The 57,671-nt window shown below is 44.0% G+C and carries 40 protein-coding genes and 2 pseudogenes; 37 read left to right on the top strand and 5 right to left on the bottom strand.

Annotated elements, in window-relative coordinates:
* Positions 1 to 97 precede the first annotated feature (97 nt).
* The 3 genes from DWW91_RS18310 (at position 98) to DWW91_RS18300 (ending at position 2,191) form a co-directional block, all read left to right on the top strand.
* Entirely contained in the window at positions 98 to 592 is a 495-nt protein-coding gene (locus DWW91_RS18310) for a hypothetical protein (RefSeq protein ID WP_122328541.1), read from the top strand.
* A 212-nt stretch (positions 593 to 804) separates the two neighbouring features.
* Positions 805 to 1,254, top strand: coding sequence for an HU family DNA-binding protein (locus tag DWW91_RS18305; protein WP_044214359.1), 450 nt, complete (start codon positions 805 to 807; stop codon positions 1,252 to 1,254).
* Between the two features lie 37 nt (positions 1,255 to 1,291).
* On the top strand, positions 1,292 to 2,191 hold the full coding sequence (locus DWW91_RS18300; protein WP_007658108.1) for a D-Ala-D-Ala carboxypeptidase family metallohydrolase: 900 nt from the start codon (positions 1,292 to 1,294) through the stop codon (positions 2,189 to 2,191).
* A 154-nt stretch (positions 2,192 to 2,345) separates the two neighbouring features.
* Here DWW91_RS18300 and pbpC read toward each other — a convergent pair whose 3' ends face one another.
* On the bottom strand, positions 2,346 to 4,646 hold the full coding sequence (gene pbpC / locus DWW91_RS18295) for a penicillin-binding protein 1C (RefSeq protein ID WP_199722607.1): 2,301 nt from the start codon (positions 4,644 to 4,646) through the stop codon (positions 2,346 to 2,348).
* Positions 4,647 to 4,957: 311 nt separating this feature from the next.
* Between pbpC and DWW91_RS18290 the strand changes: the two genes are divergently transcribed.
* The 25 genes and pseudogenes from DWW91_RS18290 (at position 4,958) to DWW91_RS18170 (ending at position 45,224) form a co-directional block, all read left to right on the top strand.
* A complete protein-coding gene (locus DWW91_RS18290) occupies positions 4,958 to 10,492 on the top strand; it encodes an alpha-2-macroglobulin (RefSeq protein WP_122328540.1) in 5,535 nt (1,844 codons plus the stop codon).
* A 324-nt stretch (positions 10,493 to 10,816) separates the two neighbouring features.
* Positions 10,817 to 12,115 (top strand): GH36-type glycosyl hydrolase domain-containing protein, encoded by a 1,299-nt coding sequence (locus DWW91_RS18285; RefSeq protein WP_122328539.1) that lies wholly within the window; start codon positions 10,817 to 10,819, stop codon positions 12,113 to 12,115.
* A 15-nt stretch (positions 12,116 to 12,130) separates the two neighbouring features.
* Positions 12,131 to 13,882, top strand: coding sequence for a class I mannose-6-phosphate isomerase (locus DWW91_RS18280; protein ID WP_122328538.1), 1,752 nt, complete (start codon positions 12,131 to 12,133; stop codon positions 13,880 to 13,882).
* Between the two features lie 30 nt (positions 13,883 to 13,912).
* Positions 13,913 to 15,001 carry an ROK family protein gene (locus DWW91_RS18275; RefSeq protein ID WP_122328537.1) on the top strand — a complete coding sequence of 363 codons (1,089 nt, stop codon included), beginning with the start codon at positions 13,913 to 13,915 and terminating at the stop codon, positions 14,999 to 15,001.
* A gap of 21 nt (positions 15,002 to 15,022) precedes the next feature.
* Positions 15,023 to 17,395, top strand: a complete 2,373-nt coding sequence (locus DWW91_RS18270) for a GH92 family glycosyl hydrolase (protein WP_122328536.1) — start codon at positions 15,023 to 15,025, stop codon at positions 17,393 to 17,395.
* Positions 17,396 to 17,411: 16 nt separating this feature from the next.
* Positions 17,412 to 18,557, top strand: a complete 1,146-nt coding sequence (locus DWW91_RS18265) for a sugar MFS transporter (RefSeq protein ID WP_010802781.1) — start codon at positions 17,412 to 17,414, stop codon at positions 18,555 to 18,557.
* A 6-nt stretch (positions 18,558 to 18,563) separates the two neighbouring features.
* Positions 18,564 to 21,461 carry a glycoside hydrolase family 38 C-terminal domain-containing protein gene (locus DWW91_RS18260; RefSeq protein ID WP_122328618.1) on the top strand — a complete coding sequence of 966 codons (2,898 nt, stop codon included), beginning with the start codon at positions 18,564 to 18,566 and terminating at the stop codon, positions 21,459 to 21,461.
* Between the two features lie 473 nt (positions 21,462 to 21,934).
* Positions 21,935 to 24,250: a GH92 family glycosyl hydrolase gene (locus DWW91_RS18255; protein ID WP_122328535.1), complete on the top strand. Its 2,316-nt coding sequence runs from the start codon at positions 21,935 to 21,937 to the stop codon at positions 24,248 to 24,250.
* 20 nt (positions 24,251 to 24,270) lie between these two features.
* Positions 24,271 to 26,553 carry a GH92 family glycosyl hydrolase gene (locus DWW91_RS18250; RefSeq protein ID WP_122328534.1) on the top strand — a complete coding sequence of 761 codons (2,283 nt, stop codon included), beginning with the start codon at positions 24,271 to 24,273 and terminating at the stop codon, positions 26,551 to 26,553.
* 189 nt (positions 26,554 to 26,742) lie between these two features.
* Complete coding sequence (locus DWW91_RS18245) at positions 26,743 to 28,326, top strand: ATP-binding protein (RefSeq protein WP_122328617.1); 1,584 nt, start codon at positions 26,743 to 26,745, stop codon at positions 28,324 to 28,326.
* Between the two features lie 362 nt (positions 28,327 to 28,688).
* Entirely contained in the window at positions 28,689 to 30,623 is a 1,935-nt protein-coding gene (locus tag DWW91_RS18240) for a UDP-N-acetylglucosamine 4,6-dehydratase family protein (protein ID WP_199722604.1), read from the top strand.
* Positions 30,624 to 30,893: 270 nt separating this feature from the next.
* Positions 30,894 to 32,705, top strand: a pseudogene (locus tag DWW91_RS18235) (aminotransferase class I/II-fold pyridoxal phosphate-dependent enzyme).
* A 154-nt stretch (positions 32,706 to 32,859) separates the two neighbouring features.
* Positions 32,860 to 34,077, top strand: a complete 1,218-nt coding sequence (locus DWW91_RS18230) for a DUF6337 family protein (RefSeq protein ID WP_122328533.1) — start codon at positions 32,860 to 32,862, stop codon at positions 34,075 to 34,077.
* Positions 34,064 to 35,299 (top strand): oligosaccharide flippase family protein, encoded by a 1,236-nt coding sequence (locus DWW91_RS18225; RefSeq protein ID WP_122328532.1) that lies wholly within the window; start codon positions 34,064 to 34,066, stop codon positions 35,297 to 35,299. Before DWW91_RS18230 ends, DWW91_RS18225 begins: the two co-directional genes overlap by 14 nt.
* Positions 35,300 to 35,304: 5 nt before the next feature.
* Positions 35,305 to 36,282, top strand: a complete 978-nt coding sequence (locus DWW91_RS18220; RefSeq protein ID WP_122328531.1) for a glycosyltransferase family 2 protein — start codon at positions 35,305 to 35,307, stop codon at positions 36,280 to 36,282.
* A 19-nt stretch (positions 36,283 to 36,301) separates the two neighbouring features.
* Positions 36,302 to 37,378 carry a glycosyltransferase gene (locus DWW91_RS18215; RefSeq protein WP_122328530.1) on the top strand — a complete coding sequence of 359 codons (1,077 nt, stop codon included), beginning with the start codon at positions 36,302 to 36,304 and terminating at the stop codon, positions 37,376 to 37,378.
* 1 nt (position 37,379) lies between these two features.
* Complete coding sequence (locus DWW91_RS18210) at positions 37,380 to 38,117, top strand: phosphorylcholine transferase LicD (protein WP_122328529.1); 738 nt, start codon at positions 37,380 to 37,382, stop codon at positions 38,115 to 38,117.
* Between the two features lie 42 nt (positions 38,118 to 38,159).
* The gene (locus DWW91_RS18205; RefSeq protein WP_122328528.1) at positions 38,160 to 39,440 is read left to right on the top strand and encodes a nucleotide sugar dehydrogenase; all 1,281 of its coding nucleotides are present in this window, start codon (positions 38,160 to 38,162) and stop codon (positions 39,438 to 39,440) included.
* Positions 39,441 to 39,446: 6 nt separating this feature from the next.
* Positions 39,447 to 40,661 (top strand): glycosyltransferase family 4 protein, encoded by a 1,215-nt coding sequence (locus DWW91_RS18200; protein WP_122328527.1) that lies wholly within the window; start codon positions 39,447 to 39,449, stop codon positions 40,659 to 40,661.
* Between the two features lies 1 nt (position 40,662).
* A complete protein-coding gene (locus DWW91_RS18195; RefSeq protein WP_122328526.1) occupies positions 40,663 to 41,271 on the top strand; it encodes a sugar transferase in 609 nt (202 codons plus the stop codon).
* Positions 41,258 to 42,499: a hypothetical protein gene (locus tag DWW91_RS18190; RefSeq protein WP_122328525.1), complete on the top strand. Its 1,242-nt coding sequence runs from the start codon at positions 41,258 to 41,260 to the stop codon at positions 42,497 to 42,499. Before DWW91_RS18195 ends, DWW91_RS18190 begins: the two co-directional genes overlap by 14 nt.
* A 2-nt stretch (positions 42,500 to 42,501) precedes the next feature.
* Complete coding sequence (locus DWW91_RS18185; protein ID WP_122328524.1) at positions 42,502 to 43,524, top strand: ATP-grasp domain-containing protein; 1,023 nt, start codon at positions 42,502 to 42,504, stop codon at positions 43,522 to 43,524.
* Positions 43,525 to 43,534: 10 nt separating this feature from the next.
* Positions 43,535 to 43,666, top strand: a pseudogene (locus DWW91_RS18180) (sugar transferase); the annotation flags it as partial.
* Positions 43,667 to 43,717: 51 nt separating this feature from the next.
* Positions 43,718 to 44,860, top strand: a complete 1,143-nt coding sequence (locus DWW91_RS18175; RefSeq protein WP_122328523.1) for a DegT/DnrJ/EryC1/StrS aminotransferase family protein — start codon at positions 43,718 to 43,720, stop codon at positions 44,858 to 44,860.
* 106 nt (positions 44,861 to 44,966) lie between these two features.
* On the top strand, positions 44,967 to 45,224 hold the full coding sequence (locus tag DWW91_RS18170) for a hypothetical protein (protein ID WP_048317725.1): 258 nt from the start codon (positions 44,967 to 44,969) through the stop codon (positions 45,222 to 45,224).
* 203 nt (positions 45,225 to 45,427) lie between these two features.
* Here the strand turns inward: DWW91_RS18170 and DWW91_RS18165 are convergent, their stop codons facing one another.
* From DWW91_RS18165 to DWW91_RS18150, 4 genes are read right to left on the bottom strand one after another with little or no spacing between them, the layout of a single operon-like run.
* A complete protein-coding gene (locus DWW91_RS18165; protein ID WP_122328522.1) occupies positions 45,428 to 45,700 on the bottom strand; it encodes a hypothetical protein in 273 nt (90 codons plus the stop codon).
* The gene (locus DWW91_RS18160; RefSeq protein WP_122328521.1) at positions 45,697 to 46,011 is read right to left on the bottom strand and encodes a hypothetical protein; all 315 of its coding nucleotides are present in this window, start codon (positions 46,009 to 46,011) and stop codon (positions 45,697 to 45,699) included. Before DWW91_RS18160 ends, DWW91_RS18165 begins: the two co-directional genes overlap by 4 nt.
* Before the next feature lie 50 nt (positions 46,012 to 46,061).
* Positions 46,062 to 46,523, bottom strand: coding sequence for a glucosaminidase domain-containing protein (locus tag DWW91_RS18155; RefSeq protein ID WP_122328520.1), 462 nt, complete (start codon positions 46,521 to 46,523; stop codon positions 46,062 to 46,064).
* 17 nt (positions 46,524 to 46,540) lie between these two features.
* A complete protein-coding gene (locus DWW91_RS18150; protein WP_122328519.1) occupies positions 46,541 to 46,990 on the bottom strand; it encodes an HU family DNA-binding protein in 450 nt (149 codons plus the stop codon).
* Between the two features lie 448 nt (positions 46,991 to 47,438).
* Between DWW91_RS18150 and DWW91_RS18145 the strand changes: the two genes are divergently transcribed.
* The 9 genes from DWW91_RS18145 to DWW91_RS18100 all read left to right on the top strand — a co-directional run bounded on the left by DWW91_RS18145 (position 47,439) and on the right by DWW91_RS18100 (position 57,503).
* Positions 47,439 to 47,819 (top strand): hypothetical protein, encoded by a 381-nt coding sequence (locus tag DWW91_RS18145; protein WP_147426555.1) that lies wholly within the window; start codon positions 47,439 to 47,441, stop codon positions 47,817 to 47,819.
* Between the two features lie 311 nt (positions 47,820 to 48,130).
* The gene (locus tag DWW91_RS18140; RefSeq protein WP_122328517.1) at positions 48,131 to 48,631 is read left to right on the top strand and encodes a hypothetical protein; all 501 of its coding nucleotides are present in this window, start codon (positions 48,131 to 48,133) and stop codon (positions 48,629 to 48,631) included.
* Entirely contained in the window at positions 48,628 to 49,983 is a 1,356-nt protein-coding gene (locus DWW91_RS18135) for a DnaB-like helicase C-terminal domain-containing protein (protein ID WP_122328516.1), read from the top strand. Before DWW91_RS18140 ends, DWW91_RS18135 begins: the two co-directional genes overlap by 4 nt.
* A 13-nt stretch (positions 49,984 to 49,996) precedes the next feature.
* Entirely contained in the window at positions 49,997 to 51,175 is a 1,179-nt protein-coding gene (locus DWW91_RS18130) for a DNA primase (protein ID WP_122328515.1), read from the top strand.
* Positions 51,172 to 51,435 carry a DUF4248 domain-containing protein gene (locus DWW91_RS18125; protein WP_010802861.1) on the top strand — a complete coding sequence of 88 codons (264 nt, stop codon included), beginning with the start codon at positions 51,172 to 51,174 and terminating at the stop codon, positions 51,433 to 51,435. Before DWW91_RS18130 ends, DWW91_RS18125 begins: the two co-directional genes overlap by 4 nt.
* A 331-nt stretch (positions 51,436 to 51,766) precedes the next feature.
* Positions 51,767 to 53,230, top strand: a complete 1,464-nt coding sequence (locus DWW91_RS18120) for a capsule assembly Wzi family protein (RefSeq protein ID WP_122328514.1) — start codon at positions 51,767 to 51,769, stop codon at positions 53,228 to 53,230.
* Positions 53,227 to 53,616 carry a lipocalin-like domain-containing protein gene (locus tag DWW91_RS18115; RefSeq protein ID WP_122328615.1) on the top strand — a complete coding sequence of 130 codons (390 nt, stop codon included), beginning with the start codon at positions 53,227 to 53,229 and terminating at the stop codon, positions 53,614 to 53,616. The genes DWW91_RS18120 and DWW91_RS18115 overlap by 4 nt, the downstream gene beginning before the upstream one ends.
* Positions 53,617 to 53,942: 326 nt before the next feature.
* Entirely contained in the window at positions 53,943 to 56,354 is a 2,412-nt protein-coding gene (locus DWW91_RS18105) for an SLBB domain-containing protein (RefSeq protein WP_122328512.1), read from the top strand.
* A gap of 42 nt (positions 56,355 to 56,396) precedes the next feature.
* A complete protein-coding gene (locus tag DWW91_RS18100) occupies positions 56,397 to 57,503 on the top strand; it encodes a Wzz/FepE/Etk N-terminal domain-containing protein (RefSeq protein WP_122328511.1) in 1,107 nt (368 codons plus the stop codon).
* Positions 57,504 to 57,671: the final 168 nt, after the last annotated feature.

The following is a 57,671-nucleotide window of genomic DNA, read 5'->3' as shown; positions in this document are numbered from 1 at the left end:
GGTTGAGCCTTGAACTTTTGGTTACTTTTCTTTCAAGAGAAAAGTAACATTCAAAACTGATAAGGTATGAGCCAGCTTTTTGCGAATATATATAATAATGTGGAATAATCTGAAAGATATCTTCGGAAGCGAGAAGCCTTCCGTAAATAAGTTCATCTATAAATTCAACCAATTGCCTTCAGAAAAGCAGGTCAGAGTTTTAAAGGCGGTACGCGAAGCCGCCTTTTGTGACTGGAATGAATTGCCACCGTATTACCGTGATTTTCTTCTCTCCCTGTTCAGCCGCTACCGGACAGAAACCCTGGATTCCTTACATCAGGATACGATTCTGGGTGAAATGACTTTTCAACTGAAGAATCCTCATTTGATCTTGCGTGTAATAGCCTTGCTGGAAGGGCGGAAGAATGGGGGATCTCCGTGTTATCTGGATGTTGCCTTCTGTTTTCTGCTGGTCTTCCCTTTCCCTTGTTCGGTGGAATACATCGGAGATTGCCTGCGCACCAAATTTGTGACCGTCGATGATATCGACTTGTTAATAACTGTTGGTGATTTGCAGGATGGAGCGGGACATATACCGTTTAATTCTAAATAAGTATAAATAACGGCCATAATTGTCTGCCGGAATATGCGGGAGAAAATAAGTTTTAGTCAATATACAGGTTTTTGCCCGGGGGAATTCCTCTTTTCGGGTGAGTGATTTTCGTATTCCGGCAGAATACCCGTTTGGTTGCTGTCCTATCTTTGTTATGTGCTCCGATAGCGGACATACAATTCATACATTATTCATTTAATACATTAATTATTATGGCAATGAAGTTTAAGCTGGTTACGAGAAAGAACATGGGGCCGGATCAGGAAGAAGTTCCGGAGAAAATTTATGCACAGATGGTTTGTGGCGATTATGTTCCTTTTGATGAATTTGTGGAAGAGGTTGCCGACAGTTCGGGAGTGGGCAGTGCCGGGGTAAAGGCGGTGATCGACCGTACGGTCGTTGTGCTGGTTCGCCATATGCAACACGGACGAAGAGTACAGGTGGGAGACCTGGGACATTTCCGCTATAACTTCGGGTCGGAAGGGGTGCCGGATGAAAAGAGTTTTGCAACGAACATGATCCGCGAGCCGAAGGTTCGTTTCTTCCCGGGAAAGGCGTTGCGCGTAGCTAAAAGTCGGACGAGTTTCGAGAAGATTGTGCTTGATGATAAGGCGGAAGATAATGGTGGCGGAAGTGGCGGTGACAGACCGGAGATTGAGTAATTGAGTATTGAAGATCGGCGGTTCAATATGTAAGGTTATGAAACGGTTGACGGTTCAGTTGATTATTGCAATCCTGCTCACAATGAGCGGGATTGTCCTTCTCTTCAGCGGATTCTGGATCGATCCCGCATTGGAAGAGTTTACCTACAGCCGTATCGCGGTAGAAAATGCACTCGACAACACGCCTCCTGCCGCAGCAAAGACGGCTTTGAATCATCTGGTTACTTATTTGCTGGAACCTTTACGGAAGTTTTACAAATCCCCTGTTGCGATCCTTAGCGGATACCGTAGCGATGCCGTGAACCGTCTTGCCGGCGGTGTTGTTGCCAGCCAGCATCGGAAAGGGGAGGCTGCTGATTGTTATGTGGCAGAGGGACCGGAGCAACTACTGGCAGCTCTGCAAAACTCCGGCCTCCCTTTCGACCAGGCTATCTTATACAAACGCCGCCGTTTCCTGCATCTTTCCTTAAAGCAGTTCGGAAGGAACCGGATGCAGGTACTTGTTTATATGATTTGTGTTATTTGTTTGTTTCCGGGCTGCGGATTAAGAAGGAACATACGCCAATCTGAACAGTACGGTTACAGCGATTCCGTCGTTTTCATCCGTAGCGACAGCCTGTTACTTCAACAACATTCAGCCCTTCACGACTCTTTATCTTGGGAATTAAAGCAAATCATCTATCTTCCGCCAGACACGTCCGGCAGGCAACCCCTGCAAAGCATCACCTTCGCCCGTCTTCTCCATACCACCCACCAAACCGACAGCCTTACAACCAAAACTACTACACAACAATCCAGGTCCGCATATACGGAAGAAAGATCACTTACACAGAAAGAACATCGCGCAACGGACTATCGGGTTTTGATATTGGTGGTAGTCGGGGGAGGCTTATTTATTAGTACTTGGAGATATCTGGCAAGAAAATATCAGTCGTAAAGCAATATTTAAGTTGAAACCTGTAACCGGTATTGATTATTGTGGATTACGTTTTGCGAAGGTTAATCCTAAAGAGTGGTCGGAAAAGTACGGGGTAAAGGACTTTGTTTATTATATCATTTATTTTGAACCTTTCGACATAGGAAAAGAATAACTATTTCACCTCGAAAAGTATCTTACGCTGATTACCCCAGTTGTCGATCAGAGTGAGCATGTGTTTACCGGACTCCACTGTGCAGGCGATCTGGTGGTTGTCTGTTGTTTCTCCAAGGTACGTGTCGTCGAGATGCCAGTAGATGGTGGCGTCGGGACGGGCATGAGCGGCTTTGAAGATAAACTTCTCCTGTTTGCCGGAGAATCCTTTCGGTAAGTATAAGATGGCGTTGTGTTCCGGGTAGATCAGTTCGATCTGCCGGCTTTGTGCTTGTTCGCATCCCGGTTTGATGGGAGGGAGGGGAATGTAGTCGATATGGTAGTTACGGTAATAATATTCCTGTGAAGGCGGGAGCACGAACCAGGGACGGGTGATCATCCGGTCGACAGACTCGCAGGAACTGTTTACACGAAAACGTCCGTCTGCCGATAGATGGACGAGTTTGTGGTAAGGACATACCGGGGTGTTGATGCCGGAACGGGGGATATATAATGTGTCCGTCTGGTCACAGATCCGGGAGGCTTTGTGTCCGCTGTTACGACAGATCGCCGCCTGTTCCAGTTCGTCGTAAGGCATATCGAACCAACTGCTGCCGGGTAACAGTGAGAAGAGGTCGAAGAGGACAGGGGCTGCATTTCCTACTCCTGTCAGGCCCGGGCGACCTTCGCCAGACGCATTTCCCACCCATACGCCGACGACATAGCGGGGAGTAGTCCCGATAGCCCAGGCATCGCGTCCTCCGTAACTGGTCCCGGTCTTCCAGGCGATCTGCTTCATCGATTCGAATTGTTGCCAGTCGGCTTCTTCTTCCGGGCGGTTGAGGGCGGACATGGCTTCGTAAGTAAACCAGATGGAGGCGGCTGATAATAATGGCTTATCGGTAAGTCGCTTGTCTGTGATTGATTGTATGGGTTCTTTTTCTTTGTTGGGGAATGGTGTCAACGGATGAATATCCTGCGGATTATATCGTCCGTTGTAAGGACGGTAATGGGTGAGAACCCGGGACAGGGAGGCATACATTCCGGATATATCCCATAAAGTACCTTCTGCGCCTCCCAGAATCAGGGACGCTCCGTAATGTTCTTCCGAGAAACGGAGGGAGGTCATACCTAATGTCTTCAGTAAGGTCATGAAACGGCCGGTATTATATTGCGACAACATGCGGACCAGAGGTACGTTCAGCGAACGTTCGATTGCCCGGTGGGCAGGGACGGCACCGTTAAATGTCTTGTTATAGTTCTGCGGCATAAAACCGTTGATGTTCAGAGGTACATCTGATACGAGGGTGGAAGGGAGTATCTGTCCGTCGTGCAGCATGCCGGCATAAAGGAAAGGTTTCAGGATGCTCCCCGTGCTACGGGGGGAAGTGATGATATCGACCTGGTTTCCCCGTTTTTCGTCGGCCTGGAAGGTGGCATTTCCAGCATAGGCCAGGATTTCTCCGGTTTCCACGTCGGCGATAAGGGCAGCCAGGTTATGGATATGGTTGGAACTGCTGTATTCCCGGGCATAACGGTTGACGAGTTCCTGGGTTTGTTTCTGCAAGGAATACTGTACCGATGAGGTGATACGTATTCCCGGTGTGCCGGCGGCCAGCCGTTCCAGCAGATGAGGAGCTTCGTTGGGCAAGGGCACCGGGGCTTCCGGCAGAGGTTCCATGCAGGATAGTTCGTATTCGGTATTGTCGATGATATTTCTTTCCTTCAGCGTGTGCAGGAGTTTGTCGCGTTTTGTTTTCAGTTGTTTCCGGTTCCTGCCCGGATGGATAAGGGCGGGAGAGTTGGGTAGTACGGCCAGTGTGGCACTTTCCGCCCATGAGAGATCGGAAGCGCTGCGTCCAAAGTAACGCCAGGCCGCTGTCTCGATGCCGACAACGTTCCCTCCGAAGGGGGCATGGGAAGCATACAGGTTGAGTATTTCCTTTTTACTATGGGTCGTTTCCAGGAAGAGCGCCCAGCACATCTCGATACTTTTTTCGTACACGGTACGATCCCGGTTTCCCCGGGCGAGGCGTGCCAGCTGCATGGTCAGTGTACTTCCTCCGCTGACGACGCGGTGGTACCGGACATTCAGATAGGCGGCACGCAGAATGGCCGCCGCGTCTATCCCCGGATGATAAAAGAAATAACGGTCTTCATAAGTAGTCAGGCAGGTAATGAATTTATCCGGCAGAGAATCGGTCGCCGGAAACCGCCATTGCCCGTCCGGTGCAATCCTCGCCTCCAGCAGGTTACCCTCCGAAGAGTAAAGTAATGTCGAGTAAGATACGGGGAACAGGGTACGGGGAACCAGCAGGTACATCCCTCCCCAAAGAAACAGGATAAACAGCAAAATAGATATTATCCAGGTTTTATTTATCGTCATAATGCCCTAAAGCTGATACTATATAAACAGTCACGATATTTTCATCTACTATGATCTCTGCTCTATGTAATGTTTTAGTTGCCATACTTTCCATTGTTATAGTTATTACAAAGATAAGGATAAAAAATGAAAGATCAGGTGGAATACGTTCTATCGTAGAATATAATTCTTTATATTTGTGAAATAAGTAGATGTGCTGATGTTTGCTTTTGATCTTGAATAAGTAGTAACCGTTAATTGGAAGAAATATGGCAAGGTATCTTTATTTGATGTGTTTATGCTATTTGTTGTGCCTGTTGGGCAGTTGTACTTCAAAGAGTAGCGAAGGCGAGACGGGAGAGTTGCCTTTTAACCCGCATGTGGAAGCGTTTACCTCGGGTAAAATATCCAGGTATACACCGGTGTATCTGATATTCAATCAGGATATACCACAGGATAAATTACAGAGCGACCGGTTGTCGAAGCTGGTCCGCATCAAACCGGATATAGCCGGAGAGTTCTCTTTTGAGAATAACCGGACTATCGTTTTCAAACCTGCAAAAGAGTTTGACCGGAATACCTCCTACAAGCTGACGGCCGACCTTTCCGAATGGTTTGACGTGACAGGCAAGGACAAGCAGTTTACCTTCGGCTTTTCTACTTTCCCTATGGCGTTGCGTGCCAATCTGGAATCGATGGAGATCAACAAGAAGAACGAGAATGGTTATGATGTGCTGTGTACTTTGCTGACGCCCGATAAGGAAGCGCCGGAAACAGTTGAATCGTTGGTCCGCATCTCAGAAAAGACAGATGCCATATGGCAACACAGCCCCGATGGTAAAAAACATCAGGTTACCTTGCAGAATGTACAGGCCGGAACCGACGGAAGCCGTACGCTTACCCTTTCCGTTGCCCCGAATAAACTGGGCGTTGCCGAAGATAAGCTGCTATCCGTAAGTATCCCGGATATGAACGATTTTGAGGTTTATGACGTGACTTATGTGACGGAACCGGAACGGTATGTGGAAGTGACGTTCTCTAAAGAGCTGGATTCTTCGCAGGATATGCAGGGATTGGTCTTTATCGCCGGGAATACCTCCGAGACGGTGAATGTGGAGGGGAACCGTCTGCGTTTATATCCCGATGCTCAACGTACGGGAGTTATGAATGTACATCTGAACCATCAGATACGCAGTAAGAACGGCCTTACTCTGAAAGAAGATATTACCCGCCAGGTCGAGATCAGCAGCCTTCTGCCGGATGTCAGGTTTGTCGGGCAGGGAGTTATTATACCGCAATCCACTCAATTGCTCGTACCTTTCCAGGCCGTTTATCTTCGTGGCGTTGTGGTACGTGTGATAAAGATATTGGAGCAGAATATCGGCCAGTTCCTCCAAGTGAATAATCTGGACGGGACTTCGGACCTGATGCGTGTGGGCCGTCTGGTCGCACGTAAGACGATCTTCCTGGATGAAGACGGCAGCGATCTTACCCAATGGAATACCTATGCTATCGATATGAAACAAATGATGGAGCCTGAACCTGGTGCCATTTATCGTGTTGAACTTTCTTTCAATAAAGATCTGTCGGCCTATCCCTGCGATGATTCCGTGAAAGTCTCCCGCGAACAATTGCTTGCTGAAGATGAAATCAAATTCAAAGAGGAAAGTTCGCGTTTCGATAATGGCGGATACTATTATTATAATGGTGATTTCGATTGGAGTGATTATAATTACAACGAACGGAATGACCCCTGTTCGAACAGTTACTATTATAATAAGGTAGAAGGCAAGAACGTGCTGGCAACCAACCTCGGCCTGATAGCAATGGCAGGTGAGGATAATGAAATGACAGTCCTGGTGCATAACCTGATGACGACTCATCCGGAGAATGGTGTCAATGTTGCAGCTTACAACTACCAGAACCAGCAACTGGCATCGGGTATTACAGACAGCCAGGGACAGACCCGTCTGAAGATAACTTCAGGCAAGCCTTTCTATCTGATCGCCTCTTTGGGAAATGAACGCTCTTACCTGCGTGTGGATGGCGGATCGGCTTTGTCGTTAAGCTCTTTCGATGTCTCCGGCGAGGTCGTACAGAAAGGCATTAAAGGATTTATCTATGGTGACCGGGGCGTCTGGCGTCCGGGCGATACCTTGTTCCTGAGTTTTATGCTGAACGACCGTGCCAAAAAACTTCCCGCCAACCATCCGGTGGTAATGGAACTGTATAACCCGTTGGGACAATTATATCTGCGTAAGACACAGACCCGGGGAGAACTGGGTGTGTATTCGTTTGCCATGCCGACGGAACCGGATGCACCGACAGGCGCCTGGAATGTAACTGTAAACGTGGGAGGCGTCAGCTTCACCAAACGCCTGCGTGTGGAATCCATCAAACCGAACCGTCTGAAGATCGATCTGTCCATGCCCGAAAAGACATTATTGCGCGGCGAACCACTGAACGCACGTCTGCATACGGAGTGGTTGCAGGGAGCAACGGCAAGGAATCTTAAATACGATATTCAGGGAACCTTTATCTCTACACCGACCACTTTCAGCGGATTTAAAGGTTTCTATTTCGATGATCCTTCGAAAGTGTTTAACAGCGAAGAGAGCAAACTGATTTCCGGAACGACCGACGAGAAGGGAGACGCCCTTGTGCAGGCGAAGTTTGAGATTGGTTCGACGGCTCCGGGTATGCTGATGGCAAACTTCGTTACCCGTGTGTACGAAGAGTCGGGCGATTTCAGTATCGATGCCAACCGGATGTTGTATTCGCCTTATAAGCGTTATGCCGGTATCAAGTCGCCGCAGCAGACACGCGAACAACTCAATACGGGAAGCAATTACACCTACGAAGTCGCTTCGGCCGATTACCTGGGCAACCCGCAGGCCAATACGGAACTGGAGGTACAGGTCTATAAAGTGTATTGGTACTGGTGGTGGAGTTCCGACAACAGTAGCCTGGCAAACTATGTCTCCGACTCCTATAACAAACCCGTCAAAAATATGACAGTTCGCACCGGGGAGAACGGGCGTGGAACTTTTAGCTTATCGTTCAGCAACGAAGAGTGGGGCACTTACTTTATTTCCGTGAAGGATAAGGATAGCAAGCATTCGACCGGTGTCATGAGTTATTTTGACTGGCCTTATAATGAGGGACGGAGGAATGCCGACGGCAGTGAATCGGCCAGCATGCTGACCTTCAAGACGGATAAGGATAATTACCAGCCGGGCGAGAAACTGGTTATCACCATCCCTTCAGCCAAAGGAAGCCGTGCCGTTGTCAGCATAGAAAACGGCACGAAGGTACTGTCCGTCACCGAACATACCTGTGACGACCAACAGACCGTAATCAAACTGGACGTGACCAAAGAGATGCAGCCGAACGCCTACGTCTATGTAACGTTGTTGCAGCCTCACGGAATCACGAAAAACGATTTGCCGATCCGTATGTACGGCGTTGTCCCGTTCACGGTGACCTCTCCGGAAAGTCATTTATATCCCCAGATCAGCATACCGAACGAGATCAAGCCGGAAGCCAATTATGAGGTAACCGTTTCCGAAAAGGACGGCCGCGAAATGGCCTATACCTTAGCCATTGTGGACGAAGGCCTGCTCGACCTGACCCGTTTCCGCACCCCTGAACCCTGGAAGGCGTTCAATGCCCGCGAAGCCCTGGGCGTAAGCACCTGGGATATGTATAACTTCGTAGTCGGCGCTTACGGCGGACGTATCGAACAATTGTTCAGCATCGGTGGCGACGATGCCCTTAACAAGGGACCGAAAGCCATTGTGAACCGTTTCAAGCCGGTTGTCATGTTCGACGGCCCGTTCCTGCTGAAGAAAGGGGAGAAGCAGCGTCATTCCTACCGGATGCCGAACTATAACGGTCGGGTGAAGGTCATGGTCGTAGCCGGCAACGGTGAAGCCTACGGAAATGCCGACAAGAGCGTTTTCGTGCGCAAGCCTGTGATGTTGCTCGGAACGTTGCCCCGTGTGATCGGTGTCGGTGAAGAGATGGTTGTCCCCGCCACCGTATTTGCCACCGAGAACGGTGTCGGAAATGTCAATGTCTCGATCAGTTGTTCCGATAATATGGAAGTTGTGGGATCAGCCACCCAGCAATTGAACTTTACGGAGAAGAGCGACAAGCAAGCCTCGTTCCGTATCAAGGTGAAAGACCAGCCGGGAGCCGGACGCGTAACGATCACTGCATCGGGCAAAGGCGATAAGTCGGTTTACACGACGGATATCGAGATACGTTCAGTCTCCCGTCCGCAGGTGAAGGTATTGCCTGTCACCCTGGAAGCCGGCAAGTCCTGGAAAGAAACGGTTCAGATGCCGGGAATGAAAGGCACCAATTCGTTGACACTCGAAGTATCCGACGTGCCGCCTTTGAACCTGTCTTCCCGCCTGTCATACCTGATCGGTTATCCGCACGGATGCGTCGAACAGATCACCTCCAAAGGTTTCCCGCAATTGTATGTCGGTGAATTTGCCGCTTTGTCGAAGGCACAGCAGACAACGACCGGAAACGCCGTTAAGGAAGTCATCCGCCGCTTGCGTTCTTACCAGACGGTAGACGGTGCATTCTCTTACTGGCCCGGCGGAACCAGCAGCAATGCCTGGGGAACGGTCTATGCCACCCACTTCCTGCTTTCTGCCGAGACGAAAGGATATCTGGTGCCCGACGGCATGAAACGGAATGTCCTGAATAACCTTCGTCGTGTGGCACGCGACTGGAAGCCCGTCAACTCCTATTATTCCCGTTCGGAAGAGATGACGCAAGCCTATCGCCTCTATGTCCTCGCTTTGGGACAGACGCCGGAAGTAGGCGCCATGAACCGCCTGAAAGAAAATAAATCGTTGCAACCGATGAGCCGCTGGCTGCTTGCCTCCGCCTATGCCTTGATCGGCCGTAGCGACGTGGCAAAGAACCTGATCGAAAAGACTACGGAGCTGAAAACAGATTATTCGGACTACGACCTTACATTCGGCAGCGACCTGCGCGACCAGGCCATCCGCCTGATGACGCTCACCCTGCTCGGAGACGGTAAGGAAGCCGCCCTGCTCACCCGTGACATCTCGAAAGAGCTTTCGTCGGACGATTGGCTGAGTACGCAATCCACGGCCTTTGCCCTGGTATCCCTCTCCGAATACATGGCAAAATACAAGGTGGGTGGATCGATGGATTTCACCTATTCCTGCGCCGGAAAGAATGACAAAGTCAGCTCCGCCAAGAACGTATGGACGGAAACCTTGCTGGAAAAGGCAGGGGCATCCGCTTCCGTAGAACTAAAGAACACCGGAACATCGACCTTGTTCGCCCGCATCATTACCGAAGGTATCCCGGAACAGGGCAAGGAAGAAGCCTATGCGAACGGCCTGTCGCTGGCCGTCAGCTACACCGACCAGAACGGCCGGGCTGTGAATATAGCCGACATGCAGCAGGGAACGAATTTCATAGCCGTGGTGACGGTCAAGAATCCTACCGCCCGTGGCATAAACAACCTGGTATTGACGGAAATATTCCCTGCCGGCTGGGAAATCCTGAACACCCGCTTCCTGAACGACGGGGCGACGGACAAGACGGCCACAGGCATAAATTATCAGGATATTCGCGACGACAAGGTGTATAGTTACATCGACTATCTGCCTTCCGGCCGCCAGGTGACGGTAAAGATCAACCTCTGTGCCGTTTATCCGGGACGTTTCTATCTGCCCCCGGTTTATTGCGAAGCCATGTACGATAATTTGGTACGGGCGAATACCGAAGGGAAAGAAGTGGTTGTAGAGTGAAAAAAAAGTCTTTTAGGCCTAAGAAATCCCGGTTAACTGTTTAAAGTGGACTTCTTAGGCCTAAAAAGTGGCTTTTAAATGGTGAAAGTTTATCTTTTAGGCCTAAAAGACGTGTTTCAAACGTTTAAAGTAGACTTCTTAGGTCTAAGAAATGACTTTTCACCGTTTAAAGTTCATTCCCTAGGTCTAGGAAGGCAACTTTCACCGTTTAACCGGCATTCCCGAACTTCCAAATCGTAAGATAGTCCAACTACATCGAAACAAATGCTTGTTTTATTCAGAAGTAACCTTTTTATCTTTGCCGTGGATAAATACAACTGATTCATGAAGAAAAAACACTTACTCTTTGCTTTGTTTTGTAGCGGACTTCTATCCTGTACAGCGCCTACAGCAACTCAACAGTTAGCCGGGGATATCCTGGCCGACCAAAGTTTTCATACCGTCGACAGTATGGCCCGTGCCGTAATCCGTAGCGGTTTTAATGCCGGAAGCGGTTACTCCCAGATATGGGCGCGCGATATGAATACCTTTATTGAAGTGGCCTGCGAAGAAAGCAACCCGTCCGATCTGCGCAATGCTATCCTGCTGTTTTTTGCCCTGCAACAGCCAAACGACGAGATGATAGACGGATATGTCCTGAAAACAGACTTCAACTGGGGTGACGATCATCCTTATTATTCCGATGCCGCGCCCGACCATGTCGCTTTCAAGAATACAGTCGAAACCGACCAGGAATCTTCCCTGATCCATATCGTAGGAAAGTATATCCGCAAGACCGGCGACACCTCTATCCTGAATGAAGTGGTAGCCGGCCGCACCGTCTACGACCGTATGGTCGGAATGATCGACTATCTGATGAAGGAACGTTATAGCGAACAATATGGCCTTCTCTACGGAGCCATGACGGCAGACTGGGGCGACGTGCAACCCAACGACGATTTCGGCTGCGATATGAATGAATTGTCGGACCCCGCGATCGATGTCTACGACAATGCCATGTTTATCATCGCCCTCGACTTTATGCAGGAGATGACTGCGGATAATGTGGATAAGACCCGCTGGAAAGAACTTCGCCAGCATATCACAGCGAATACCCGCAAACATCTCTGGGATGAACAGCGTCAGAAGTTTATTCCCCATATCTACCTGGAGAAATCTCCGATACCGGAAGGCTTTAACGAACTGGATGTGCATTATCACGGAGGAACCGCCATCGCGATAGAAGCCGGCCTGTTGTCTCCCGAAGAAATAGCCGTTGTCAATGCGCAGATGTTGGAGAATGTCCGCCTGTCCGGTATGCCGAGTATCGGTCTTACGTTGTATCCTACTTATCCGGAAGGGTTCTTCCGTGGTGGAATGTCCAAACCCTATATTTATCAGAATGGGGGAGACTGGACCTGGTTCGGCGGCCGTATGATCCAGCAGCTTATTGCCAACGGCATGGTGAAGGAAGCCTACGAAGAAGTGCGTCCGATGATTGACCGCGTCATAAAGAACCAGGGATTTTATGAATGGTACGGCAAAGGTGGCGTACCCAGCGGTTCCGGTCATTTCAAAGGCTCGGCCGGGGTACTGGCGAAAGCTATCGAGATGTTCAATCAATGGTCGGAAGAGAATAAATAATAAAATATCATACAAATGAGAAAAAGTAATTACGATAAAAGCCCCTCGACAACCGTCGACGGGGCTCTTTGGAAAGGTTGGGAGTCTGTTCTGGATAAGTTGAAGGACGTATGCAACGTCCCGGAAGAGTTGGCACGAAAGGTCGTTGTCATTGAATGTTATCATGGTGTATACCCGGAAGAACTGGCTGAACACCTGGCAACATTGCATCCTTCTTTGATGATTCATTCGGATCAATGTTTTAAAGGCGTAGAAGATATTGAGAAGATGACGCGTCCTTATCTGACAGACGATCGCCTTTTTGGACGCCGTGCCCCGTTTTACTATGCAGACTTCCTGGATGCGGACAAAGTAAAAGAATGCCGGGAAAAGATAAAAGCTGCGACCGGACTGGTAATCGTTTACGGGCATGCTGCGGCAGAGGTTGTCCCCGAAGCCGATGTACTGATCTATGTCGATATGGCACGTTGGGAGATACAACAACGTTTCCGCCAGGGAAAGATCGACGGCTTGGGAGTAAGAAATCGGGAGGAAGCACCTTCGCTCCATTACAAACGCGGATATTTCATTGACTGGAATGTCTGTGACGCCCTGAAAAAACAACTGTTACCGAAAGCCGATTACTGGCTGGACACTCATATCCCCGGTATGCCTAAAATGATAACCGGCGAAACCCTGCGTGCCGGACTGGAAAAGACAGCCCGTAAACCGTTCCGTGTGGTTCCTTTCTTCGACCCGGCCCCCTGGGGAGGCCAGTGGATGAAGGAAGTCTGCGACCTCGATAAGGAGCAGGCAAACTTCGGCTGGTGCTTCGACTGCGTGCCCGAAGAGAACAGCCTGTACCTGAAAGTAGAAGGCGAACTGTTTGAGATGGCCTCTAATAATCTTGTATTTTATCAAACCCGTAACCTGTTGGGAGGCCCGGTCGAATCGCGCTTCGGACAGGATTTCCCGATCCGTTTCGACTTCCTGGATACGATGGGAGGGGGCAACCTCAGTTTGCAGGTACACCCGACTACCCAGTATATCCGTGATACGTTTGGCATCTATTATACACAGGACGAAAGTTATTATCTGTTGGATGCCGGAGAGGATGCAACCGTTTACCTCGGTCTGAAAACGGGCGTGAACCCGGATGAGATGATCGACGCATTGAATGAAGCTCAGGTATCGGGTAAGCCGTTCGATACGGAGAAGTACGTAAACAAATGGCCGGCCAAGAAACATGATCATTATCTGATCCCGAACGGCACTATCCATTGCTCCGGTTCTAATGCGATGGTACTGGAGATCAGTGCTACCCCGAGCCTTTTCACATTCAAGTTATGGGACTGGGGACGCCTGGGGTTGGACGGCAAACCGCGTCCTATCAACATCACCCACGGTTCGCATGTGATACAATGGGAACGGCAGACGGAGTTTGTACGCGACCAGTTGGTCAACCATTTCGAACCGCGTGCCGAAGGCGAAGGTTGGGTAGAAGAACGTACCGGTCTGCATGAAAATGAGTTTATCGAAACCCGCCGCCACTGGTTTACCGGCACAGTGCCGCACAATACAGGTGGGGGAGTCAACGTTTTTAATGTGATAGAAGGAGATGAACTGATCGTGGAAAGTCCGGTAAATGCGTTCGAACCGTTTATCGTTCATTATGCCGAGACATTTATCGTACCGGCCGTAGTCGGTGATTACACGATCCGCCCGTATGGCATTTCAGAAGGAAAAACCTGCGGAACGATCAAGGCTTATGTACGGACGAAAGGATAATAATCGAATATCAATTAAACACACATATATATAATGTATAACGATAACCGCATAGTAATGACCCTTGATGCCGGAGGGACCAACCTGGTCTTTTCGGCTATCCGTGGGGGAAATGAGATAGTGACTCCTATAACGTTGCCCTCTTGTGCCTGTAATCTGGAACAGTGCCTGGGGCAATTGGCCACAGGTTTTTCCCGGATTCGCGAACAACTGACGGAAGCCCCGGTTGCCATCAGTTTTGCTTTTCCCGGACCAGCTGATTATCCGGCCGGTATTATCGGTAATCTGCCGAACTTTCCTTCTTTCCGCGGAGGCGTAGCGTTGGGCCCGTACCTGGAAGAAAAGTTCGGCATCCCTGTCTTCATCAATAATGACGGCGACCTTTTTGCTTATGGCGAAGCGCTTACCGGCGCATTGCCGGAGGTAAATCTTCGTCTGGAAAAGGCGGGAAGCATTAAGCGTTATAAAAATCTGCTCGGCGTAACACTCGGTACCGGTTTTGGTGCCGGAGTTGTGATAAACGGTGACCTGCTGATGGGAGACAATGCGGCCGGAGGCGATATCTGGTGCTTTCGCAACAAGAAACACCAGCAATATATCGTAGAGGAAAGTGTCAGTATCCGAGCCGTGCAGCATGTCTATCGCGAGCTTTCCGGCGACACTTCCGCTTTGACTCCGAAAGATATTTTCGATATCGCCGAAGGTACCCGTCCCGGAAATCAGGATGCCGCCCGCCGTGCCTTTGCCGAATTGGGGGAAATGGCCGGGGATGCCATAGCGCAGGCCATCACTTTGATCGACGGTCTGGTCGTGATTGGCGGAGGACTGACCGGTGCTGCCAAATATTTCATGCCTGCCTTGCTTGATGAGATGAACAGCGAGACCGGTATGATGGACGGAAGCCGTTTCAGCCGTCTGCAAAGCAAAGCATTCAATTTGGATGACGAAGCGGACTTCAACCGGTTTGCCCGAGGGGAAGCGGTGAAGATACCTGTTCCCGGTTCAGACCGCCAGGTGGATTACGACCCTTGTAAACGCATCGGTGTCATGATAAGTAAGCAGGGTGCCAGCCGTTCGGTCGCTTTGGGTGCTTATGTATATGCCTTGAATCATTTATAAGAATGTAAAAATAAATACGCCATGAATACAAACTGTTTAATAACTCCGGTTCTCACCCTTCTGACAGGCTTGTTGGTTGTTTCCTGCTCGCCGGTGAAAGAAGAGAAGGCGGTTGCGGAGAACCTGTCCCAATATGTGGAACCGCGTATCGGGACGGCACATTGCCGCTGGTTCCATTTCACCCCCGGTGCGATGCCTTTCGGTATGGCGAAACCTGCTCCATCGACAAACGCCCATTTGGGGAATAACTCCGGCTGGGAAGCAACCGGCTATGACTATCGCGATACTTCCATTGAAGGTTTTCCCTGTCTCCACGAGTTTCAGGTGGGTGGTATCGTCCTGATGCCGACGGTGGGTGAGTTGAAGACAGTCCCCGGTGCCGTGAATGATTCGACCGGAAGCGGTTACCGTTCCCGTTTCGATCATTCGGAAGAGATTGCCACTGCCGGTTATTATTCTGTGAATCTGCAAGACTACCATATCCGGGCAGAACTGACAGCCACTCCTCGTGTGGCTTTTCAGCGTTATACGTTCCCTGCTTCCGAAGAAAGCCGTATCCTGTTCGATATAGGTAACCGGCAGGGTGAAAGTGGTGCTGTGAAGGATGCCTCCGTCACGTTGAACGATGACGGGACGGTTGAAGGCTGGGTGATTACCTTGCCGGAATATGTAAAGAAATACCAGCCGGGCGCAACAGTGCCGTTGTATTTTTCTGCCCAGTTGGATAAACAGCCTTCCGGATACGGCACCTTCATCGGTGAAAAGGTACAGCCGGATGCAAAACAGGTTTCCGGAGTCGGTTCGGGTTTATATCTCACCTATAAGACTGCGGAAGGAGAAAGCATTACTGCCAAGGTCGGCCTGTCATATACCTCTGTGGAAAATGCTCGTCTGAACCGTGATACGGAAGCCCGCACGCTTACCTTTGACGAGGCGAAAGAGGCGGCTCACCGGCAGTGGGAAGACTACCTCGGACGCATCCGGGTAGAGACACCGGTCAAAGAAGATAAGGTGAAATTCTATACCGGCCTTTACCATGCCCTGCTGGGACGCGGCCTTGCCAGCGATGTAAACGGAGCTTATCCCCGCAACGACGGTAGTGTAGGGCTGATACCTCTGGAAAATGGCAAGCCTGCCCATAACCTTTATAATACCGATGCTGCCTGGGGAGCGCAATGGAATCTTTCGCAAGTTTGGATTTTGGCTTATCCTGAATATGCATCCGATTATATCAGCAGTCATTTGCTGGTCTACAAAGATGCCGGATGGTTGGCGGATGGCTTGGCCAATAGCCGTTATGTATCGGGGGTAGGGACCAACCTGCTGACTACGATTCTGGCCGGGGCTTATCAGTGCGGTATCCGTGATTTCGATGTCGACCTGGCTTATGAGGCTTCTATTAAAAATGAACTCGACGGTACGAACCGTCCGTTGGGGGCCGGAAAGGTCGATACGGATAAGTTCCTTGAATACGGATATGTCCCCCATCTGGAAAATGGTAATGGTCCCGACGAGGCCTTTATGTTCTCCGCTTCCCATACATTAGAATATTCTTACAGTGCCTGGGCAGTCGCTCAATGGGCAAAGAAATTGGGTAAGACTGACGACTATGATAAACTGATGTGGTTGTCGAAAGGCTGGGAACGTATCTATGATCCGTCCACTAATTTTGTTCATCCGAAGAAGGCTGATGGAAGTTTCATTGATAACTTCAACCCGATGCAGGTGTGGCGCGGTTTCCAGGAAGGAAATGCCTGGCAGTACACGTTCTATGTGCCGCATGATGCGGCAGGCCTGGTCGGCAAAGTCGGAGCCGATGTTTTCAATCAGCGTCTCGACAGTATCTTTACTGTTTCCCGCGAGCTGATCTTCAGCGGTGGTACGGAGGTCGGAGCCTTTGCCGGTCTGCAAACTTTGTATAATCATGGCAACCAACCTTGCCTCCATATCTCCTGGCTGTTCAACGAGGCGGGACGTCCTTCGCTGACCCAGAAATGGGTACGTGCCATTCTGGACGAGTTCTATGGAACGGATGGTATTCATGGTTACGGTTACGGGCAGGATGAAGACCAGGGACAGTTGGGTGCCTGGTATGCGATCGCTTCCCTGGGACTGTTCGATGTCAAAGGACTGACAGACCCGCAACCTTCTTTTGCTTTGGGCAGCCCTGTATTCGATAAAATAACGATTCAGCTGAATAATACATATTATAAAGGAAAAGAATTTGTTATCGAAGCAAAGAACAACAGCAAAGAAAACTATTACGTTCAGCAGTACCGTCTGAATGGTAAAGTCTATCCAACTACCCGCATTCCTTTTGAAACAATTGCAGCGGGAGGACGTCTGGAACTGGATATGGGGAATCAGCCGGTAGATACATATAATGATTATTGAAAAAACAATACATACCATGAATAAACAAAATTCGAAAGCCATTTATCCCATCCTCTTCGGTTTCTTTGTGATGGGTTTCGCTGATGTTGTCGGCATAGCAACCAACTATGTAAAGGTAGACTTCTCCCTGTCCGATACATTGGCAAACCTGATTCCGATGATGGTTTTCCTTTGGTTCGCCCTGTTTTCTATTCCGACAGGAGTTATGATGGGAAAGCTCGGACGACGTAACACGGTGGTCATCGCGTTGGCTGTTACAGCTCTGGCGATGTTGCTGCCTCTGTTCTTTTATGACTTTGCCTGCATCCTGCTGGCCTTTGCCTTATTGGGGATCGGTAATACTATTTTACAGGTTTCCCTGAATCCGATGGTGGCTAATGTAGTTAGTCCGGACCGTATTACGAGTGTCCTGACTCTGGGGCAATTTATCAAGTCGATTTCCTCTTTCCTCGGCCCGATCATTGCCGGGGCGGCTGCCTCTTTCTGGGGTGACTGGAAATTGATATTCCTTGTTTACGCAGTAACGACACTGATCTCTACGATCTGGCTGATCTCCACGATCCCGGGAAAGGAAAAGCTGGAAGAGGCCGGGGCTACCTTTGCTACCACCTTATCCCTGTTCAAGGATAAATATATCGTATCCCTGTTCCTGGGGATCCTTTTTATTGTCGGTATAGATGTCGGCTTGAACACTACTATCCCCAAGTTGCTGATGGAACGGACAGGTATGCCCGTTTCCGAAGCCGGACTGGGTACCAGCCTTTATTTTGCCGCCCGTACGATTGGTTCGTTTGCCGGAGCTTTCCTGCTGGCGAAACTCTCCGGTGCCCGCTTCCTGAAATATAGTATGTTTGTTGCGATAGCAGCATTTGTCTTGTTGTTGCTGGTTCCGGATATGTGGAGCATGTTTGTTATGATCGTTATTGTAGGGTTGGCGTGTGCGAATGTCTTTTCGATCATCTTCTCATACGCCCTTCAGCACAAGCCGGAACGGGCAAATGAAATATCCGCTCTGATGATTATGGGAGTATCCGGTGGTGCCCTGATAACGCCGTTGATGGGAATTGTAGCCGATGGTTTCGGACAGGTTGCCGGATTGTCCATCCTCCTGCTTTGCATCCTTTATATTTGTATAATCTCTTTTAGAATCGATAAAAAATAGATGCTTATGAAAACGCTTAAAACCTTATTCCTGACAGGGCTGGCATTGTTTGTCCTGTCATCCTTTGCCTGGAGCGCTTCGACCGCTCCGCCGGGGATCGAGACGCATCTCTTTCCCGCTTTGTATAAAACAGCGAAAGGACCGGTACAGAAAGTACGGGTTACGGTAAAACACGAAGGAGCCTCCGCCAATGCAACGATTACCCTGGGCGATCAGTCCCGGAAAGTGAAATTGAATGACGGGCCGAATCCCTTCTTTTTTGAGATACCGCAGGTACAGTCTACCGTGCAGTTGCCTCTGACAGTAACTGTCGGTAAGGAACAAGAATCTACCCGGGTGGAAGTAAAACCTGTCCGTCACTGGCAGATGAATATGGTGCAGCATACGCATACCGATATCGGTTACACCCGTTCGCAAACCGAAATCCTGGCAGAACATCTCCGCTACATCGACTATGCGCTCGACTATTGCGATGCTACCGATAATTACCCCGACTTTGCCAAGTTCCGCTGGACCTGCGAAATCGCCTGGGCTGTCAGCGAATACCTGAAATGCCGCCCTGCCGAACAGATCGCCCGCCTGAAAAAGCGGGTAGCCGAAGGACGCATCGAACTGGCTGCCATGTATCTGAACTTCGACGAATTGCCCGACGAACAGACATTGGCCGCCTCCCTTTACCCGTTGAAGGCTTTCCGTGAAGCTGGAATGAAAGCGGAAGTCGCTATGCAGAACGATGTGAACGGTATCGGCTGGTGCTTCACTGAATTTTTTGCCGATGCAGGTGTGAAATATGTCAATATGGGAACACACGGTCATCGTGCCCTGATATGTTTCGACATACCGACCGTATTCTGGTGGCAGTCTCCTTCCGGAAAAAAGGTGTTGACTTATCGTGCCGAACATTACAACCAGGGAAACTTCTTCGGTATCCACACCGATAACTTCGAGCAGTTCGAAGAACGCGTCCTGAATTATCTGGGTGAAATGGAAGCCAAGAACTATCCGTACGATATCGTTGCCGCCCAGCACTCCGGTTATTTTACCGATAATTCGCCCCCTTCGACAAAGAGTTGCGAGATGCTGATGAAGTGGAATGAGAAATACGAATGGCCCAAACTCCGCACGGCAGTTGCCAGCGAGTTTATCAAAGATGTAGAGACGAACTATGCCGATAAGATACAGACTATCCGTGGCGCATGGCCTGACTGGTGGACAGACGGTTTTGCTTCCGGTGCCCGTGAAGCGGCTATTTCCCGTATCACTCATTCGGACATTATCGCTAACCAGGCAGGTCTGTCTTTTGCCGGTATGCTGGGAGCCAAACTTCCTGCCCAGATCGGTAACCAGATAGACGACATCAACAAGGCCCTGCTGTTTTATGATGAACATACATTCGGTTACAGCGAAAGCGTCCGTAATGCCTATTGCAAGGAAACCTGGGAGCAGCGTTCCCTGAAACAATCGTATGCCTGGGAGGCTTACCGTCATTCCGGTTTGCTGGGAGAAGTGACGATGGGATTGTTGCAGTCTTTCGTGCCGAAAGCCGAATATCCCTCGGTGGCTGTCTTCAATACGTTGAACTGGACATATAGCGGTATAGCTAAAGTGTATATCGATCACCAGATATTACCTCGCGAAAAAGCCTTCGAAATAGTGGATGCCTCCGGGAATATCATTCCTGCGCAACCGGCGGAAAGCCGTTCGGACGGTACTTACTGGTCGCTTTACGTGAAAGACGTACCTGCCTTTGGGTATGCCCAATATTATATAAAGGTAAAAGACGAGCCTCGTCCTGCCGTGCAATTGGCAGATAAATTGGAGAATGCTCATGTCGAGAATCCCTGGTACGCCATCGACTTCAATACTCGCAAGGGAACCATCAGTAAATTGTTCGACAAGGAACTGAACAAGGAACTGACCACCCCGAATGCCGAGTGGGAACTGGGCGAATTTATCTACGAGATCATCGACAGCCGTCATCCGATGGAACAGTACCGCGCACCGCAATTCCTTCGCCGTCGTCCCGAACGGATCCGTTTCGAGCGTTACGAAAAGGGAGCGATCTGGGATACGTATCGTTTCCGTGGCGAGACCGTTGCCGGTCGTGAACCGAACAACCTGATGGTCGAGTTCCGTGTATTCAATGTGACAAAGAAGATCGATATTGTTTACCGTCTGCGTAAAAAAGCCATTACCGATCCCGAAGCTGTCTATATCTCGTTCCCGTTTGAGGTGAATCAGGGAAAGATATTCCTGGATGTTCCCGGCGGAACGATCGAAGCGGGTGTAGACCAGATTCCCGGTTCATCGAACGACTGGTACACCGTCCAGAACTTTGCTACGGCGCGTAACAGCGAATCGCAGGTCGTGATGGGCAGTCCTGAAATACCGTTGATGCAGTTCGGGGCAATCAACACCGGACGCTATAAAGCCGGTGCCGTTCCCCAATCCACCAATATGTATTCCTGGCCGATGAACAACTATTGGGTAACCAATTTCAATGCCGACCAGATGGGTGAACTGCAATGGAGTTACTTTATCAATTCAAGCAAAGACAACTCGATTGGTTATGCCACCCGTTTTGCCTGGGAGAACCGCATCCCGTTCCTGACCCGCGTATTGCCGGCGGGAGCGAAGGGAAGCAAAGTCGTATCTCCTGCTTCCGTGTTCAATATCTCATCCGACAATTTGTTGCTGGTGAATATGAAACCTGTTGAAGGAGAAAACGCCGTGATGCTTCAGTTGCGCGAGATTGCAGGAAAACCGGCTAAATTTGCCGTTACTTCCGATAAGGTCAACTTTACGAAAGTCACTGTTTGTGATGTAGTGGGAGACCCGATTGCCGGAAATGCAACAACAGACTTTGTACCCTGGGAGAATAAGTTTATAAAACTTTCCTGGTAATCTATCTGTAAGATAAAGCGATGCCACTTATGAAACTATCCTTCTGTAATAAAGGATTTTCATAAGTGGCATCGCTTTATTATTATGACCCGGTAAATAAATGGTTGAAATGCCGGAAACAATGTTTCCGGGGACCTGACCCACCGTCGAAATGGAATTTACAATGTTTCTGGGGACTTGACCCGCCGACGAAATGGAATTTACAATGTTTCTGAGGACCTGACCCACCGACGAAGTGGAATTTACAATGTTTCCGGGAGGTCGACAGTGGGTTATCTCCCCGGAAACATTGTTTCTCGTAAAGGCACTCACTTCCCGGATTATTATGTAAAGAGCCCCTTTATGTGATTTTGTATGTGAATTAAAGATATTTGTATTCTTTCTCTTCCGGATTGTCTTTATCTTTGTGTGATTAATGAATTTGATGATTTGGCTTCATTTAAACATATAAATTCAACCCAAAATAAGAAAACATGAATAAGAAAAATGTATTGGCTATTGCTTTGGTCGTGATGACGGCCTGGATTGGAAAGCCAGCTATGGCAGCTCCCGGTAACGACGCCTTTGACCCGGTAGAGTATGCAATGCCGTTGATGGGAACTCAATCGAGCTTTGAACTATCGACAGGAAACACTTATCCCGCCATTGCCCGTCCCTGGGGGATGAACTTCTGGACTCCCCAGACAGGAAAGATGGGAGACGGATGGCAGTATGTATATACCGCAAATAAGATAAGAGGATTCAAACAAACCCACCAGCCAAGTCCGTGGATCAACGATTACGGACAGTTTGCCATTATGCCCGTAGTGGGCGCTCCTGAATTTGACCAGGATAAACGTGCCAGCTGGTTCTCCCATAAGAGTGAAGTGGTGAAACCTTATTATTATAAAGCCTATCTGGCCGATCACGATGTGATAACGGAGCTGACTCCGACCGACCGTGCCGCTCTGTTCCGTTTCACCTTCCCGGAAAACGACCATTCTTACATAGTGGTAGACGCGTTGGATAACGGTTCTTATATCAAAGTCATTCCGGAAGAAAACAAAATTATCGGTTACTCTACCAAGAATAGCGGCGGTGTTCCCGAGAACTTCAAGAACTACTTTATTATCGAATTCGATAAACCTTTTACCTACGAAGCGACGTTTGCCGACAACACGCTGAAAGAAGGTTCGAAAGAACAAACTTCCAGTCATGTAGGTGCCGTGATCGGTTTCAAGACGAAGAAAGGCGAAATCGTTCAGGCCAAGGTGGCTTCTTCCTTCATCAGCTTCGACCAGGCTGCCATCAATATGAAAGAATTGGGTAATGATAATTTCGATACCCTGGTTTCTAAAGGCAAACAAGCCTGGAACGATGTCTTGGGTAAGATCGAGGTAGAAGGAGGAACATTGGACCAGTACCGTACATTCTATTCCTGCATGTACCGTTCACTGCTTTTCCCGCGTAAGTTCTACGAAATAGATGCAGCCGGAAACGTAGTTCATTACAGTCCGTACAACGGCGAAGTGCTGCCGGGATATATGTTTACCGATACCGGTTTCTGGGATACGTTCCGTGCCCTGTTCCCGTTCCTGAACCTGATGTATCCGTCGATGAACAAGGAGATGCAGGAAGGTCTGATCAATACCTATAAGGAAAGCGGCTTCTTCCCCGAATGGGCAAGTCCGGGACACCGTGGTTGCATGGTGGGTAACAACTCGGCTTCCATCCTGGTAGATGCTTATATGAAGGGTGTAAAGGTCGATGACCTGGAAACGATGTACAAAGGCCTGATCCACGGAACGGAAAACGTACACCCGACTGTGTCTTCCACCGGCCGTCTGGGACATGAGTATTACAACAAACTGGGATATGTGCCTTACGATGTCAAGATCAATGAAAACGCAGCCCGTACGCTGGAATATGCTTATAACGACTGGTGTATTTATCAGATCGCCAAAGAACTGGGCCGTCCGAAGAAAGAACTCGACCTGTATGCTAAACGTGCCATGAATTATAAGAATCTGTACGACAAGGAAAGTAAACTGATGCGCGGAAAGAATGCCGACGGTACTTTCCAGTCACCGTTCTCTCCGTTGAAGTGGGGGGATGCTTTCACCGAAGGCAACAGTTGGCATTATACCTGGTCTGTCTTCCACGATCCGCAGGGACTGATCGACCTGATGGGTGGCAAAGACTCTTTTGTGATGATGCTTGATTCTGTATTTGCCGTTCCGCCATTGTTCGACGACAGTTACTACGGACAGGTAATCCATGAGATCCGCGAAATGCAGATCATGAACATGGGTAACTATGCACATGGCAACCAGCCGATCCAGCATATGATCTACCTGTATAACTACGCCGGACAACCCTGGAAAGCGCAGTACTGGGTACGTGACGTAATGAATAAGATGTACACTCCGACACCTGACGGTTATTGCGGTGACGAAGACAACGGCCAGACTTCCGCCTGGTATGTATTCTCAGCCCTTGGATTCTATCCGGTGGCTCCGGGTACTACGCAATATGTGTTGGGCGCTCCGTTGTTCAAGAAGGCAACACTGCATTTCGAGAATGGAAAGAACCTGGTGATCAACGCTCCCGAAAACAGCGACAAGAATATCTATATCGAGTCGATGTCATTCAACGGCGTGAACTATACCAAGAACTATCTCGACCACAACGAACTGCTGAAAGGCGGTGTCCTCGATATTAAGATGGGCGACAAACCCAACCTGAACAGAGGTGTTAACCCGGAAGACTTCCCTTATTCATTCTCAGTGGATGAAAAGAAGAAAAAATAAATACTGAATTGAATACTAAGATGAAATTAAACAAAAAAATCAAGACATCTGTTGCCTTGCTGGCTTCAGCTTTTTTACTGGCCTCCTGCGCTGCCGGAGGAGGTCTCCCGTCGGAGCAGAAAAGCCCGGTAGACTATGTCAATCCCTATATGGGAAACATCAGTCACTTGCTGGTGCCTACCTATCCGACCGTACATTTACCTAACAGTATGCTCCGTGTCTATCCGGAGCGTGCCGACTTTACAGGTGATATGTTGAGCGGACTGCCGGTTATCGTAACCAGCCACCGCGGAAGTTCTGCTTTTAATCTGAGCCCGTATCAGGGAGAAGAATCCGGATTGAAGCCGGTTATCAATTACAGTTATGACCATGAGAAGATCTATCCGTATCGTTACCAGGTATATCTGGACGATAATAATATAGATGTAGACTTCGCCCCTTCGCATCAGAGTGCCGTCTATGGCATCACTTTTGAAGGAGAAGGGCCAGCCTATCTGATCTTCAACAGCCGTAACGGACAGTTGAAGAGCGATGGAAAGAGCGTCAGCGGTTACCAGTTCGTAGACCGGAAGACGAAAGTCTATCTCTATGCCGAAACAGACAAAGCTCCGCAACAATGTGGCGTATTGGCAGATAACACCGTGAAATACGGCGAAACATCGGTCGAAGGTAAAGACGCTGCCCTTGTCCTTTCTTACGGAAATGACGTGAAGAAACTCGGTGTGCGCTACGGTATCTCCTTCATCAGCGAAGAGCAGGCAAAGAAGAACCTCGAACGTGAGATTGCTGCCTATGATGTGGACGTTGTAGCCAAGATCGCCCGCAACGACTGGAACGATGCCCTCGGCAAAATCCAGACACAAGGCGGAACCAACGACGACAAGACCGTATTCTATACCTCTTTATACCGTTGCTACGAACGTCCGGTCAACCTGAGCGAAGACGGCCGTTACTACAGTGCCTTCGACGGTCAGATCCATGAAGACGGCGGTCGTCCGTTCTATACCGACGACTGGATCTGGGATACCTACCGTGCAACCCATCCGTTGCGTATCCTGATCGACAATGAACGTGAAAGCGATATCATCAACTCTTTCCTGCTGATGGCGGAACAGATGGGTACGAACTGGATGCCGACCTTCCCGGAAGTGACCGGCGACTCCCGTCGTATGAACTCCAACCATGCCGTAGCTACTGTGATCGACGCCTGGAAGAAAGGCCTGCGCGGCTTCGACCTGGAAAAGGCTTATATCGCTTCAAAGAAAGGTATCGAAGAGAAAACCCTGATCCCCTGGTCGGCTGCCCCTGCCGGATGGTTGGACGATTTCTATAAGGAACACGGTTATATCCCCGCATTGAAACCCGGTGAAAAGGAAACGGTAGCCAACGTCTCTATCTGGGAAAAACGCCAGCCGGTAGCCGTTACGCTGGGAACAGCCTACGACCAATGGTGTCTCTCACAAATCGCAGCCGAACTGGGTAAGACTGACGAAGCCAAACATTACCTGCGCGAATCCTACAACTACCGCAATCTGTTCAACCCCGATACCCGTTTCTTCCATCCGAAGGATAAGGATGGCAAATTCATCGAACCGATGGATTACCGTTATGACGGTGGCCTGGGTGCCCGCGATTATTACGATGAGAACAATGCCTATGTGTATCGTTGGGACGTACAGCATAACATCGGCGACCTGATCTCTATGATCGGTGGTGACAAAGCATTTGTTTTGGATCTCGATTCCATGTTCAACGAACCGCTCGGTATGTCCAAATGGAGTTTTTATTCCTTCCTTCCCGACCATACCGGCAACGTAGGTATGTTCTCGATGGCTAACGAACCGAGTCTGCATATCCCGTATCTGTATAACTATGCCGGCCAGCCCTGGAAGACTCAGAAACGTATCCGTACGCTGTTGAACCAGTGGTTCCGTAACGACGTGATGGGCGTTCCCGGTGATGAAGACGGCGGTGGTATGTCTGCTTTCGTTGTGTTCAGCCAGATGGGATTCTATCCGGTTACTCCCGGCTCGCCTACCTATAATATAGGTAGCCCGGTATTTACCGATGTAAAGATCGACCTGGGTAACGGCAATACGTTTGAGATCAAAGCAAACAACGCTTCCGAAGAAAATAAATATGTGCAGTCGGCTCGCTTGAACGGGGAAGTCCTGAACCAGCCCTGGTTCCAGCACAGCGACATCGCCCAAGGCGGCCTGCTTGAACTTGAAGTGGGTCCGAGAGCCAATAAAGAGTGGGGGACAAAGACACCTCCGCCTTCGGCTGCTCCGATGCCTCAATAATAATTTTCTTTCCGGATTTGATCTGGAATTCTTGAAATAAAATCAGCCAGGTAGCTAACCTATATGCTACTTGGCTGATTTTTTTTGATATTCTGTTGTAGTTGATATTAATTGGTTGGTTGTTTCCGCTTTATACGGATAAATGTTTATCTTTGTTCAACAACCAGGTAAAAGTTAAAATAGCGTATGATGATGAGTCGTAAATTACCGATAGGAATACAAAGTTTCGAAAAGATTCGGAATGGAAACTATTTGTATATTGATAAGACCGAACAAGTTTATCATTTGGTAGCGAGTGAAGTCCCTTATTTTCTCAGTCGTCCCCGTCGTTTCGGAAAGAGTTTACTGATCTCTACATTGGAAGCCTATTTTCAAGGAAAAAAAGAACTATTTGAAGGTTTGGCCATTGAAAAATTAGAACAGGAGTGGAATACTTATCCTGTGTTACATCTTGATTTGAATGCTGAAAAATTTGACAGACCTGAACAATTAGATGCTTTATTGAGCAATCAACTGACACAGTGGGAAGAACTTTATGGACGGGGTAATGATGAAACAACGCTTTCGCTTCGCTTCAAGGGAGTGATTCGTCGTGCCTGGGAACAAACCGGGCGTCAGGTAGTTGTTTTGATCGACGAATACGATAAACCTCTTTTACAGGCTATTAATAATGAATCTTTGATGGAAGCCTATCGGCGTACGATGAAAGCGTTCTATGGCGTTCTCAAAAGTGCTGACCGTTACCTGCGTTTTGTATTCCTGACCGGTGTCACTAAATTTGCACAAGTAAGCGTTTTTAGTGATTTGAACCAACTAAATGATATAAGCCTCGATTACAATTATGCAACTCTTTGCGGTATAACACATCAAGAGTTAACTGCGAACTTGCGTCCCGAATTGGAACAGCTAGGTCAAATGCAGTCACTGACATGGGAAGAAACAGTTGAAATGATGGTGAAGCAATACGACGGCTACCACTTTCATCCGAACCGGGAGGGAGTGTTTAATCCTTTCAGTACGTTAAGTGCATTAGACAAAAGAGAATTTGGCGATTATTGGTTCCAGACCGGAACTCCTACCTTTTTGGTCGAATTATTGAAGAAAAGTGAATACGACCTTCGTCTTTTGATCGATGGTGTAGAGACACAAGCATCGGCTTTTACCGAATACCGTGCTGAACGGAACAACCCGATCCCATTAATCTATCAAAGCGGATATCTGACAATCAAAGAATACGATGCCCGTTTTAAACTCTATAAACTGGAATTTCCAAACGAAGAAGTGCGTTACGGATTCTTAAACTTTATCACTCCTTTCTATTCTTCCATCACTGAAGAAGCAAGAGGCTTCTATATCGGTAAATTTGTCCATGAACTGGAGTCCGGCGATGTCGATGCTTTTATGCGACGTATGCGTGCTTTTTTTGCGGATTTCCCTTATGAATTGAATGACAAGACAGAGCGTCATTACCAGGTTGTCTTTTATCTGATCTTTAAATTGATGGGGCAGTTCTGTGATGCAGAGGTCCGTAGTGCCAAAGGTCGTGCGGATGCAGTTGTCAAAACCGGAGAATACATTTACGTTTTTGAATTTAAGTTGGACGGAAGTATAGAAGATGCTTTACAACAAATAAACGATAAAGGATACCTGTTACCTTATCAAATAGATCATCGTAAACTGATAAAAGTCGGTGTTTCGTTCGATCGGAAAGAACGGAATATCGGAGAATGGGGAATCGTGGAGAACCCTTCTGCAACTTCGATGCCGAAATAAATGCATAACTAAAAACGTTTATCCATATATAAATTAAAAAATAAGATCAAATAATTAATAGGATAAAAGTGAAATGACTAGAAAAAACGATCGTTTTTTCTAGTCACCCTTTTTCTGTTTAAAATCGTTAATCACTGATTAACAGATATTTCGTATGAATCAGAGGCATAATATTGATACTTAGGGGAATAATAATTTAGAAAAGGCTTTGATTATTGGATTATAAAGAATACTTTTGCACACGAATAAATGACTAGAAAAAACGATCGTTTTTTCTAGTCACCCTTTTCTTTGTACAGGCTTTGAAAAACAAGCAATAATCGTTATTTCCGTTATGGGACTGACGAACATTTTTATGATATATGACTAGTATTAATGTGCTGAAAATCAGTGATTTTATCATTCTCTTCTCGAAGCAAAAATACTTTAATCGGTGGATAATCTTTTTTATAGACCTGTTTTTCTCGGTTTTATCCACTTTTTTAGTTTTTGCGACCCTTGGCAATATTTTGAAAATAAGTCTGCCGGTACATGAGTTTATTTATATAAATCTCTTTTCCATCCTATGCAGTACAATCTGTTTTCTCTCCTGCCAGACCTATAAAGGTGTCATTCGTCATTCTACTTTTACAGAGACGGGGCGTATTGCTATTGCCTCCTTTGTGAAAGCTGCTTTGATGATTGTAGTCCTTTCCTGTTTTATCCACTCGTTATCTTTTCTTCAAGTCTTTTTAGGAGGTCTGCTTGATTTATTCCTGACCTTCTTCATCCTGACAATATTTCGTGCTTTATTAATAATAATGTATAGCATGATAGTTAGAAGTGTCGCCTCCAATAATGAGAGGCTGTTGATTTACAGGGAGGAAGACGCTGTATCTAATTCGCCTGCCACTTCTCTTTGGAAACAATCGGATAATTATCAGATTGAAGGGTATATACGAATCGGAAAAAGAAGTAAGATCCGTATAGGAGGATGTCCGGTTTATTCGGTAAAAGATCAGTTGGAATTTAATGGTTTGGTAAACCGAAAAGGTATCAAGGCTATTTTGTTTACCGACTATCATGCTGTAAAAGCAGAAAGTGAACGCTTGGTTCGTTATTGTGAGCGGAAAAAGGTTCGTATGTTGATGCTTCCTACCGTAGATGAGTTAAAAGGAGGGACAGTCAATTTACGAAATCTACCGGAGGTTCGTATCGAAGACCTTTTAGGACGTGATGAAATAAATATCAACCTGAAAGAAATAGCAGATGAATTAGGGGGTAAAGTTGTTATGGTTACTGGTGCTGCCGGATCTATCGGTAGTGAACTTTGTCGACAACTTTGTACATTTGGTTTGAAGCAACTGATCTTGTTTGATAGTGCCGAGACACCTATGCATACCATCCGTCTGGAGTTGGCAGATCGTTTTCCCGATGTTGTCTTCACTCCGATCATGGGAGATGTCAGGATGCTTGCCCGTGTAGAAAGTGTTTTTAAAACTTTCCATCCCCAATATGTCTTCCATGCAGCAGCCTATAAGCATGTTCCTCTGATGGAAGAAAACCCTTGTGAAGCTGTACATACCAACGTCCAGGGAACCCGTAATATGGCCGACATGTCCGTAAAATATGGTGCCGACAAATTTATTATGATCTCTACCGATAAGGCAGTCAACCCAACCAATGTGATGGGGGCCTCCAAACGCCTGGCCGAGATCTATGTGCAGAGTCTGAGTATCGCGATAAGTAAAGGGTTACATCCGGGAAAAACCCGTTTTATCACTACCCGCTTTGGCAATGTATTAGGCAGTAACGGTTCTGTCATTCCCCGTTTTCGTGAACAGTTGGCTAAAGGAGGTCCATTAACAGTCACCCATCCCGATATTATCCGTTATTTCATGACAATCCCTGAAGCCTGCCGTCTTGTTTTGGAAGCTGCTTTTATGGGTAAAGGAAATGAGATTTTCGTATTTGATATGGGTACCCCGGTAAAGATTGCCGACTTGGCACGTCGAATGATAGAACTGGCCGGTCTTATCCCCGAAAAAGATATCGAAATAAAATATACCGGCCTTCGTCCGGGTGAGAAGTTATATGAAGAGTTGCTGGCAACCAAAGAAAATACTCTCCCCACTAACAATGCTAAAATTTTCCGTGCAAAAGTGAGAGAATATGATTTTATGGATATATCAATACTTATTACACGCTTGGTAGATCTATCTATTCGAGTAGAAAAGTTGGAAGCTGTGAAAGTGATGAAATCAATTGTGCCGGAGTTTATAAGTAGGAATTCAGAATACGAAAAACTGGATAAATAGTGTAAGTATTCAATTTAGAACATATCCTTAATTGATTACTTACTTAAAAACTCTTATCTATTTCGTTCTGGAGTATTTCATATAGAAGCGCGTTCCAGTGAAATGGATATTATGTGTTTACTTTAGCATGATACCTCAAAATCTAGGTTTGGCTTGCGCCTAATGTTAAATCAAATGTTTAATTTTTAATATGTCTCGATTTGGGCACAGGAAAAGGACCTATAATCTGAGGTATACCCTAAATTGAGTATTTACAAATATCTTAAATATATGCAAGCAATTATTTTAGCGGCAGGAATGGGAAAACGATTGGGCGAATTGACCAGAAACAATACCAAATGTATGATAGAGGTAAATGGCATTCGGCTTATCGATAGAATGATTACCCAATTATCAAAATTTAAACTTAATCGTCTTGTTTTAGTGATAGGTTATGAAGGACAAAAACTGATAGACCATATAGGGCATCGTTATGATGATGTCTTGAAAATAGAGTATGTCAATAATCCTATTTATGACCAAACAAACAATATTTATTCACTGGCATTGGTAAAAGAAGAGTTATGCAAAGATGACACTATTTTGTTTGAATCCGATTTGATTTTTGAAGACAGGATGCTTGGTTGTTGGTAAACCATCCAGATCCTGATCTGGCACTTGTTGCCAAGTATGAAACGTGGATGGATGGTACAATGGTCTGCATTGACAATGACCGGAACATTACCAATTTTGTTCCTAAAGAAGCCTTCCGCTATGAAAATGCAGATGTCTATTACAAAACTGTGAATATCTATAAGTTCAGTCGTGAGTTCTCGGAATATCAATATGTACCATTTCTTAAGGCCTATTGTCGGGTTATGGGGAATAATGAATATTATGAACAAGTACTGCGCATATTACTCCATCTGCACCAATTCTACCTTGAAGGCATTGCCGATAACTGATGAGAAATGGTATGAGATAGATGATGTACAGGATTTGGATATAGCATCTACCATATTCAGTGATAAAAATATAAAATGGAAGGAGTATCATAAACGTTATGGTGGTTATTGGCGTTTCCCACAGATGCTGGATTTCTGTTATTTGGTGAATCCTTTTTTTCCTCCCAAACGGATGAAAGATGAATTGCGTGCTAATTTTGATACGTTACTTGAAAATTCCCCATCGAGTATGCAAGTAAATTCATTACTCGCGGGGAAATATTTTGGTGTAAAACAAGATTATATAGTCGTAGGAAATGGCGCTACGGAATTGATAAAGGTTGTGATGGAAGAACATTCGGGTGATAAAGTCGGTGTTATATATCCTACTTTTGATGAATATCCTAATCGACTTCGTAAAGAGCAGATTGTTCCGTTTTTTCCTCAAGGTGAGAATTTTGAATATACGGCAGAGGACTTGATGGCATATTTTGAGAATAGGGATATTTCGTTATTGATGCTGATAAATCCGGATAATCCATCCGGGCATTTTATGCCAAAAGCGGACGTTTTACGATTGGTAAAATGGTGTGCGATGAAGGGTATTCGTTTACTTGTAGATGAAAGTTTTGTGGATTTCACTTATGGTTCCGTTGAAAATAGCTTGTTGTATGATGAAATATTGATAGCTCATCCTCACATGATGGTTATGAAATCTATTTCAAAGTCTTATGGCGTTCCTGGTTTGAGGCTTGGTGTGTTTGCTACAGCAGATATTGATTTGATAACACGGATGAAGAAAGAGGTGAGTATCTGGAACATCAATTCATTTGCAGAATTCTATTTGCAAATCTATGGCAAGTATGAGAAGGATTATATAAAGGCTTGTGCCAAGTTTGTGGTGGAAAGAGATACTTTTTATGCAGAACTGCAAACTGTTCCTTATTTGCGGATCATCCCTTCGCAGGCCAATTATTTTCTTTGTGAAGTGACAGATAAATATACATCTGCGGAACTCACACAGAAATTGATAGAAAACGATGTGATAGTCAGCAATTGCGGATTGAAATCCAATATGACTGGTCGTAATCTGATACGTCTGGCAGTTCGTGGTCGCAAAGATAATGTACGTTTGATTGAGATATTAAGACGTTTCTGATTATAGGTGAAGCTGATTTTGGAAAAGAAGCCAATGTTTTCCTATAACCAATAGTTAATTTAGTCAACTAACATTTAACATACTCAGATTGAAACACAGAGAAGTGCCCTTTACCGAGGGGGATGTTCCAATTTGAGCGTTAATAGTCACTTGAATGATATATCTGCTAATATTCATATTTGAAGTTTCTCTCTTGTGTCTAATAGAAAAAAAATTATGGGGTATAATAATTACACCGGTTAACGTTCTTTCTATTCCATACGCTATAGTTACCCTTATTGCGGTATTATACTCGAATTGCGTAACTGCAGTTCCGGATTTTTATTTACCGAGTTTAGTTGTACCTTGTTTAGGTCTATTCTTGTTTTTTATTCCTAGTTTGTTTTTTTCCACTTTAGTGAAAAAAGATCGAATAAACAGATATGTTATATTAAAACGAGATGATTCTTATAGCTTATTAAAAATATTAGCTATTATTGGCATTATAATCTCGTTGCTGAGAATTAGAAATACTATATCCAGCGGATTTTCTTTTGGTGGAGATGAGTTTTCGGAGCAATATGAAGTGAGTGGTTTTTTAGCACATTTAAATGTATTACTGTCTGCCATATTCTCATATATGATATATAAGAGCGACAGCAAGCATAAGTCAGCTTATGTGATTATTGTATTGTTATTGATTGGCATGTATGCCGTGGGGGTGAAAAGCTGGATTATAGCACCTGTTTTAATAGGTTATCTTGCGAGACTTTTCTCAAATAGATCTATCTTGAATTTGAAAAATTTATTATTTCCGGTATTCATTTGTAGTGGAGTTTTTTTTCTTAGTTATTATCTTATAATGATTTTGAGTGAAGGAAATGATATTACCGATTCGTGGATAAATTTTGTGGTTAATCATTTTATGGACTACCTGATAGGTGGGTCTTTGTCGTTTAGTTTGGATTATCAGCAGGGTATTTTAGAACCAGAAATGAAATTAGCGTTAGTAAGACCGATTATAAATTCTTTTATAGCTTTATTTGGTGATGGACGGTATATTGATGGCATTAATCCCGTATTTTTATCTATTGGGGAATTAGGAGATACTAATGTTAGGACTTTTATTGGTACTATTTGGTGTTATAGTCATGACTCTCTTTTTTTTATTGTATTTGTTTTAAATTTCGCATTCATTGTTTACTTTTTGTATTATGTTTCGGTAAAATCTCAGAACGTTTTTTTACTTCTTGCTAACTGTAGCGTTTTAACCTTTTTAGCTTTGGGCTTTTTTGAATTTTATTGGCTAAATCTAAGTCCTTATGAAATCCCAGTACTTTTTATAATGTTTAGTTATATCACAAGGTTGAAAGTTAGTTATGCATATAAATAGTCGCTTGTTGGAGAGTGTCTTGTCTTTATCCATATTAAATGTACTGAATATGGTACTTCCGTTGGCTACATTGCCTTATATGATAAAGGTGATAGGTATGGAAAATTATGGTGTCTATTCTATTGTTTATGCATTAATACAGTATATGCTATTATTGAGTTCATACGGTTTTAACCTTTCGGTAACTCGACAAATTGCTCAGAACAGAGATAATCACGTTGTCGTGAATGGAATAGTTAATGCGACTTTGGGGGCAAAAATAATCCTTATGGTTATAGCTTTTGTGATTTTTATCAGTGTGGCAATCCTACTTTTTTCATGGACCCATGTTTTTATGCTCATACTTGGATTAGGGGTTGTAATGGGGGATGCAATGAATCCTATATGGCTTTTTCAAGGTATGGAGAAGATGAAGTACATGACAATGGTTAATATAACCTGCAAGACAATTTTTACGATATTAATTTTTGTATGTATCAAACATGAGTCTGATTATGTCAAAATACCATTGTTGAATTCGGCAGGTTATTTGTTTTCAGGTATAATAAGTTTGCTTATAGCCTATAGAGTATTTAAAATATCGATCACTATTCCTAAATTAAATGATGTGATCTTTCAATTGAAAGCTGGCTGGTATATCTTCCTTTCAACAGTCTGTATGGAATTATACCGTAATTCTAATGTATTTGTTTTAGGATTGTTCACCAGTAATACAATGGTCGGCATATATGCTGGAGCAGAAAAGGTTGTTAAAGCTGCGCAATCTGTTGCATCTCCTATATCTAATGCACTATTTCCTCATTTGGCAAATAATTTTAAGGATAACACAATATCGGCTAATGTTTACAAACTTAAGCGAGTGTCGTTAATAATGTCTCTATTTTTGATATCAATCCTTTTAATCGTTTTGCTTCTTGCTACTCCAATAAATAATATTCTGCTTAGTGCTGCTGAACCTCAAGCTATAGTTTTAATTCGTATGATGACACCTGTAATACTATTTGGAGGGTTAAATTATATTTTAGGTATAGTAGGATTAGTGAATTTAGGTTTTCAGAGATATTTTTTGAAGTATGTGTTTATTGCCGGTATTATGAGTATAGGCTTTCTTATTGTGGCCGTGAATTTATTGGGTGTCGTAGCTGCCTCAATAGCCATGTGTTTATCGGAATTGATTTTGTTTATATGTTGTACATTAAAATTGTTTACTCTTTTTAAATAATAAATATGATTTGCATAACTATATTAAACTGGAATGGATTTCAGGACACTATAGAGTGTCTAGATTCTTTAAATAAAATGAACTATTCTGACTATTTTGTTGTTGTGGGTGATAATGGATCTACAAATAAATCTATGATAGAAATAGAGGGATTTTGCAATAAACAGAGTATCAAAATAGATGTTGTTGAGAATATAAATTATACAGCTATTAATCTGCAAAAAAGGCAGGTTATACTATTAGATTTAAAAGAGAATAATGGCTTCTCTAAAGGAAACAATTTAATGATTGAATTTTCTGAAAAATATAATCCAGATTATTATTTTTTGTTAAATAATGATACGGTGATAGATCCTTCATGTATCTCGATATTAAATTCTTTTATTACGCAAAATAAAGCGTATAAAGTGGTTATTCCAAGAATAAATTATTTTTATAACAATAAAGTTGTTTGGAATTGTGGCGGAAAATTGTTTTGGGGGTTCAGAAAATACTATTATGCAAAGAAAAATGAGTCTGTGATTAAAAAAGATATTATGGATGTGTCGTTTGTTACAGGATGTGCATTATTAGTATCTTCGGATTTAGTTCATAATCATAAATTACTTACAGAAATTTTTTTCTTTGGAGAAGAGGATTTTGAATTTTCGATAAGAATGAAAAAACAGAAAGTAAAAATGGCATGTGTTACTTCTGCAATAGTCTACCATAAAGTCAGTGCTTCAAAATCTAATATTAGTAATATAAATACTACTCATCTTCACTATTTAAACAGGTTTGTAAATATGAAAAATCATATGGGTAAGTGGGAATATAAAATATGGAAGTTTATTTATTTTCCATATATTTTTCAGTTACTTTATCGACAAGGATTTTCAGTAAAGACTTCGTGGAAATTGTTGAATACAATAAATACAGAATCATCCACCTTGTATGAAGTTCCTAAATGTTTATTTCATCAAATTTTGAATATCACTAATTAAAAGTTTTTTTATTGTCATCATGAAAGTAATGTTAATAGGTGCTGCGTCTAGCAATCATACTAAACGATGGGCGAAAGCGCTAATCGATAGGGGACATCAAGTACTTCTTGTCACTTGTTTAAATCAAAAAGATGATATGAATGATTTATCATCAGAGGTTGCTGTGAAATATTTGAAATTTCCAGGAAAATCTTATTATTATTATTTAAATGTTATTAGTGCGCGAAAGATATTTAAAGAGTTTAAGCCTGATATAGTGAATGTACAATATGCGTCGGGGTATGGAACGATGGCTAGACTAGCCAGATTAAAACCTCTTGTAATTTCAGTTTTTGGAAGTGATGTATATGATTTCCCTTATTTGAATAAATTTAATTATTGGGTGATTCGAAAAAATCTTAGGTATGCCAACGCTATTGCATCTACCAGTATAGCTATGGCACAACAGGTTAAAAAAATCCTCAATAAAAATATAGATGTAACAGTTACACCGTTTGGTGTTGATACACGAAAATTTATACCCATAAATTCAAAGCCTAGTTCGAGGCCGATTGTTGGTATTGTAAAGTATTTGGAACCAATATATGATATCCAGTTACTAATAAGAGCGTTTGCGATTGTGCATTCAAAAGAAAGTGTAAAACCTCTACTCCATATATATGGTGGAGGAACACTTTTGGAAGAACTAAAAGCATTATGTGTTAAGTTAAATATTTCAGATGATGTTTGTTTCTATGGAACAGTTCCCAATAATCAAATTCCTGCAGTGTTAAATTCCTTTGATGTTTTTGTGAATTGCTCAATAACAGAAAGTTTTGGCGTTGCTATCGTGGAAGCTATGTCATGTGGATTGCCGGTTGTAGCCACAGATGCTCCAGGTTTTAAGGAAGTGGTCGATGATAGAATTTCTGGTATTATATTAAGGGATAGGGAACCTGAGACTATGGCAATTGAAATTGCTAAATTGCTACATGATAAAAAGAAATGTGAAGAAATGGGTAAGAATGGACGTCAAAAGGTATTAAAAGAATATGATTGGGAAAAGAATATAAACACTATGGAGAATTTATTTAAATCATTAGTTGATAAAATTTAATATGGGCGAAATTGTGAATGGGGGCAACATGGAGGATTTGCAAAATGAGAATCTTCGACTCTTAAAAGAATTTATAGGTGTTTGCGAAAAATATGATATATGGTATGTATTGGCTTACGGCACTCAATTGGGAGCTGTCAGGCATAAGGGATTGATCCCTTGGGATAGAGATGTGGATGTGTCTGTTAGATTGCCGGATATTCCTAAAATTCGTAATGTCATGAATGTGGAACTCTCCAGTAATAGTCAGTATTGTGCACGGGGAGTAACTAAAAAGTATAGTGCTTCTCATGATATTATTGAATCAAAAAAAATCAAGGGTGCTCATTTAGATATATATCCTTTGATTGGAGCTCCAAATACGGTGTCTGAGCAAACAACGTTTACATGTATGACTTGTTTTTTGCGAAAACTTTTAAAATCTAAGTATGTAGATATTAATATGTGCTTGCCAAAGAATAAAAAGTATGTTCGTATAGCCAAAATTATAGATTTTTTTATTAGTGATTCTTGTATTGATAAAATATATGCTTCTATTGAGACTCGTTATCCTTTTGAATCTTCTGATTATTTAGTGCCTATTGCTAATGAGGGTATGGCGCGTGCATGTATAAAAAAAGAAATATATGAAGAACGAATTAAAACTCAGTTCGAAGATTTTGAAGCATATATCCCTAAAAATTATGATAGATATTTAACTCAAATGTATGGTGATTATATGACTCCGGTTAAATACTAAATATAAACAAGTAAAAAATGACTGTTTAAATAACGCACATATATGCAAGATGTTAAAATTTGCGTAATCGGTCTCGGTTATGTAGGGCTTCCTTTAGCTCGTTTATTTTCGACAAAGTATAAGACTGTAGGTTTTGATATGAATCAGAAACGGGTGGACGAATTAATGACTGGTCATGATTCTACATTGGAAGTAGCGGATGAATTGTTACAGAGTGCCATTAAAAATAATGGTTTTCTTTGTACTACAGAGTTGGAAGAGATTAAGAATTGTAATTTTTATGTGGTGGCTGTTCCCACGCCTGTAGATGTGAATAACCGTCCGGACTTAAAGCCGTTATGGGGAGCGAGTGAAACGGTAGGTAAGGTTATCTCGAAAGGGGATATTGTGGTGTATGAATCCACTGTATATCCGGGAGTAACAGAAGAGGAATGTCTCCCTGTGGTGGAACGTGTTTCTGGCTTGAAATTCAATGTGGACTTTTTTGCCGGTTATTCTCCCGAGCGCATCAATCCTGGTGATAAGGTACATACGGTAGAAAAGATAAAGAAAGTTACTTCTGGTTCGACTGCCGAAATTGCGGATATTGTGGATGGAGTGTATAATTCGGTATTAGTGAACGGTACACATAAGGCTCCTTCTATTAAAGTGGCAGAGGCTTCCAAGATTATTGAGAACTCACAGCGTGATGTAAACATTGCATTTATGAATGAATTGGCAAAAATATTCAATGCAATGGGAATTGATACGAATGATGTGATAGAAGCCGCTGCCTCCAAATGGAATTTTATAAAGCTGAAACCAGGTTTGGTCGGTGGGCATTGTATCAGTGTAGATCCGTATTATCTTATACAGAAGGCACAGGTTTATGGTGTACTGCCACGGGTGATGTCTGCTGCCCGCCGATTGAATGACGGCATGGGGGACTATGTCGCCAATCAGGTGATTAAGTTGATGAATAAGAAAGGGATTTTAGTCAAAGATGCCAGGATTCTGTTGCTAGGCATTACATTTAAAGAAAATTGTCCGGATATTCGCAATACAAAGATTGTGGATATTTATAGTACACTGTCTGAGTATACTGAAAATATTACAGTATATGATTCGTGGGCTGATGCTTCTCATGTGCTTCATGAATATCAAATTCAAATTTCATCAGAAGGTATTGATTCCTTGAAAGGTAAATATGATGCTGTTATTTTGGGAGTAGCTCATAGTGAGTTTAAAGATATAGATGTACGCCAATTGCTTTGCAGTACTAATGGTGTGGTATATGATGTGAAGGGTGTTTTACCTATTGATGTTATTGATGGGAGATTGTAAAAAAGTATGAGACTGTTATATATTCATCAATATTTTAATTTTCCAGAAGATTCAGGTGGAACCCGTTCTTATGATTTGGCCAAGTCATTTGTTAATAGAGGGATACGAGTTATTATAATAACTTCAAATACAGAATTAGGTTCTTGTCAAAATCAAAAAGAAAGATGGAAAAAAGTGGTTAGAGATGACTTAATATTATATGTGCTTAGATGCAGATATGATAATAATATGAACTTTCGTCAAAGAATAGCTTCTTTTTTTTCTTTTGCTTTTTATTCTTCGCTTAAAGTTATAAGAATAAAAGCGGATTTAGTATTGGCTACTTCTACACCCCTTACAATAGGAGTTCCTGCTTTAATGAAAAAAATATTTCAGAAAACTCCTTATGTTTTTGAAGTTAGAGATGTATGGCCGGAAGTTCCAATAAAGATGGGGATTATAAAAAATAAATTACTAATAAATATGTTGCGGCTGTTTGAAAAAGTAGTTTATAGACATGCTTCTTGGATTGTACCTTTATCGACAGGAATGTATCGCAATATAGTGGCACGAGTTAAGAATGTTGAGGATAAGATTACTGTAATTCCAAACATATCGGAGTTGGATAGATTCTCCAACTTGACACCTACTGTATCATTTCCTTTTTCTTTAGATGGAAAAAAGATTTTATTATACTGTGGCACAATTGGAAAAGTAAATGGGCTTCAATATTTAGTAGATTTAGCCAGTAAGACGATTAAATGTGATAAAAATATTATTTATTGTATATTTGGTAAAGGAAATGAATTAGATATTGTTTTACAAAAAGCTCAGGAGGTAAATATTCTTAATAGAAACTTCTTTTATTTAGGAGTTGTCTCTAAAACAGATTTACCATATTTGTACCATGTTGCTTCGATTGGTAGTTCTTTTGTTATAGATAATCCCATCTTATGGGATAATTCAGCAAATAAATTTTTTGACACTTTAGCTGCACGTAAGCCTATTGTTATTAATCATGAAGGATGGCAGGCAGAAGTAATTCGTAGATATGAATGTGGTTATGTTCTGCCCTCACAATTAACGGATAATAGTGTTACTGATTTTATTTCATTTATAATGAATGATGATAAAATGGAACAAATGGGAGAGAATGCTTATAAATTAGCAAAACAAGAGTTCTCTTTGGAGGTGGCTACAGATAAATATATGCAAGTTTTTAATAGTATTATTACTCTTTAATATGTATCGTTGCTTTTTTAAACGATTTTTGGATTTTATATTGGCTTTCTTTTTTATCCTCTTTATGTCACCGATATTTTTAGTTACTACAATTTGTTTGCATTTTGCCAATAAAGGAGCCGGAGCATTTTTCTTTCAAGAGCGACCCGGAAAAGGGGGAAAGATATTCAGGATTGTGAAATATAAAACTATGACGGATGAACGGGATGTGGAAGGACATTTGTTACCGGATGCACAACGTTTGACTAAGGTGGGGCGGTTTGTACGTTCTATAAGTATTGATGAATTACCGCAATTGATTAATGTGTTAAAAGGGGATATGGCTTTGATAGGACCAAGACCATTATTACCTGAGTATCTACCTCTTTATTCTAAAGAGCAAGCTCGTCGCCATGAAGTACGTCCGGGTATTACCGGCTGGGCACAAGTAAATGGAAGAAATTTTATCTCATGGACGAAGAAGTTTGAGTTGGATGTGTGGTATGTGGCTCATTGTTCATTCCTCTTAGATTTTAAAATTATATTTCTTACTGTAAAAAAAGTATTCGTTAGAGAAGGTATTAATTCGGACAACGATGTAACAATGGAAGATTTTGATGGAACAAATTAATTATAGTTATCTGAATTCTTTGGATAAAGAGTATGGTACTCCATTCTATTTAATGGATAGTGATATGTATATATCCAACATAACAGAATTCAAAAGAGGTTTTCGAATTCGATATGATAAATTGATTATAGGCTATTCGTTTAAGACAAACTATGTTCCTGTACTATGTAAAATAGCTAAGGAGCAGGGATGTTTTGCAGAAGTGGTTTCGGAAATGGAATATGCTTTAGCCAAGCAGATAGGGTTTGATAATGTCATTTTTAATGGTCCAATCAAGAAGGCAGATGCTTTGATAGAAGCATTGAAAGATGGCGCTGTGATTAACCTAGATTCGATGTACGAAATTGATACTATCCTTAAATACAAAAAGAAATATTCTAGTATAGAAGTCAAAGTAGGTCTGCGTATAAATATTGATTTGACGGATGAAGATGGAGTTTCGAAGGTTCAATGTGGTTTGAGAGTAGGACGATTTGGTTTTACAAAAGAACAGCTTAATGATGTTATTCCTTTGTTACTTAATTCTGGAGTTCAAATTATCTCTTTACACGGTCATACTTCTTCCTCGGATAGAGCGGTTGTCAATTATGGATTGATAGTGGAACAGATGTTACAAGTTTGCGACAAATTTAATCTCTATGACTTACAATATTTTGATGTGGGAGGAGGTTTCTTTGGCGCTGCAGCAAAAGGGATTGATGTAAGTCATAAGCCTAAATATGTGGATTATGCTAATTGTATCTTAGACGTTTGCTTGTCAAACAATTGGTTTAATAAAGTACGACCTAATATTGTTATTGAACCGGGAGTTTCTGTTGTAGCTAACGTATTCAGTTATGTGTCTAAGATATTTCAAACTAAGGTAATTGCAGGTCAGCATTTTCTGACTACAGATGGGAGTGTGTTTGATGTAAAACCAACTATGCACAGTAATAATTTGCCACATACTTTTTATACGAAAGAAGAATGTTATGATACATCTGAGGCTAATTTAGTTGGTTCTACTTGCATGGAGAAGGATGTAATACTGAATAATGTTGCAGTACCTTCTAATATTGGATATGGTGACTATGTCAAGATTGATGGTGTGGGGGCATATACAATGGTGTTGACACCCACATTTATAAATTTTGTTTCACCTATAATTGGAATGAACGAGGATGGCACAACCTACATTGTACGTAGGAGGCAAACAGTTGATGATGTGATGGCTTTATACAATCTATAAATATGAATATTCTTTTTACTTGTGCAGGTCGTCGTTATTACCTGCTAAAATACTTTAAGGAAGCAATTGGCAATAGCGGTAATATTGTGGCTACTGATATGCAATTATCGGCTCCAGCTCTCACTGCTGCTGATGTAAAAATACAAGTGCCTAAGGTGTATGCTACGAACTATATTGCTACAATATTGCAAATTTGTGAGGAACAACAAATTGGAGTGCTGATTTCTCTTAATGATTTGGAACTTCCCATTTTGTCTAAACATAAATCTGAATTTGAGTTACTTGGAGTAAAAGTGATAGTCAGCGATCCGAGAGTGGTTGACATCTGTTTCGACAAATATAAGACTGCTCAATACATAGAAAGTTTAGGTTTGAATACACCTAAGACTTACATTGATTACAATGAAGCTGTTGCTGCCATCAAAGCAGGAACTCTAAATTTCCCTTTGATTCTGAAACCTCGTTGGGGTTCAGGCTCTATAGGACTTGAATTCGTAGATGATCTTGAAGAATTGTCGATGGTTTATAAGTTTGATAAAAAGAAAGTTTATAAATCTATTCTTGCAAAAGCTTCGTCAGATGAGAATTTTCTGCTCATTCAAGAAGTAATAAAAGGTCCTGAATATGGTCTTGATATATTAAACGATTTGCAAGGAAATCATAGGGGGGTATCTGTGAAGCGGAAACTTGCTATGCGTTCCGGAGAAACAGACAAGGCCGTTACAATAGATAATGTAATAATCCGTGAGATTGGGGCAACTATCGGTCGTAGTCTAAAACACATAGGAAATCTTGATTGTGATGTATTAGAGCGCAATGGCGAATACTATGTTTTGGAATTGAATCCTCGATTTGGTGGCGGATACCCTTTTTCACACGAGGCCGGTGTCAATATGCCAAAAGCTATTATCGCTTGGGCAAAAGGTGAGGATGTTTCTGATGATACATTTGTACCTGAATATGGAGTGATGTTCTCAAAGTGTGATATTCTGCTAAATGTAAGTATGAATAAAACGATGATTTAATATAGAATATAATGCTCTGAAATATAATGATGAGGTCTTGTTTCCTGATAAAGTAAAAATAAATATAGAATATTTAGATAATTGGTCGTTTTGGAATGACATTCAGATCATTATATATACGGTGCTAGGAAAGGGTATGTAAAGTTTTATCCTTTCTTTTTAGCATAGGAAATGAATTGTTAAAATAATTTTTATGAATAAGCGAATCTACCTTTCTCTCGCCCATATGTCTGGTCGTGAGCAAGATTTCATTAAAGAAGCATTCGATACTAACTGGGTTGTCCCATTAGGTCCGAATGTGAATGCTTTTGAAAAAGAACTGGCGGATTATATTAAAGAAGACCGACATATTGTCGCATTATCTGCCGGCACAGCCGCTCTTCACCTGGGTCTTATCGAACTAGGTGTGCAAGCAGGTGACGAAGTCATCTGCCAGTCCTTTACTTTTGCCGCTTCAGCCAATCCGATAGCATATCAGTCAGCTACTCCGGTCTATGTAGATAGTGAGCAGGATACTTGGAATATGAGTCCTTTATTTTTGGAAGAAGCGATCAAAGATCGTTTGCGTAAAACAGGAAAACTTCCGAAAGCAATTATCCCGGTTCATCTATACGGCATGCCTGCAAAAATGGATGAAATTATGGCTATTGCTTCTCGGTATGGAATACCCGTTTTGGAAGATGCAGCCGAAGCCTTGGGTTCAGTGTACAAAGGACAAAAATGTGGTACTTTCGGAGAATTTGCGGCCTTATCATTCAATGGAAATAAGATGATCACGACTTCCGGAGGCGGCGCTTTGGTTTGCCGGACGGAAGAACAGGCCAAACGGACTATGTTTTATGCTACCCAAGCCAGGGAAAATGCTCCGCATTACCAACATGAATGTATCGGTTATAACTACCGCATGAGTAATATTTGTGCCGGAATCGGTAGAGGACAGATGTTTGTGTTGGATGAACATATTGCACGACGCAGGGCAATACATCGGCTGTATACGGAGTTGCTGAAGGATATGCCGGGTATCGAGGTACAACGGAATCCTTCGGAAGATTTCAATTCGAACTTTTGGCTGACTTGTATTCTGATAGATCCCGAAAAGGCTGGATTTACCCGTGAGGATGTCCGGTTACATTTGGCAGATGAAAATATAGAAACACGCCCTTTGTGGAAACCGATGCATCTGCAACCGGTGTTTAAGCAATCTCCTTTTTATGGGGACGGGACATCGGAAAGGTTATTTGAGAGAGGACTTTGCTTGCCTTCCGGGCCTACACTCACCGATGATGATATTTGCAGGGTAGTGGAAACAATGTTAAGTTTGTCATCTCCACGATAGAGTGGAAATAATAGACTTTATATATCGTTTTGTGATTAGATAGATTTTATTTGTTTTCTAGAATTTTAATTCGTTCCTTTGTTTCGTATTTACAAAACACATAATTATGAAAACAACAGAGATTCAATTAGAAAGAACACAGATTGAAGACGGTCTCAGACGTCTAAAATCCGTAGAAAGTTTAAAAAAAGTTCGGCAATATTTACAGACGTTGCTTCATCAGGAAACATTAGAGATGAAAAAATGTCCGGGGAGTTGTTCGGTAGAGGAGTTGAATGTGATTTTAGATAAAGCAGAAGCTGCTTTCGAACGAGGAGAATATGTAACGAATGAAGAAGCAATGACGATTATAAAATCTTGGTAATGTATATTGTACATTGGGAAATTGAAGCCTTAACTATAATGAAGCAGATTTTTGATTGGTATTTTGTTGAAAATGATATTGTTCATATAGTTTATATATGGGATAACAGGCAATCATTGTCAAAAATGAATATATTAGTAAAATAAGTAAAAGGATGTAGCAATAGTTCTAAGTGAACCTTTTGCTACATCTCTTTTAAACAATCAAATATCCGTTTCTTCATCTTTCCATTCCTCTTCCGGAAAATACTGGTCGATGATAATGAAAAACAGATGATATTTACATAAGATATGACGTATCCAGCGTTCGCTCACCAATAGCTTTTTACTGATCCGGGAGATATCCCGGTCGGTAATCCCGGAGACATCCATGCTTTTGGCATGTTTTCGGTAAGCCTTCAACAGACAGTCATAGATGGCATATCCGGTCGCTTTGTTGCAGTGGATCATGCGTTGGTAATTTTCTTTGTAACTCATGCTGTGAATAATTTGTACAGACCGCCGATCAGTCCCGCAGCCATCAGGCTGTAACCGGCAATGTCTATGGGTTCGACACGTTGTTTGGTTCCCCAGTCGCCCTGGTTGAGAGCGAGAGTATCGCTCCGATAGTCGTCAGCGTCACTTCTGTCTGCTCCATCAGTAGAGACAGCAGGGTGATCGCCATCAGGAAGAGGACGAGGATAGGGATGGGGACAAGGGCAGTCACCGGCAGCCGGCTTTTGCCTGCGGGGAAAGATGATCCGGGCAAGGCTGGTGAGGAAGTTGAGAATGGTTTCAAGAGTTTTCATTTTGTATATATTAATATTTAGAAATGTTTCAAATCTGATAAAAGGTGAACTCAGCAAACAGGCATCCTTTCAATCGTCCGGCAAATCGACACCAACATCCTCTGATAAGCAGCACGGTTGTCACCATTCACTTCGCTGATGTATTTACTGTAAGCGATCTCTTTGGCATAAGCCGAAGGATGGGCACTGAGTGAGGCAGCTACCGGATAAGTGGTGTGGATCAGACGGGCGAAGTCCATAAAACTGTCTTCCGCTGATTCGTAGGTGCGGAACCATAAGGAAGTATGGCCGCTATTTTCCGACAGATCGGTCTTTGTCCCTTTCCAGAAGGCGTTGGAACGTCCGTAGGCGGTGATACCGAAGAAATTATGATGTTCCTTTGCCAGCGTACTTTCTCCCCAACCGGTTTCGATGGCTGATTGGGCAAGGATGACGATCGGATTGATTCCGAAACATTCCCCCGCCTTTTGAGCGGGGAAAAGATACTGTTTAATGTATTCTTGTTTTACCATAATAAAGAATAATTATTTTACTCGATTTCCGGACGGTCGCTGCCGCCCCCTTCTTCCGGTTTGCTTTCCGTGCCGGGGATGTTGTATTTCTCGAAACTGGCATTACGGATGGTATCCGTCAGCATCGTACCGGGGTAAAAAACGATATGTGCCCGGTGGAACAGAGAGGTATTGAAATCCTTTTCCGTAGAAGATCCTTTGCTGCCGGCAACCATCCGGAAACTACCGAAGTCGCCCAAATGGATCGATTCTCCGTCGGCCAGCGATTCATTCATGACGGACAAGAGTCCGTCGAGTACCAGCAGGATATCACCGCGGCTGGCAGTACTGTATTTGCTGATACGGCTGCAAATACGGTTCAGGTCGACCTTTTTGGTGATGCTGGTCTGTGCATAGTAAAGTTCGGCCCCTTCGGCCGCATCCTTACTCATGTCTCTTCTTTTGACAAGTCTGAATTTTAATGGCATAATGTTAATTGAAATTTGAAAATTAATAATTGAAAATTGTTGGTTATCGATAACATTACAAAGGTAATTGCTGCGGAAAAGTGCCTGCCGGATAGAAGCAGATAGCAGTAGTTGGAAGAGAATAAAGGTGGTTATTATTTATCATAAAAGGAGCTGATAATTACTATTAAAACATAGGTATTTTAACGGCAAAACATATATGATTTGCGAACGAAACATATATGTTTTGAAGAAAGAATAAAAAGACAATTTCACAACTTAATAACCCTGATTACAACTTAAATTTATAAACAAATGGGACAGCAAGTAAATAAGTTGAAAATAAATCAGATAAAAACAAAATTGATGGAAGTTTTAAAAAAACATTCGGGCAATAACCGGTGAACACCTGTCGCTCGATCCTTTGACGGAATGGCTGGATAAACAACCGGATAAAAACCGGTACGTGATGTTGTTTACCTGGTTCTTAGGAGAACCGGTCATAAAGGCGCTGAAAACATGGAATACTTTGGGAGAGCGTTTCCTGAAAGAGAACCGGATCGGGATCCTGCATGATTGCGGTTTCGATACGGGACGTTTGCCGATGGAACGCATTCGGGTGAAATCTCCGGATTTGTTCCTCGCTTACATCGCGGCCATGGCCCGTTGTGGAATGTTGGATTGTTCGTTGGAAGAACTGGCCGATTACATCGACTTGATTTTTGAAACGGGATACGAAGTCGTTACGATTTACAATCATTTAAAGGCGGCTCAGAATACCTTTTGGGAGATCGACCAGGCAGTCGAAAGGAGTAAAAAGAAGGAGAGAAAACAACAACGTAGTAAATAGAATTTGTAACTTACTGTAATCGTGTTATTTAAGTTGTGAAACTGGCATCAAAACAGTTCTCAAAAGTCGGAAAAGAATGATTTACTTTGCATCAGAACGTTAGGGTATTATTTCATTTGCGAAAAAACGATGGAAATTACGATTTATAAATTCTAGATAAGAAAGATAGTTCTAACTATATTAAAAGAGAGGCATCCGGATATGCATAGAGTCTACATACGGTAGTGCTTCGGGATTATGACTATCAAGTTTTAGCGCAAATAGTAATCTCATAACGGGGCAAATATTAATTTTCTTTAAATGTGATTATTATGAGCGTAAAACAAACGAAAGAAAACCCGGAGGCATTGTGGATGGGAAAGTCTTTTATGAAGATGCCTCGAAAAGTGTTGGCGCTGTCGGTCAGTGCCAGTAAGAAAGAACGTCACCTAGCCCGTATCTACATGGCATTGGCAACGATGAGTTATTTCAAACCCGGATTTATGAAACTGGGACGTATCCAATACGTTTGCCATGTAGGGGAGTATTTTTGTACTTATCAGTTCCTGGCTGATCGTACTGATATCAGTGTCGGTTCGGTGGGTTATTATCTGAGAAAGTTGGCTCGGGAACGATTGATCGAATATGGTCCTGTGGCGGGAGGCACAAAAATCAAGATTTGTAATTATAATTATTTTTCGGGACAGATAACAGAAAGTATGGATGACAGCGGCAATGATACTTCTGCCGCTCAGGCAATGGCTGCTGCCGAACAGGCGATGGGAGGCCGTAGCAAACAATTTCAGCCAAAAGGAAAGGGAGGCGAAGCATGAAAGAGGATGTAGACGAACAGAAAGATCTGACGTTGTCGGAGGTGGAGAGCACGTTGGTGTGCTGCCTGCTGACCAGTGTGGATGCTCCGGGACTGGTGTCGACATTGCTGCATAAGGAAATGTTTTCGGATGCTGCCCTGGGATTTGTTTTTCAGGCAGCGATGAACCTGTACGAACAAGGGGTGCAACCGGATATGGTGTCGGTTGATGTTGAGATGCGTCGGCTGGACGAGGAGCGTTGGAAAGAACTGAACGGACTGGCGTTTCTGCTGACTGCCATGCTGAATGTGCGCCATGGCGGTAATGTGTTGCACTATGCTGCGGAGATAAAAAAGCAATATACCCTGCGTTGCCTGGCACAGTTGTCGGCTATGCTGAATATGAAAAGTTGCCAGTTCGGCTCTGAACCGGAATCGCTGATAACGGAGGCGGAAGAGTCGTTGATGAAACTAAGGGAGAAACTGGTGACCAGCGAGCCGATACGTCCGGTCGGTGAATTGGCTGCCGAAGTGGTGGAATGGCATCGCGAACGATTGCTGGGCACTCATGACCGGAACCGTTTGCTGAGCGGGATCAGCGAGTTCGATTATGTCACCGGAGGATTTCATAAAGGGGAATTGTCCGTACTGGCGGGCCATTCGAGCGACGGGAAAACAGCTGTGGCTCTGCATATTGCCGTACAAGCTGCCCGGGCCGGCAAACATGTCTGCCTCTTCAGTCTCGAGATGTCGAACTTGCAGATGCTAAACCGTATCCTGGCCGGCATCACGGATGTCGATCCGGATCATCTGCGTATTTCCGGCATGACGGCGCACGAACTGGAGGTGCTCGAAAAGGCCGGAAAGCAGTTGGAGCATCTGCCGTTGTATATTGATTACAAGGCTTGTAACACGTTGTCGGATATCCGTTCGAAGGTGATGCTGAAAAGTAAGAAGGGCGAATGTGATTTCGTGATACTCGATTATCTGCATTTGTTGGGCAGTATCCGTCAGAAGAACGATACCCAGGAACAGGTGGTTGGCCGTAACATCACGGCGCTGAAGCAACTGGCGTTGGATGCGGACTGTCCGGTGCTTGTCGTTTCGCAGGTGAACCGTGCCAGCGATCAGCGTCCCGATAAGGCGCATATCCCGGTGATGAGCGACCTGCGTGATTCGGGAACTATCGAACAGGTAGCCGATTGTGTATTTTTTGTCTACCGCCCGGAGCGTTACGGCATCGTCAAAGACGAACGTACCGGTGAAAGTCTGGTGGGAGTAGGTAAACTCTATATTGTAAAAAACAGGAACGGTGCGACCGGCATTGCCCGTTTCCGTTATAATGCTTCGTATACTAAAATAACGGATTATTAATGTCAGGAACGATATGACACACTATAATATCGATCAAATAAAAAGTTCGGTCCGCATAGAGGATGTGGCGGGAGGTTATGTCAACCTGTTGCGCTGTGGCAAGTTATTTAAAGGGCTTTGCCCGTTCCATGACGACCATCATCCGTCGTTGATCGTCGATCCGCAGAAACAGACATTCGCTTGTTATGCTTGCGGTGAACATGGGGATGTGATTGCTTTCGTACAGAAGATGGAGCGTTGCAGCTTTGTGGAAGCAGCGGGGAAATTGGGAATTGAAAATGGAAAATTGAAAATTAATGAAAGAAAGGCGAAGCCTGTTCCTGTGAATAGCAATGAGAAGAAATTTTCAATTTTCAATTCTCAATTTTCAATTGAAAAAAACTTACAGTTTTTTTCCTCCCTTCTTCCTTATGCTTGCGGTGATTCGGAATTGACGCCCGTTTATTTGGATTTTGAGGTGGGCGTTTCGCCGGGTATGGTGCCGAAAGAATGGTATGCTATGCGGGGACGTGTTATTTTTCCGATTCGGGATGAGGAAGGGGGACTGATAGGTTTTGCCGCGCGGAAACAATCGGATGGAAATCCGGATGAACCTAAATATATCAATACTTCGGCAGCAAACGGGTATAAGAAGAGTGATCATCTGTATGGTCTTTACCGGGCTAAGGAGGCGATTGCAGAGAGAGGTCTTGTCTATTTGGTGGAAGGCTACAAAGATGTGATCGCCATGCATGCAGCCGGGTTTGTTAATACGGTGGCTCTCTGTGGGACGGCTTTGTGTGACGGACATATCCGATTGCTGAAGAAATACGCTTCGCAGGCAGTTGTTTTGCTTGACGGCGATGAGGCAGGGCGGAAAGCTACTGCTACGGCTGTGGCTTCGCTACGTCGTGAAGGTATCCTGGCGGTCGGAGGCGAATTGCCTGAAGGGGAGGACCCTGATTCGTTGTTTCGCTCCGGAGGGAAAGAGGCATTTGCCAAATTCATTTGTAAGATGCAGAGGAATTTGTTTGCCTCCGAAGAGATGCTTTTGCTTAACCGGATTTGTAGCCAGGTCCGTGTGTTGATGTGGAAGGAGATTGAAGGAAACAGGGAAGAGTTGTTTCGGAATCTGGGTACGATGCTTGCTCACCGGACAGGCCTTTCGCTTCGGGATGGCCGTCCGGGTACCATGGATTGGAGGTGGCTATGAAAGAGGATCAGAAAAATAAGAAGCCGGATAGGGACGAAGAGGAGGAGAAATGGAAGAACCGTAGTTTCGGTTGGCTTGAACTGGGTATCCTGTACAGTCCGATGATAACACCGGCGGCAGCTTCCCGCCGTTTGAAAGCCTGGGTATTGGCAAACAAGATTCTGGTCACTCTTCTGAAAGCCGCCGGCTGGAATCGCAAGCAACGTGTCATGACACCGAAACAGGTGGAATGTATAGTAGAAATATTGGGAAGACCTTAATGATAATAATATGCCAATATGGTAATGTGTCAATATGCCAATGGAGATAGTAATAGATTCACTATTTATCAAAATTGAACTATTCTGTCGTCAACCTCACTTGACTATTACAGGTTTATTTGCCGTCTGCTTTAGCAGACGGACTAGTAAAGAATCTATCTCTTTGGACTTTAGTCCCATTTCTTAAAGCTTTCTATCTGAGAGAAATGTGGCTAAAGCCAAAAAAAAGAACCAGCTTATAAACCGTCAGCTAAAGCAGACGGCAAATGAACCTGTAACAGATGAGTCACTTTGATGGTTGGATAGTTCAATTATTTCTAATCAAAAACAAATGAAATTAATATCAAACTTACTTATTTGGGGAGGTATTTTAGTGCTTCCCCTAAACTCTTATGCTCAGTTTTCCAAAGGGCTGAGTTATCGGGCGGAGACCGGTGTCAGCTTTAGCGGAGGGGAGCATACTCCTTTCTGGTTGACGGCAAACAAGCAGGGACTTTCGTCCATTGAAAAGAATAACGGGTATCTGCGTGCAGGTGTCTTCCGGGAGTTGGAAAAGGATAAACCTTTCTCGTATGCTTTCGGGGTGGATCTGGCTGTCGCTTATAATTTTACTTCGACTTTTGTAGTGCAACAATTGTATGCGGATCTGAAATACCGTTGCCTGGGATTGAGTATCGGAAGCAAGGAGCGGCATAGCGAGTTCAATAATCCGTTCCTTAGTAGTGGAGGACTGACATTCTCGGGAAATGCCCGTCCAATTCCGCAGGTTCGTATCGGTATTCCTGAATATACGCTTGTTCCGGGGACAAAAGGTTGGTTGGCATTTAAAGGTCATATCGCTTATGGTCTGTTTACGGATGACGGCTGGCAAAAAGATTTTATTAAGCCGGGAGGAAAGCATACGGAGCATGTACTTTATCATTCCAAAGATTTGTATGTGAAGGTCGGTAACCGGGAGAAGTTTCCTTTGATCTTTGAAGGAGGTCTTGAGATGGCTGCTCAATTCGGGGGAAATGCTTTTATTGGAGATAAGAAAACCGATATGCCGAATGGGATAAAAGATTTCTTTAAGGTGTTTATTCCGAGCGGGGGGAGCAGTGACACCCCGCTTGGAGAACAGACGAATATTTATGGAAATCACTTAGGAAGTTGGAATTTTTCTTTGACGTGGTATGCTCCTAAAAACTGGACAATCCGTCCCTATTACGAACATTATTTTGAAGACCATTCGCAGATGTTCGGTGAATATGGCTGGAAAGATTGCCTGGCAGGAATAGAAATAGCGTTTCCCAAAAATCGGGTGATCGGTAGTTTCGTTTACGAATATATCTCAACGAAAGACCAGTCCGGTCCTGTTTATTGGGACCATACCCCTGAGATACCTGAACAGGTGAGTGGTGCGGATAATTATTATAATCATGGCATTTATACCGGTTGGCAGCATTGGGGAATGGGAATCGGTAATCCGTTGGTTATGTCTCCAATCTATAATACAGATGGTGATATTAGTTTTAAAAGTTCGCGTATGCAAGGACATCATTTCGGGATCATGGGTAATCCTGTCAACGATTTGCAATACCGGATACTTTTATCGTTTACCCGTAACTGGGGAACTTATGGTTTGCCATTTTATGAGATCAAAAAGAATGGAAATGCATTGATAGAATTAACTTATACGCCACATCAGTTAAAAGGCTGGGATTTTACAGGATCGCTAGGTGTTGACAGAGGCGAAATGTTGGGTAAAAGTGCCGGCGGCATGTTAACAATCAGAAAAACAGGATGGATACGATGAATACAATGAAAAGATACATAATAGTGGTGTTGCTGACCCTAATAGTCAGTGCCTGCGGAAAAATGCCGATCAACGGAGACCTGGATGGTCGCTGGCAGATCATGAAAATAGCATATGCATCAGGAGAGGAAGAGATGCCGGAACGGGCTTACTACAGTGTTGCTTTGCATACAATCAATCTGATGAAGGTTGATGTAACCAGTCAGACCGGCAATATGGAATATACCGGAGATTCATTGTTTGTAGTCATGCCGGTCAGCAAAGTTGAAGATTTATTGCCATTCGGGATGAACGGGACGGAGCAACGTTTCGGTATCAAAGAATTAACATCAAAGCATCTGGTCCTGCAATCGGATTATGCCCGGTTGGAGTTCAGGAAATTTTGATTCATAATTTATCAGATTTGAACTATTTTCTTTAATGGGGCTTTGCCCCATGCCGCAGGCTCTCTTTTGCCGTCAGTTTCAACTGACGGATAGATAAAACTTCCGGTTTTACCGGCTTCCTCTGTGGGTTTCAACCCCTTTTCCTGATATGTATAATGAAAGGGGATAAATCCCACGGAGGAAGAGGCTTTGCCTCCTGTATTTAGAACCGTTGGTTGAAACCAACGGCAAAATAGAGCCTGCGGCACGAGGCGAGCCTCGTTAAAAGACACCGTAGATAGTTCAATTTTTTCTAAAATCGAAATAACAACAAAACAAATAACAATATGAATAACGTAATCAGAAATGTATTATTGGGGGGATTACTGTGTCTGTCGGTTCCGCTAGCGGCACAGGTACCCCTGGATTTGATTGACAAGGCGAAAGCCGCGGGTATGACGGATGACCAGATCCGTCAGGAGATGAATAAACGGATGGGACAGTCCGGAGCGGAACAGACCGCACGTACGGCATCGGAAGCTGTGGTTACAGACCGTACGGTCACGGTTCCGGATGGAAAGGGAATACTTCCTCTGGATGCTCAGCGGGATGCCAATCGTCCGGCGGGAGATTTAAGTGGTACAGTGTTTGGCCGTGAAATATTCTCAAACAAGAACCTGTCCTTTGAACCGGACCTGAATGTACCGACTCCCAAAGGATATGTTTTATCTGCCGGAGACGAATTGCTGATCAATGTCTGGGGAGATTCAGAACTGAATCTAAAATTGAAGGTTTCTCCTGAAGGAACAATTCTTATCCCTAACCTGGGTCCGGTATCTGTAAGTGGACTGACTATTGAAACAGCTGAAAATCGTATCCGTCAGGAACTGGGGCGGATCATGTCTACCTTGTCCGGGAATACAGAGTCTGGAAGTACGGACGGGGCTAATACGTTCGTATCCGTTAGTCTGAGCCAGATACGCAGCATCAAAGTCAATATTGTAGGTGAAGTCGTTGCTCCGGGAACATATACATTACCTTCGTTTGCTACCTTGTTTAATGCTCTGTATGCAGCAGGGGGTGTAAATGAGATTGGTTCGCTTCGCGGAATAAAAGTGTACCGTAACAGTAAGGAAGTGGCTAAACTGGATGTATATGATTATCTGCTGAACGGCAAATACAATACGAATATCCGTCTGGAAGAAAATGATATGGTGATCGTTTCTCCTTACGACCAGCTGGCTGTTGTAAGAGGTAAGGTAAAACGTAACCGCATTTTCGAAATGAAAAAAGGAGAAACTTTGCAGCAACTTTTGAATATGGCTGGAGGTTTTACCGGAGATGCGTACAAGAAAGATGTCCGTATTAAACGAAAAGCCGGAAGCCGTTATCAGATAGCTACTGTTACGGAAGATAAATATCCTACTTTTGCGATGATGGATGGCGATTCTTTGTTGGTGGATTCTGTGATCCCCTTCTACGAAAACCGTCTGACAGTGACAGGAGCAGTCTGGCGTCCGGGAGAATATGAGTTGAATGGGGCGGTACATACCGTAAAAGAATTGGTCAACCAGGCAGCGGGTTTGAAAGGAGATGAGTTTACCGGCCGTGCCCAGATTACCCGTTTGAATCTGGATTTCACAACGACTGTTATAGCCGTAAACATTCGTGGCATTCTCAGTGGCACGTCTCCGGATATAGAACTTAAACCGGAAGACCAACTGAACATTCCATCCCTGTTTGACCTTCGCGAACCTTATACGATCAAAGTAAGTGGAGCGGTGAATTACATAGACACTGTCCTTCCTTACCGGAATAACCTGACCGTTGAAGATGCCATTATGATGGCCGGCGGATTAAAGGAATCGGCAGCAACGGTCAATGTGGAAGTAGCCCGAAGGATTAAGGATACAAAAACTTACGAGAACACTAACCGTACAGCCGAAGTATTCAATTTTGCATTGAACGATAATTTAGGTTTGATCTCTACGGATGGAAAGAAAAGCGATACGGTCTTTACATTGGAACCGTTTGATGAAGTGTATGTGCGTTTCTCACCGGGTTATCAGGAACAACAGGTGGTGAAGGTAAATGGTGAAATTACTTTCTCCGGCGATTATGTACTGGCAGAAAAGAATTCCCGTTTGAGTGATATCATAGCCAAAGCCGGAGGGATAACTCCTGATGCCTATGTAAAAGGGGCAAGCCTGAAACGTCAGTTGACAGAAGATGAAATGCGCCGCCTGGAAACTCTGCTGCAACTGAGTTCCAATAAACAGAGCCGCGATTCGGTTGCCCTGTCACTGGAAAACATCAAAGACTACTCGGTGGGTATCGATTTGGAAAAGGCCCTGGCAAATCCGGGGAGTGCGCACGATGTGGTATTGCGTGACGGGGATGAACTTTATATTCCTCAGTTGCAAAGTACGGTAAAGATAAACGGCGCCGTAACTTATCCAAACAGCGTGACCTATACGAAAGGGATGTCTGTGGGAGATTGTCTGTCGCAAGCCGGCGGCTATAACGATATTGCCCGCAAATATCCGATTGTGATCTATATGAACGGAAAGGTGGCAACGACAAAGAAATGCTTTATCTTCTTTAAACGTTATCCGAAGGTAGAACCCGGGTGTGAAATCGTCGTTCCGACCAAGACACAGCGCGATCGTAAGACCAGCCTGGCAGAGGTACTGAGTATAGCCAGTTCAACCACTTCGATGGCAGCCATGGTCACCTCTATCATCAACACGCTGAAATAATTTTCAATTTTCAATCTTTAATTTTCAATTAACAAAGTGGATATGAATCAAATGAATACCCCTGAGACAGACAATGTGCAGGAGATAGACCTGGTAGAGTTGGTTAAACGGCTATGGGGGGAACGTAAGTTCCTGTTCAAATGCTGCGGAATCGCGATAGTTGTAGGATTGGTGGTCGCTTTTAGCATACCAAAAGAATATAGTACAACGGTAAAGTTGGCACCCGAAACGTCTGATCCATCCAAAAAGATGGGGAATCTGGGTGGATTGGCCGCCATGGCAGGGATTAACCTGAACAGCTCTTCGGGAGCGGATGCTATTTCTCCGGATTTGTATCCGGATGTGGTGCAGAGTATTCCTTTTCTGTTGGAGTTGTTTCCGGTACAGGTTGAGAGTGAAAAAGGAGATTACTCATCGACATTGTACGAATATATGAATGAGGATCAGAAAAGTGCGTGGTGGAGTTATGTAATGCAGGCTCCGTTCAAACTGTTGGGTGTAGTGAAAGATTTATTCTCAAAGGAAGAGGAAAAGAACAGTACGGAATTATCCTCTTTTCATCTAACAAAAGAGCAGTCTGATGTGATAGAGGATTTGCAGGAGCGCATTTCTGCCTCTGTAGATAAAAAGACATTGGTGATCACTGTCTCCGTTCAGATGCAGGACCCGTTGATCTCGGCGAATATTACTCAAATTGTTTTAGAAAAACTTCAGGGATACATCACAAATTACCGTACCCAGAAAGTGAAACAAGATCTTGAATTCACAGAGAAAGTATTTAGTGAAGCCAGGGAATCCTACTACAAAGCACAACGTGCTTATGCGGCTTTTGAGGATGCCAACAAGAATATCATCTCAGCCAGCTACCGTACGGAACAGGAACGTTTAAAGAATGAAATGACATTAACCTTCAATGTTTACAATACATTGGCCCAGAAGTTGGAACAGGATAAACTCCGGGTACAGGAACAGACACCGGTGTATACAATAATACAGCCCGCCACGGTTCCCTTAAAAGCAGCTTCTCCCAAGAAGCTGCTGATCCTGATTGGGTTTGTATTCCTTGCCATATTCGGTGGAATCGGTTATCTGTTTATCAAAGACCTTTTCAAACCCAAAGAGGAAACTGAGGTTTTAGAGGTTGAATAATTGGGTTATTATAGAGTTCAACTTTTGTCAGATATGAACCTATCTTTTTTATATCGGAGCGTCAGCTCTGTCATCCCGGGCTTGACCCGGGACCTCATACTTGACTAAGAATCAACCAGTATGATGAGGTGGCGGGTCAAGCCCGCCATGACAGAAAGAGGGCCGCTA

The sequence above is a fragment of the Parabacteroides sp. AF17-3 genome, from assembly GCF_003635445.1.
Classification (GTDB): domain Bacteria; phylum Bacteroidota; class Bacteroidia; order Bacteroidales; family Tannerellaceae; genus Parabacteroides; species Parabacteroides goldsteinii.
This window is presented reverse-complemented; position numbering and strand designations above follow the sequence as displayed.

Excerpts from the sequence above, each read along its gene's own strand:
- DWW91_RS18310 (WP_122328541.1), top strand. The coding sequence starts at position 98 with ATGTGGAATAATCTGAAAGATATCTTCGGAAGCGAGAAGCCTTCCGTA.
- DWW91_RS18305 (WP_044214359.1), top strand. The coding sequence starts at position 805 with ATGGCAATGAAGTTTAAGCTGGTTACGAGAAAGAACATGGGGCCGGAT.
- DWW91_RS18300 (WP_007658108.1), top strand. The coding sequence starts at position 1,292 with ATGAAACGGTTGACGGTTCAGTTGATTATTGCAATCCTGCTCACAATG.
- pbpC (WP_199722607.1), bottom strand. The coding sequence starts at position 4,646 with ATGTACCTGCTGGTTCCCCGTACCCTGTTCCCCGTATCTTACTCGACA.
- DWW91_RS18290 (WP_122328540.1), top strand. The coding sequence starts at position 4,958 with ATGGCAAGGTATCTTTATTTGATGTGTTTATGCTATTTGTTGTGCCTG.
- DWW91_RS18285 (WP_122328539.1), top strand. The coding sequence starts at position 10,817 with ATGAAGAAAAAACACTTACTCTTTGCTTTGTTTTGTAGCGGACTTCTA.
- DWW91_RS18280 (WP_122328538.1), top strand. The coding sequence starts at position 12,131 with ATGAGAAAAAGTAATTACGATAAAAGCCCCTCGACAACCGTCGACGGG.
- DWW91_RS18270 (WP_122328536.1), top strand. The coding sequence starts at position 15,023 with ATGAATACAAACTGTTTAATAACTCCGGTTCTCACCCTTCTGACAGGC.
- DWW91_RS18265 (WP_010802781.1), top strand. The coding sequence starts at position 17,412 with ATGAATAAACAAAATTCGAAAGCCATTTATCCCATCCTCTTCGGTTTC.
- DWW91_RS18260 (WP_122328618.1), top strand. The coding sequence starts at position 18,564 with ATGAAAACGCTTAAAACCTTATTCCTGACAGGGCTGGCATTGTTTGTC.
- DWW91_RS18255 (WP_122328535.1), top strand. The coding sequence starts at position 21,935 with ATGAATAAGAAAAATGTATTGGCTATTGCTTTGGTCGTGATGACGGCC.
- DWW91_RS18250 (WP_122328534.1), top strand. The coding sequence starts at position 24,271 with ATGAAATTAAACAAAAAAATCAAGACATCTGTTGCCTTGCTGGCTTCA.
- DWW91_RS18245 (WP_122328617.1), top strand. The coding sequence starts at position 26,743 with ATGATGAGTCGTAAATTACCGATAGGAATACAAAGTTTCGAAAAGATT.
- DWW91_RS18240 (WP_199722604.1), top strand. The coding sequence starts at position 28,689 with ATGACTAGTATTAATGTGCTGAAAATCAGTGATTTTATCATTCTCTTC.
- DWW91_RS18230 (WP_122328533.1), top strand. The coding sequence starts at position 32,860 with ATGATATATCTGCTAATATTCATATTTGAAGTTTCTCTCTTGTGTCTA.
- DWW91_RS18225 (WP_122328532.1), top strand. The coding sequence starts at position 34,064 with ATGCATATAAATAGTCGCTTGTTGGAGAGTGTCTTGTCTTTATCCATA.
- DWW91_RS18220 (WP_122328531.1), top strand. The coding sequence starts at position 35,305 with ATGATTTGCATAACTATATTAAACTGGAATGGATTTCAGGACACTATA.
- DWW91_RS18215 (WP_122328530.1), top strand. The coding sequence starts at position 36,302 with ATGAAAGTAATGTTAATAGGTGCTGCGTCTAGCAATCATACTAAACGA.
- DWW91_RS18210 (WP_122328529.1), top strand. The coding sequence starts at position 37,380 with ATGGGCGAAATTGTGAATGGGGGCAACATGGAGGATTTGCAAAATGAG.
- DWW91_RS18205 (WP_122328528.1), top strand. The coding sequence starts at position 38,160 with ATGCAAGATGTTAAAATTTGCGTAATCGGTCTCGGTTATGTAGGGCTT.
- DWW91_RS18200 (WP_122328527.1), top strand. The coding sequence starts at position 39,447 with ATGAGACTGTTATATATTCATCAATATTTTAATTTTCCAGAAGATTCA.
- DWW91_RS18195 (WP_122328526.1), top strand. The coding sequence starts at position 40,663 with ATGTATCGTTGCTTTTTTAAACGATTTTTGGATTTTATATTGGCTTTC.
- DWW91_RS18190 (WP_122328525.1), top strand. The coding sequence starts at position 41,258 with ATGGAACAAATTAATTATAGTTATCTGAATTCTTTGGATAAAGAGTAT.
- DWW91_RS18185 (WP_122328524.1), top strand. The coding sequence starts at position 42,502 with ATGAATATTCTTTTTACTTGTGCAGGTCGTCGTTATTACCTGCTAAAA.
- DWW91_RS18175 (WP_122328523.1), top strand. The coding sequence starts at position 43,718 with ATGAATAAGCGAATCTACCTTTCTCTCGCCCATATGTCTGGTCGTGAG.
- DWW91_RS18170 (WP_048317725.1), top strand. The coding sequence starts at position 44,967 with ATGAAAACAACAGAGATTCAATTAGAAAGAACACAGATTGAAGACGGT.
- DWW91_RS18165 (WP_122328522.1), bottom strand. The coding sequence starts at position 45,700 with ATGAGTTACAAAGAAAATTACCAACGCATGATCCACTGCAACAAAGCG.
- DWW91_RS18160 (WP_122328521.1), bottom strand. The coding sequence starts at position 46,011 with ATGAAAACTCTTGAAACCATTCTCAACTTCCTCACCAGCCTTGCCCGG.
- DWW91_RS18155 (WP_122328520.1), bottom strand. The coding sequence starts at position 46,523 with ATGGTAAAACAAGAATACATTAAACAGTATCTTTTCCCCGCTCAAAAG.
- DWW91_RS18150 (WP_122328519.1), bottom strand. The coding sequence starts at position 46,990 with ATGCCATTAAAATTCAGACTTGTCAAAAGAAGAGACATGAGTAAGGAT.
- DWW91_RS18145 (WP_147426555.1), top strand. The coding sequence starts at position 47,439 with ATGTTGTTTACCTGGTTCTTAGGAGAACCGGTCATAAAGGCGCTGAAA.
- DWW91_RS18140 (WP_122328517.1), top strand. The coding sequence starts at position 48,131 with ATGAGCGTAAAACAAACGAAAGAAAACCCGGAGGCATTGTGGATGGGA.
- DWW91_RS18135 (WP_122328516.1), top strand. The coding sequence starts at position 48,628 with ATGAAAGAGGATGTAGACGAACAGAAAGATCTGACGTTGTCGGAGGTG.
- DWW91_RS18130 (WP_122328515.1), top strand. The coding sequence starts at position 49,997 with ATGACACACTATAATATCGATCAAATAAAAAGTTCGGTCCGCATAGAG.
- DWW91_RS18125 (WP_010802861.1), top strand. The coding sequence starts at position 51,172 with ATGAAAGAGGATCAGAAAAATAAGAAGCCGGATAGGGACGAAGAGGAG.
- DWW91_RS18120 (WP_122328514.1), top strand. The coding sequence starts at position 51,767 with ATGAAATTAATATCAAACTTACTTATTTGGGGAGGTATTTTAGTGCTT.
- DWW91_RS18115 (WP_122328615.1), top strand. The coding sequence starts at position 53,227 with ATGAATACAATGAAAAGATACATAATAGTGGTGTTGCTGACCCTAATA.
- DWW91_RS18105 (WP_122328512.1), top strand. The coding sequence starts at position 53,943 with ATGAATAACGTAATCAGAAATGTATTATTGGGGGGATTACTGTGTCTG.
- DWW91_RS18100 (WP_122328511.1), top strand. The coding sequence starts at position 56,397 with ATGAATCAAATGAATACCCCTGAGACAGACAATGTGCAGGAGATAGAC.